47 protein-coding genes and 1 tRNA gene (1 of these 48 running past the window's edge) are annotated in these 57,671 nt (G+C 71.3%); 29 read left to right on the forward strand and 19 right to left on the reverse strand.

What is annotated here, in order from left to right:
• The first annotated feature begins 110 nt into the window (after positions 1-110).
• Together ICC28_RS35060 and ICC28_RS35065 are read left to right on the forward strand one after the other, a co-directional pair.
• Positions 111-773: a DegT/DnrJ/EryC1/StrS family aminotransferase gene (locus ICC28_RS35060; protein ID WP_188292925.1), complete on the forward strand. Its 663-nt coding sequence runs from the start codon at positions 111-113 to the stop codon at positions 771-773.
• A gap of 80 nt (positions 774-853) precedes the next feature.
• Positions 854-929: transfer RNA gene (locus ICC28_RS35065), tRNA-Thr, on the forward strand.
• A gap of 64 nt (positions 930-993) precedes the next feature.
• Here the strand turns inward: ICC28_RS35065 and ICC28_RS35070 are convergent.
• Positions 994-3,741, reverse strand: coding sequence for a SpoIIE family protein phosphatase (locus ICC28_RS35070; protein ID WP_188292859.1), 2,748 nt, complete (start codon positions 3,739-3,741; stop codon positions 994-996).
• A gap of 377 nt (positions 3,742-4,118) precedes the next feature.
• Here ICC28_RS35070 and ICC28_RS35075 point away from each other — a divergent pair, with 377 nt between their 5' ends.
• From ICC28_RS35075 to ICC28_RS35120, 10 genes are all read left to right on the forward strand, one after another.
• A complete protein-coding gene (locus tag ICC28_RS35075; RefSeq protein WP_188292860.1) occupies positions 4,119-9,578 on the forward strand; it encodes a HAMP domain-containing protein in 5,460 nt (1,819 codons plus the stop codon).
• Positions 9,579-9,920: 342 nt separating this feature from the next.
• Positions 9,921-10,604: a two-component system response regulator gene (locus ICC28_RS35080; RefSeq protein WP_188292861.1), complete on the forward strand. Its 684-nt coding sequence runs from the start codon at positions 9,921-9,923 to the stop codon at positions 10,602-10,604.
• A gap of 169 nt (positions 10,605-10,773) precedes the next feature.
• A complete protein-coding gene (locus ICC28_RS35085; RefSeq protein WP_188292862.1) occupies positions 10,774-13,470 on the forward strand; it encodes a DNA translocase FtsK in 2,697 nt (898 codons plus the stop codon).
• Between the two features lie 264 nt (positions 13,471-13,734).
• Positions 13,735-14,571: a helix-turn-helix domain-containing protein gene (locus ICC28_RS35090; RefSeq protein ID WP_188292863.1), complete on the forward strand. Its 837-nt coding sequence runs from the start codon at positions 13,735-13,737 to the stop codon at positions 14,569-14,571.
• 100 nt (positions 14,572-14,671) lie between these two features.
• Positions 14,672-16,141, forward strand: coding sequence for a 30S ribosomal protein S12 methylthiotransferase RimO (rimO, locus tag ICC28_RS35095; protein WP_188292864.1), 1,470 nt, complete (start codon positions 14,672-14,674; stop codon positions 16,139-16,141).
• Positions 16,138-16,851: a CDP-diacylglycerol--glycerol-3-phosphate 3-phosphatidyltransferase gene (pgsA, locus tag ICC28_RS35100; RefSeq protein WP_188292865.1), complete on the forward strand. Its 714-nt coding sequence runs from the start codon at positions 16,138-16,140 to the stop codon at positions 16,849-16,851. Before rimO ends, pgsA begins: the two co-directional genes overlap by 4 nt.
• Positions 16,848-17,393: a CinA family protein gene (locus ICC28_RS35105; RefSeq protein ID WP_188292866.1), complete on the forward strand. Its 546-nt coding sequence runs from the start codon at positions 16,848-16,850 to the stop codon at positions 17,391-17,393. Before pgsA ends, ICC28_RS35105 begins: the two co-directional genes overlap by 4 nt.
• A gap of 109 nt (positions 17,394-17,502) precedes the next feature.
• Positions 17,503-17,883: a helix-turn-helix domain-containing protein gene (locus ICC28_RS35110; protein ID WP_110631461.1), complete on the forward strand. Its 381-nt coding sequence runs from the start codon at positions 17,503-17,505 to the stop codon at positions 17,881-17,883.
• A 159-nt stretch (positions 17,884-18,042) separates the two neighbouring features.
• Positions 18,043-18,513 carry a Dps family protein gene (locus ICC28_RS35115; RefSeq protein ID WP_188292926.1) on the forward strand — a complete coding sequence of 157 codons (471 nt, stop codon included), beginning with the start codon at positions 18,043-18,045 and terminating at the stop codon, positions 18,511-18,513.
• 221 nt (positions 18,514-18,734) lie between these two features.
• On the forward strand, positions 18,735-19,013 hold the full coding sequence (locus tag ICC28_RS35120) for a hypothetical protein (RefSeq protein WP_188292867.1): 279 nt from the start codon (positions 18,735-18,737) through the stop codon (positions 19,011-19,013).
• Here ICC28_RS35120 and ICC28_RS35125 read toward each other — a convergent pair.
• From ICC28_RS35125 to ICC28_RS35140, 4 genes are all read right to left on the reverse strand, one after another.
• A complete protein-coding gene (locus tag ICC28_RS35125) occupies positions 18,961-19,722 on the reverse strand; it encodes an SDR family NAD(P)-dependent oxidoreductase (RefSeq protein WP_188292868.1) in 762 nt (253 codons plus the stop codon). The genes ICC28_RS35120 and ICC28_RS35125 overlap by 53 nt on opposite strands.
• A 32-nt stretch (positions 19,723-19,754) precedes the next feature.
• Positions 19,755-20,579 (reverse strand): Fpg/Nei family DNA glycosylase, encoded by an 825-nt coding sequence (locus tag ICC28_RS35130; protein ID WP_188292869.1) that lies wholly within the window; start codon positions 20,577-20,579, stop codon positions 19,755-19,757.
• A gap of 64 nt (positions 20,580-20,643) precedes the next feature.
• Positions 20,644-25,488, reverse strand: coding sequence for an ATP-dependent helicase (locus ICC28_RS35135; RefSeq protein ID WP_188292870.1), 4,845 nt, complete (start codon positions 25,486-25,488; stop codon positions 20,644-20,646).
• A 458-nt stretch (positions 25,489-25,946) separates the two neighbouring features.
• Complete coding sequence (locus ICC28_RS35140) at positions 25,947-26,891, reverse strand: hypothetical protein (RefSeq protein ID WP_188292871.1); 945 nt, start codon at positions 26,889-26,891, stop codon at positions 25,947-25,949.
• 80 nt (positions 26,892-26,971) lie between these two features.
• Here ICC28_RS35140 and ICC28_RS35145 point away from each other — a divergent pair, with 80 nt between their 5' ends.
• From ICC28_RS35145 to recX, 4 genes are all read left to right on the forward strand, one after another.
• Positions 26,972-27,166, forward strand: a complete 195-nt coding sequence (locus ICC28_RS35145; RefSeq protein ID WP_188292872.1) for a DUF3046 domain-containing protein — start codon at positions 26,972-26,974, stop codon at positions 27,164-27,166.
• A gap of 59 nt (positions 27,167-27,225) precedes the next feature.
• Entirely contained in the window at positions 27,226-28,527 is a 1,302-nt protein-coding gene (locus tag ICC28_RS35150; RefSeq protein ID WP_188292873.1) for an AI-2E family transporter, read from the forward strand.
• A 264-nt stretch (positions 28,528-28,791) separates the two neighbouring features.
• Positions 28,792-29,913 (forward strand): recombinase RecA, encoded by a 1,122-nt coding sequence (gene recA / locus ICC28_RS35155; RefSeq protein WP_188292874.1) that lies wholly within the window; start codon positions 28,792-28,794, stop codon positions 29,911-29,913.
• A gap of 3 nt (positions 29,914-29,916) precedes the next feature.
• Complete coding sequence (gene recX / locus ICC28_RS35160; protein ID WP_188292875.1) at positions 29,917-30,726, forward strand: recombination regulator RecX; 810 nt, start codon at positions 29,917-29,919, stop codon at positions 30,724-30,726.
• 233 nt (positions 30,727-30,959) lie between these two features.
• Here recX and ICC28_RS35165 read toward each other — a convergent pair whose 3' ends face one another.
• From ICC28_RS35165 to ICC28_RS35195, 8 genes are all read right to left on the reverse strand, one after another.
• Positions 30,960-31,382 (reverse strand): rhodanese-like domain-containing protein, encoded by a 423-nt coding sequence (locus tag ICC28_RS35165; RefSeq protein ID WP_188292927.1) that lies wholly within the window; start codon positions 31,380-31,382, stop codon positions 30,960-30,962.
• The gene (locus ICC28_RS35170; RefSeq protein ID WP_188292876.1) at positions 31,373-31,909 is read right to left on the reverse strand and encodes a cysteine dioxygenase; all 537 of its coding nucleotides are present in this window, start codon (positions 31,907-31,909) and stop codon (positions 31,373-31,375) included. Before ICC28_RS35170 ends, ICC28_RS35165 begins: the two co-directional genes overlap by 10 nt.
• Positions 31,910-31,984: 75 nt before the next feature.
• Entirely contained in the window at positions 31,985-32,071 is an 87-nt protein-coding gene (locus tag ICC28_RS41610; protein ID WP_349239932.1) for a putative leader peptide, read from the reverse strand.
• A 32-nt stretch (positions 32,072-32,103) separates the two neighbouring features.
• Positions 32,104-33,687: an FAD-dependent monooxygenase gene (locus tag ICC28_RS35175; protein ID WP_188292877.1), complete on the reverse strand. Its 1,584-nt coding sequence runs from the start codon at positions 33,685-33,687 to the stop codon at positions 32,104-32,106.
• 176 nt (positions 33,688-33,863) lie between these two features.
• Positions 33,864-34,772 carry an amino acid ABC transporter permease gene (locus ICC28_RS35180; protein WP_188292878.1) on the reverse strand — a complete coding sequence of 303 codons (909 nt, stop codon included), beginning with the start codon at positions 34,770-34,772 and terminating at the stop codon, positions 33,864-33,866.
• A complete protein-coding gene (locus tag ICC28_RS35185) occupies positions 34,769-35,443 on the reverse strand; it encodes an amino acid ABC transporter permease (RefSeq protein ID WP_188292879.1) in 675 nt (224 codons plus the stop codon). Before ICC28_RS35185 ends, ICC28_RS35180 begins: the two co-directional genes overlap by 4 nt.
• 96 nt (positions 35,444-35,539) lie before the next feature.
• A complete protein-coding gene (locus ICC28_RS35190) occupies positions 35,540-36,385 on the reverse strand; it encodes a glutamate ABC transporter substrate-binding protein (protein ID WP_188292880.1) in 846 nt (281 codons plus the stop codon).
• A 72-nt stretch (positions 36,386-36,457) separates the two neighbouring features.
• Positions 36,458-37,234, reverse strand: coding sequence for an amino acid ABC transporter ATP-binding protein (locus tag ICC28_RS35195; protein ID WP_188292881.1), 777 nt, complete (start codon positions 37,232-37,234; stop codon positions 36,458-36,460).
• Positions 37,235-37,524: 290 nt separating this feature from the next.
• On the opposite strand from ICC28_RS35195, the gene ICC28_RS35200 reads away from it, so the two are divergent.
• Together ICC28_RS35200 and ICC28_RS35205 are read left to right on the forward strand one after the other, a co-directional pair.
• Complete coding sequence (locus tag ICC28_RS35200; protein WP_188292882.1) at positions 37,525-38,211, forward strand: response regulator transcription factor; 687 nt, start codon at positions 37,525-37,527, stop codon at positions 38,209-38,211.
• A gap of 9 nt (positions 38,212-38,220) precedes the next feature.
• The gene (locus ICC28_RS35205) at positions 38,221-39,612 is read left to right on the forward strand and encodes an ATP-binding protein (RefSeq protein WP_188292883.1); all 1,392 of its coding nucleotides are present in this window, start codon (positions 38,221-38,223) and stop codon (positions 39,610-39,612) included.
• 170 nt (positions 39,613-39,782) lie between these two features.
• On the opposite strand, the gene ICC28_RS35210 is transcribed toward ICC28_RS35205, so the two are convergent.
• The gene (locus ICC28_RS35210) at positions 39,783-40,778 is read right to left on the reverse strand and encodes a TAXI family TRAP transporter solute-binding subunit (RefSeq protein ID WP_188292884.1); all 996 of its coding nucleotides are present in this window, start codon (positions 40,776-40,778) and stop codon (positions 39,783-39,785) included.
• Between the two features lie 74 nt (positions 40,779-40,852).
• Between ICC28_RS35210 and ICC28_RS35215 the strand changes: the two genes are divergently transcribed.
• A complete protein-coding gene (locus ICC28_RS35215) occupies positions 40,853-41,263 on the forward strand; it encodes a MazG nucleotide pyrophosphohydrolase domain-containing protein (RefSeq protein ID WP_188292885.1) in 411 nt (136 codons plus the stop codon).
• A 125-nt stretch (positions 41,264-41,388) separates the two neighbouring features.
• Here the strand turns inward: ICC28_RS35215 and ICC28_RS35220 are convergent, their stop codons facing one another.
• Both ICC28_RS35220 and ICC28_RS35225 read right to left on the reverse strand, forming a co-directional pair.
• Positions 41,389-42,588: a cation:proton antiporter gene (locus ICC28_RS35220; protein WP_188292886.1), complete on the reverse strand. Its 1,200-nt coding sequence runs from the start codon at positions 42,586-42,588 to the stop codon at positions 41,389-41,391.
• Between the two features lie 4 nt (positions 42,589-42,592).
• Positions 42,593-43,078: a cation:proton antiporter regulatory subunit gene (locus ICC28_RS35225; protein WP_188292887.1), complete on the reverse strand. Its 486-nt coding sequence runs from the start codon at positions 43,076-43,078 to the stop codon at positions 42,593-42,595.
• 151 nt (positions 43,079-43,229) lie between these two features.
• Between ICC28_RS35225 and ICC28_RS35230 the strand changes: the two genes are divergently transcribed.
• The 4 genes from ICC28_RS35230 (at position 43,230) to ICC28_RS35245 (ending at position 47,256) form a co-directional block, all read left to right on the forward strand.
• Complete coding sequence (locus ICC28_RS35230) at positions 43,230-44,162, forward strand: HAMP domain-containing sensor histidine kinase (RefSeq protein ID WP_317454153.1); 933 nt, start codon at positions 43,230-43,232, stop codon at positions 44,160-44,162.
• Positions 44,159-44,803 carry a response regulator gene (locus tag ICC28_RS35235; protein ID WP_188292889.1) on the forward strand — a complete coding sequence of 215 codons (645 nt, stop codon included), beginning with the start codon at positions 44,159-44,161 and terminating at the stop codon, positions 44,801-44,803. The genes ICC28_RS35230 and ICC28_RS35235 overlap by 4 nt, the downstream gene beginning before the upstream one ends.
• Before the next feature lie 70 nt (positions 44,804-44,873).
• A complete protein-coding gene (gene miaB, locus ICC28_RS35240; protein ID WP_188292890.1) occupies positions 44,874-46,400 on the forward strand; it encodes a tRNA (N6-isopentenyl adenosine(37)-C2)-methylthiotransferase MiaB in 1,527 nt (508 codons plus the stop codon).
• Between the two features lie 148 nt (positions 46,401-46,548).
• Positions 46,549-47,256 (forward strand): class III extradiol dioxygenase subunit B-like domain-containing protein, encoded by a 708-nt coding sequence (locus ICC28_RS35245; protein WP_188292891.1) that lies wholly within the window; start codon positions 46,549-46,551, stop codon positions 47,254-47,256.
• A 93-nt stretch (positions 47,257-47,349) separates the two neighbouring features.
• On the opposite strand, the gene ICC28_RS35250 is transcribed toward ICC28_RS35245, so the two are convergent.
• Complete coding sequence (locus ICC28_RS35250; protein WP_188292892.1) at positions 47,350-47,619, reverse strand: antitoxin; 270 nt, start codon at positions 47,617-47,619, stop codon at positions 47,350-47,352.
• A gap of 25 nt (positions 47,620-47,644) precedes the next feature.
• A complete protein-coding gene (locus ICC28_RS35255; RefSeq protein ID WP_188292893.1) occupies positions 47,645-47,944 on the reverse strand; it encodes a hypothetical protein in 300 nt (99 codons plus the stop codon).
• Between the two features lie 182 nt (positions 47,945-48,126).
• Here ICC28_RS35255 and miaA point away from each other — a divergent pair, with 182 nt between their 5' ends.
• From miaA to hflX, 6 genes are all read left to right on the forward strand, one after another.
• Complete coding sequence (miaA, locus tag ICC28_RS35260) at positions 48,127-49,065, forward strand: tRNA (adenosine(37)-N6)-dimethylallyltransferase MiaA (protein WP_188292894.1); 939 nt, start codon at positions 48,127-48,129, stop codon at positions 49,063-49,065.
• Between the two features lie 108 nt (positions 49,066-49,173).
• Positions 49,174-49,677: a hypothetical protein gene (locus ICC28_RS35265; RefSeq protein WP_188292928.1), complete on the forward strand. Its 504-nt coding sequence runs from the start codon at positions 49,174-49,176 to the stop codon at positions 49,675-49,677.
• A gap of 141 nt (positions 49,678-49,818) precedes the next feature.
• Entirely contained in the window at positions 49,819-50,694 is an 876-nt protein-coding gene (gene dapF, locus ICC28_RS35270) for a diaminopimelate epimerase (RefSeq protein ID WP_188292895.1), read from the forward strand.
• 303 nt (positions 50,695-50,997) lie between these two features.
• Positions 50,998-53,109 carry a RelA/SpoT family protein gene (locus tag ICC28_RS35275; protein WP_188292896.1) on the forward strand — a complete coding sequence of 704 codons (2,112 nt, stop codon included), beginning with the start codon at positions 50,998-51,000 and terminating at the stop codon, positions 53,107-53,109.
• A 312-nt stretch (positions 53,110-53,421) separates the two neighbouring features.
• Positions 53,422-54,918, forward strand: coding sequence for a M1 family metallopeptidase (locus tag ICC28_RS35280; protein WP_188292897.1), 1,497 nt, complete (start codon positions 53,422-53,424; stop codon positions 54,916-54,918).
• A gap of 171 nt (positions 54,919-55,089) precedes the next feature.
• Positions 55,090-56,586 (forward strand): GTPase HflX, encoded by a 1,497-nt coding sequence (hflX, locus tag ICC28_RS35285; RefSeq protein WP_188292898.1) that lies wholly within the window; start codon positions 55,090-55,092, stop codon positions 56,584-56,586.
• Positions 56,587-56,644: 58 nt separating this feature from the next.
• On the opposite strand, the gene ICC28_RS35290 is transcribed toward hflX, so the two are convergent.
• Positions 56,645-57,671, reverse strand: partial view of a trypsin-like serine peptidase gene (locus tag ICC28_RS35290; RefSeq protein WP_188292899.1) — the 3' portion only. It continues 182 nt past the right edge of the window; the window shows 1,027 of its 1,209 coding nt (coding positions 183-1,209); its start codon lies off the right edge, out of view — the gene reads right to left on this strand; the stop codon is at positions 56,645-56,647.

A 57,671-nucleotide genomic window follows, 5' to 3' on the forward strand; every position in this document is an offset into this window, starting at 1 on the left:
CTTCAAAGGGTTGGATCCTGAACTTCGGTTCGGGGTCCAACCCTTTTTTGTTGTGCGTCACTTGAAGTTCACGTTGCGCAACCAGCATCGCTGGTATGGGTACTGCTGCAATGCTCAGGGCCGCCGGCGTCGGAGTCGGTGACGAGGTCGTCGTACCGGCCTTCGGGAACCCCGAGGTCGCCGAGGCCGTGGTTCTGGCGGGGGCGCTTCCGGTGTTCGCCGACATAGATCCGGTGACGTACTGCCTGGATCCAGACGCTGTCGAGACGGTCGTAACCGGCCGGACCGCGGCTGTGGTTGTGGTGCATCGCTTTGGCAGGTCGGCCGATGTTACGCGGTTGCACGGGGTTGGGCAGCGGCACGGGCTCCTTGTGCTGGAGCAGGGCGAGTCGGAGGCGCCGTACGACGAGGTTGCTCAGCGTCGGCAGCGGGCCGCCTATTTGGATGCCAAGTTGAAGGGTGTGGGGACGCCCGACGGGGGCGACGGGCACACCTATCAGCAGTACGTCGTGAGGGTGCCGGGGAACGGGCGGCCGGACCGGGATGCGTTCGCCCGGGCCGTGCGTGCCAGGGGAGTTGACTGTCGGGTGCCGGTGAAGACGCCCGTGCACCGGCTGCCCGAGTTCCGGCGGTGCGTGTCGTTGCCCGAGACCGAGCTGGCCGCCGACGAGACGCTCGCGCTGCCCGTGGACGCCACGCTGACGAGGCGGGACATGCAGCGGGTCGTCTCCGCGTGCAACGCGCTGGGCGGGTTGCTGCAGCCGGCGGTCTAGGGGCTGCGGGTGGTTCGAACCACGCGCGAATTCGGGGTATGATCTATCTCGTTGAAGCGCGGGAGACCGCGAGACAACAGGCCCCTATAGCTCAGTCGGCAGAGCGTCTCCATGGTAAGGAGAAGGTCAACGGTTCGATTCCGTTTGGGGGCTCCAGAAGAAAAGGCCCCCCGCCCTTCCGGGCGGGGGGCCTTTTCTCTTGCCCTGAGTTCCTCTGCTGTCAGTCCTTGTGGAGGCCCGGGACCCGCATCGCCAGGATCGCCATGTCGTCGGACGGGGCGTCCGAGGCGAAGCGTTCCACGGCGCGCATGATGCGGGCGGCGACAGCGCCGGCGGTCAGACCTGTGCAGGTCGTCAGGACGTCGGTGAGGCCGTCGTCGCCCAGCATGCGGCTGCCCTCGCGGCGTTCGGTGACGCCGTCCGTGACGCACAGCAGGACGTCGCCCGGGTCGAGGGTGACGGTCTGCTCGTAGAGCTCGAGGTCCTCCATGACGCCGAGCAGGGGCTGGGGTTCGGCGGCCGGTTCGACCGTGCCGTCCTGGCGGAGGCGGAGCGGGAGGGGGTGGCCGGCGCAGACCACCTTCAACTCGGCGCTGCCGTCCTCCTGGGGGCGCAGTTCGCCGTAGAGGAGGGTCAGGAAGCGGCTGCGGGCGCCCTCGTCGAGGATGGCGGAGTTGAGACGCTCCAGCACGGCGGGGCCGCTGAGGCCTTCGCGGGCCAGGAGGCGGAGGGCGTGGCGGGCGAGGCCGGTGACCGCCGCCGCGTTCGGGCCCGTGCCGCAGACGTCGCCGATGGCGAAGCCGTAGGCGCCGTCGCTGATGGGGAAGAGGTCGTAGAAGTCGCCGCCGACCTCGTTGCCCTCGCCGGCCGCTCGGTAGATGACCTCGACCTCGACGCCGTCGATCTCCGGGAGCTCGGGGGGCAGCAGGCTGCGCTGGAGGGACTGGCTGATGGCCGTGCGCTCCGAGTACAGGCGGGCGTTGTCCAGGGCGAGGGCCGCCCGGCGGGAGAGGTCCTCCGCCAGTTCCAGGATCTCCTGGCGGAAGTGTTCGTCCGTCGGCTTGCCGAGGGTGAGCATGCCGATCACGCGGTTGCGGGCGACCAGGGGGAGGACGACGGTCTCGCCGCCGACCGCCGAGGCGGTGGCGAGGGTGGGGCCGATGCCCGTGCGGATGCGGCCGCCCGGCTGGCCCAGGCCCAGGCTGCGCATGGAGGTGCGCAGCGCTGCCTGGTGGGCGGACTCGGCGGGGGCCGACCAGACGCGGGCGCCCGGGGTGGGGACCGGGTCGGGCGGGGCGATCTTCGAGAGCAACGACTTGATGCCGTCGATGAGTTCCTCGTCCTCGTGCAGGACGTACGACAGGTACGGCTCCGAGGCCTGGTCGGCGATGGTGTAGACGGCGCACCAGGTGGCCAGGGTGGGGACCGTCATCTGGGCCATCAGCGCCAGGGTCTGGTCGCGGTCCAGGGTGCCCGCCAGCAGGTCGGAGGCCTCCACCAGGAAGCTCAGCGAGCCGCGGCGCAGGCGCTCCAGCTCGCCCAGCCGGGCCGACTCGACGGCCAGGGCGATGCGATCGGCCGCGAACTGCAGGCGCAGGGCCTCTTCGTTGGAGTATCTGCCCGGTGCTTCGGCGGCGACGCCGAGGGAGCCGGTGAGGCGGCCCTCGACCTTCAGCGGGACCGTGACGACCGAGCGCATCCCGGTGCCGTTCAGCAGGGGTACGGCTCCGGGGACCATGGTGAGGTCCTCGTGGACGGCGGGCATGCGGGCGGAGCCGTAGCGGCCGGGGCCGGCCTCGACGGGGACGCGCGCGAAGCGCTGGCGGGCGGAGGGCAGGCCGGTGGAGGCGCGGACCTCCAGCTCCGTTTCGTCGTCGGTGGCGAGGAGCAGGAAGGCGGAGTCGCCGTCGAGCATGTCGCGGGCGCGTTCCACCGTGCGCTGCAGGAGGCCGTCCAGGTCGTCCGGGGCGGGCGAGCCGATGAACACCTCGAAGGGATCGGTGTTCTGGCCCTCGGCGGAGGAGGCGTCGGAGGACGGGACGCGCACGGGGGTCTGGAGTACGGCGCGTTCGTGGTCGCGTACGAGGAGGCAGACGGTGGAGGGCTCGCCGCCGGTGTCGCGGACGCGGAGGTGGGAGGCGTACACGGGGGTCACCCGGCCGTTGGCGTCGCGGATGCCGTAGCTGCCCTCCCAGCGGGAGAGTTGGAGCGCTTCCGCGATGCCGGTGCCGGTGCCGGGGGTGTGCGGCCAGGCCGCCAGGTCGGTCAGGGGTTTGCCGATGACCTGTTCGGCCGTATAGCCGAAGAGATGGTCGGCGTCCTCGTTCCAGGACGTGATGGCGCCGGTGCGGTCGATCTGGACGACGGCGACCCGGACGCGTCCGTCGGCGAGCGGGAGGAGGTTGGCGGGAAGCGACGGACCGGCGGCGCGGGTGCCCACGGGGCGCGCGGGGAGGTCGAGTTGGAACCAGACTTGCTTGTGCGTGGGCGTGTACTCCACGCCCCAGCGGCCGGCCAGGGCCGCGCACAACTGGAGGCCGCGGCCGCCCTCGCGATCGGGGCTGCCCATGTTGACGGCCGCGGCCTGGAGGGGGATCTCGCGCTCCGGGTAGCGGTCGGCGACCTCGATGCGTACGCCGTCCTCGCTGCGCAGGCAGAGCACCTCGGCGGACGTGCCGGCGTGGACCACGGCGTTGGTCACCAGTTCGCTGGTGAGTACCACGGCGTCGTCGACGATGTCGGCGAAGCCCCAGCCCTGGAGGGTGTCGCGGACGAAGGAGCGGGCGCTCGCGACCGATCGCCCGACGGGCTCGAAGCTGGCTGCCGCGCGCGCGGTGATCACAGAACTCCTCGACCGGTTGTCGACGTGCAGGGCTCCATGGCCGACCGGCTCGTGCCGCTGATGCGGCAGACCGCCCGTCGGCCGGGGGTCCGAGGGCTGTCCCCCCGGAATCAGTCCGGTGGTCATGTGTGCGGCCGCCCCTCCGATGCCCGCTCGTATTCGTGCCACCGCCCAGGCCGGACGGACCGGTGCGGCTGGACAGCCGCATGCAAGGTTACTTACCTTCGCGGTCCATGCGGATGCCGGTCCGCAGTGTTTCCGTCCGGAGGGTGTGCGGACGATGTGCGAAGCTGCCGAACTGTTATGGCCGGGTTCGGCCGGGGTGAAACACTGGGCAAGCTTCTTGTGAAGGTCCGGGCAGGCTGAGTGTCTTCCGCGTACGGCGGGCAGCAGCCCGTGGTGCAGCCTGGTACGGCCGGCAGAAATACGCAGCAGTAACCGGTACGCCGAGCGGTGGGTACCGGAGCACGACAGTAATGGTCGACCCCTGCGGGAGGGACACAGTGGAGTCTGGCGCAGCGACGCGGAGCACGAAGACGCGCGCGAAAGGCGGACAGTCCCTGACAAATCAGCGCAAACCGAAAGGCGGGACGACGGCGGTGGACACCGCCGCGCTGAACCGGTTGCTGGCGGCTCTGGTGTCGATGCGCGACGGGAACTTCCGCAAGCGGCTCACGGTGTCCGGCGACGGCGTGATGTCCGAGATCGCGGCCGTTTTCAACGAGGTGGCCGACCGGAATCTGCATCTGACGGGCGAGCTGTCCCGGGTGCGGCGCATGGTGGGCCGTGAGGGCAAGCTCACGGAGCGGCTGGAGACCGGCGCCTGTGAGGGGTCCTGGGCGGTCGCCGTGGACAACTGCAACGCCCTGGTCGACGATCTCGTACGGCCTGTCTCCGAGGTCAGCCGGGTGCTGTCCGCGGTGGCGGAGGGTGATCTGTCGCCGCGTATGGAGCTGCGGACGCAGGCGCCGGACGGGACCGGGCATCCGCTGCGGGGCGAGTTCCTGAAGGTCGGGCGGACCGTCAACAATCTGGTCGACCAGCTGTCGACGTTCACCGACGAGGTCACGCGGGTGGCCAGCGAGGTGGGCACCGAGGGCAAGCTGGGCGGGCAGGCGCGCGTGCGGGGCATGTCGGGTTCGTGGAAGGACCTCACGGACTCGGTCAACACGATGGCGTACCGGCTGACGGCCCAGGTGCGGGACATCGCGCTGGTGACCACGGCCGTCGCCAAGGGCGATCTGTCCCGTAAGGTCACGGTTCACGTGGCCGGCGAGATGCTGGAGCTGAAGAACACCGTCAACACGATGGTGGACCAGCTGTCGTCGTTCTCCTCCGAGGTGACCCGCGTCGCGCGCGAGGTGGGCACCGAGGGCGAGCTCGGCGGGCAGGCTCAGGTGCCCGGTGTGGCCGGTGTGTGGAAGGACCTCACCGACTCGGTGAACCTGATGGCCGGCAACCTGACCGCCCAGGTGCGCGGTATCGCGGAGGTCACCACCGCGGTCGCCAGCGGTGACCTGTCGCGGAAGGTGACGGTGTCGGCGCGCGGCGAGGTCGCGCAGCTCGCCGAGACGATCAACCAGATGACCGAGACGCTGCGGATCTTCGCCGACGAGGTCACGCGCGTGGCCAACGAGGTCGGCGCCGAGGGCAGGCTCGGCGGGCAGGCGAACGTGCCGGGCGCCGCGGGGACGTGGAAGGACCTGACGGACTCCGTCAACACCGTCTTCCGGAACCTGACCACGCAGGTGCGGGACATCGCGGCGGTCACCACGGCCGTGGCCAGCGGTGATCTCTCGCAGAAGGTCACCGTCGACGTGGCCGGCGAGATGCTGGAGCTGAAGAACACCGTCAACGGCATGGTCGACCAGCTGTCGTCGTTCGGTTCCGAGGTCACCCGGGTGGCCCGGGAGGTCGGTGTCGAGGGCGAGCTGGGCGGGCAGGCGCAGGTGCCGGGCGCCGCGGGGACGTGGAAGGACCTGACGGACTCCGTCAACACCGCGTTCCGCAACCTCACCGGGCAGGTGCGCAACATCGCCCAGGTGACGACGGCGGTGGCCAACGGCGACCTGTCGCAGAAGGTCACCGTGGACGTCTCCGGCGAGATGCTCCAGCTGAAGAACACCGTGAACACGATGGTCGACCAGCTGTCGTCCTTCGCCGACCAGGTCACGCGGATGGCCAGGGACGTGGGCACGGAGGGCCGGCTGGGCGGTCAGGCCGTGGTGCCGGGCGTGTCCGGTACGTGGAAGGAGCTCACGGACTCCGTCAACTTCATGGCCGGCAACCTGACCTCGCAAGTGCGCCAGATCGCCCAGGTGACCACCGCCGTGGCCCGGGGCGACCTCTCCCAGAAGATCGACGTCGACGCGCGCGGGGAGATCCTGGAGCTGAAGAACACCATCAACACGATGGTCGACCAGCTCTCCGGCTTCGCCGACCAGGTGACCCGGGTGGCCCGCGAGGTGGGCACCGAGGGCCGCCTCGGCGGGCAGGCGCAGGTACCCGGCGTGGCCGGTGTGTGGCGGGACCTGACCGACTCGGTGAACGGCATGGCCGGGAACCTCACCGCCCAGGTGCGCAACATCGCGCAGGTCGCCACCGCCGTCGCCCGCGGTGACCTGTCCCAGAAGATCACCGTGGACGCGCGCGGGGAGATCCTGGAGCTGAAGAACACCCTGAACACGATGGTGGACCAGCTGTCGTCGTTCGCGGAGGAGGTCACCCGGGTCGCCCGCGAGGTGGGTACGGAGGGCATCCTGGGCGGTCAGGCCGAGGTGCAGGGGGTCTCCGGCACCTGGAAGGACCTCACCCAGTCCGTGAACGGCATGGCGAACAACCTGACCATGCAGGTCCGCAACATCGCCGAGGTCACGACGGCGGTCGCCAAGGGCGACCTGTCGAAGAAGATCACCGTCGACGCCAAGGGCGAGATCCTCGAACTGGTCACCACCGTGAACACGATGGTGGACCAGCTGTCGTCGTTCGCCGAGCAGGTGACCCGGGTGGCCCGCGAGGTGGGCACCGAGGGCATCCTGGGCGGCCAGGCGCACGTGCCGGGAGTCACCGGCATCTGGAAGGACCTCAGCGACAACGTCAACCTGATGGCCAAGAACCTGACCGTGCAGGTGCGGAACATCTCCCAGGTCGCGGCGGCCGTCGCCAACGGTGATCTGACGCGGACGGTGACGATCGAGGCGCGCGGCGAGGTCGCGCAGCTCGCCGACACCTTCAACACCATGGTGAAGACGCTGAGTTCGTTCGCCGACCAGGTCACCAAGGTGGCCCGCGAGGTGGGCACGGACGGCATCCTGGGCGGCCAGGCGCGGGTGCCCGGGGTGGCGGGCACCTGGAAGGACCTCACCGAGTCGGTGAACCAGATGGCGTCCAACCTGACCGGTCAGGTGCGCAACATCGCCATGGTGACCACCGCCATCGCCAAGGGCGACCTGACCAAGAAGATCGACATCGACGCGCGCGGGGAGATCCTGGAGCTCAAGACCACGATCAACACGATGGTCGACCAGCTCTCGTCGTTCGCCGAGGAGGTCACCCGGGTCGCCCGCGAAGTGGGCACCGAGGGGCAGCTCGGCGGCCAGGCACGCGTGCGTGACGTCGACGGCACCTGGCGCGACCTCACCGAGTCCGTGAACGAGATGGCCGGGAACCTGACCCGGCAGGTGCGTGCCATCGCGCGCGTGGCGACCGCGGTGACCCGCGGCGACCTGAACCTGAAGATCGACGTCGACGCCTCCGGCGAGATCCAGGAACTCCAGGACTACATCAACAAGATGATCGCCAACCTGCGCGACACCACGATCGCCAACAAGGAGCAGGACTGGCTCAAGGGCAACCTGGCCCGTATCTCCGCGCTGATGCAGGGCCGCCGCGACCTCCAGGACGTGGCCTCGCTGATCATGAGCGAGCTGACGCCGGTGGTCTCCGCGCAGCACGGCGCCTTCTTCCTGGCGATGCCCGACGCCGGCCACAACGGCGAGGACCAGTACGAGCTGCGGATGCTGGGCTCGTACGGCTACTCGATGGGGTCCATGCCGACCTCGTTCCGGCCCGGTGAGGCGCTGGTCGGGACGGCCGCCCAGGAGAAGCGCACGATCCTGGTGGAGAACGCGCCCAGCGGCTATCTGAAGATCTCCTCCGGGCTCGGCGAGGCGCCGCCCGCACAGGTGATCGTGCTGCCGGTGCTGTTCGAGGGCAAGGTGCTCGGCGTTATCGAGCTGGCCTCCTTCACCCCGTTCACGCAGATCCAGAAGGACTTCCTGAACCAGATCGCCGAGATGATCGCGACCAGCGTCAACACCATCTCCGTCAACACCAAGACCGAGGTGCTGCTGAAGCAGTCGCAGGAGCTGACCGAGCAACTGCGGGAGCGGTCGGCGGAGTTGGAGAACCGGCAGAAGGCCCTCCAGGCGTCCAACGCCGAACTGGAGGAGAAGGCCGAGCTGCTGGCCCAGCAGAACCGTGACATCGAGGTGAAGAACACCGAGATCGAGGAGGCGCGGCAGGTCCTGGAGGAGCGCGCCGAGCAGCTCGCCGTGTCGATGCGCTACAAGAGCGAGTTCCTCGCCAACATGTCGCACGAGCTGCGTACGCCGCTCAACTCGCTGCTGATCCTGGCCAAGCTGCTCGCCGACAACGCCGAGGGCAACCTCTCGCCGAAGCAGGTCGAGTTCGCCGAGACCATCCACGGCGCCGGCTCGGACCTGCTCCAGCTGATCAACGACATCCTCGACCTGTCGAAGGTCGAGGCGGGCAAGATGGACGTCTCCCCGACGCGTATCGCCCTCGTCCAGCTCGTCGACTACGTCGAGGCCACCTTCCGGCCGCTGACCGCGGAGAAGGGCCTGGACCTGTCCGTACGGGTCTCGCCCGAACTGCCCGCGACCCTGCACACCGACGAGCAGCGGCTGCTTCAGGTGCTGCGCAACCTGCTGTCCAACGCGGTGAAGTTCACCGACTCCGGATCGGTGGAACTGGTCATCCGGGCGGCCGGCGTGGAGGTGCCGGTGCAGATCCGGGAGCAGTTGCTGGAGGCCGGGTCCCTGACCGACGCGGACGCGCCGCTGATCGCGTTCTCCGTGACCGACACCGGTATCGGGATCGCGGCCAGCAAGATGCGGGTGATCTTCGAGGCGTTCAAGCAGGCGGACGGCACGACCAGCCGCAAGTACGGCGGTACGGGCCTGGGGCTGTCGATCTCGCGGGAGATCGCGCAGTTGCTCGGCGGTGAGATCCACGCGCAGAGCGAGCCGGGACGCGGTTCGACCTTCACCCTGTACTTGCCGCTGCACCCGAGCGAACTGCCGCCGCAGGGCTATCACCAGCAGCCCGTGCCCGTACTGGAGGCCGGCGAGCTCGCGGGGCCCGACGCGGACCTGTCCGAGTCGGTGGACCCGCGGGTCGAGACGCCGGCCGAGGTGGCGTCGTACCGCGAGACGCAGAACGGTGCCGCCGCGCTCTTCCGGCGTCGCCGCAGGGCCGTCGGCGAGCTCGAACAGCGGTCCGTGCAGGACCAGTGGCCGACCGTGGAGCAGACACCGACGCCGCAGACGCGCCCCGGGATCCGCTTCGGCGGGGAGAAGGTGCTGATCGTCGACGATGACATCCGCAACGTCTTCGCGCTGACCAGCGTCCTGGAGCAGCACGGCCTGTCCGTGCTGTACGCGGAGAACGGCCGCGAGGGCATCGAGGTCCTGGAGCAGCACGACGACGTGGCGGTCGTCCTGATGGACATCATGATGCCGGAGATGGACGGGTACGCGACGACCACGGCGATCCGCAGGATGCCGCAGTTCGCCGGGCTGCCGATCATCGCGCTGACGGCGAAGGCGATGAAGGGCGACCGGGAGAAGGCGATCGAGTCGGGCGCCTCCGACTACGTGACGAAGCCGGTCGACCCCGATCACCTGCTGTCGGTGATGGAGCAGTGGATGCGGGAGGAGTGACCGGAACGGTCGGAGCTTGTACGGGCTTCGTACGGGCCCGGTGTTCGGGCTGGGGTCGGCCCGCGCGGGAACCTACGGTGTTCACACGGAGTTGTTGACTCAGTGTGCTCGACACGGTGTAGGGGCACGGGATTCGGGGAACCTTCTGGTCTCCCGCTGCGTTTCTGCTACGTGCACAGTGACATCGCGGTGACAGGGTGTGGCGACAGGCGGGGTGCGGCTACCATGACCGGCACGAGGACGGGCGGCGAAAGGGAGTCGTCCCCTGGGGCGGCACCCACCGGTGCTTCCCCAAGTCCTGCGGACAGGGGAGGCCCCATGCCGGGGCGAGGAGGGCGGGCCATGGTGCAGAAGGCCAAGATCCTCCTGGTCGATGACCGGCCGGAGAATCTGCTGGCGCTGGAGGCGATCCTCTCTGCGCTCGATCAGACCCTGGTGCGGGCATCGTCCGGGGAGGAAGCGCTGAAGGCGCTGCTCACGGACGACTTCGCGGTCATCCTGCTGGACGTCCAGATGCCGGGAATGGACGGTTTCGAAACCGCCGCGCACATCAAGCGGCGGGAGCGGACCAGGGACATCCCGATCATCTTCCTCACCGCGATCAACCATGGGCCTCACCACACCTTCCGCGGGTACGCCGCGGGTGCGGTGGACTACATCTCCAAGCCGTTCGACCCCTGGGTGCTGCGGGCGAAGGTCTCCGTTTTCGTCGAGCTGTACATGAAGAACTGCCAGCTCAGAGAGCAGGCGGCGCTGCTGCGACTCCAGTTGGAGGGCGGTGGCGGCAGGGCCGCGGGCGCGGACACCAAGGAACCGGCGGGGCTGCTGGCCGAGCTGTCGGCGCGGCTCGCGGCGGTCGAGGAGCAGGCCGAGGCGCTGTCCAAGCAGCTCGACGACGAGTCGGCGGACGCGGCCGCCGTCGCCACGGCGGCCCATCTCGAACGCAAACTCACGGGGTTGCGGCGAGCGCTGGACGCCTTGGAGCCGGGGGCCGGGAACACGTCTTCGGTGCCGTCGCAGAACTGAGTTCCGGGCAAGGGGCGTTGGGACGGCGCCCTGCGTCGGTCCGACGTGGGGTGGGCGCAGCTACGGCTGTGTGAGATGGCGTCAGCTTCCTTCTCCGTAGCGGCGACACGAATGGGTGAAGCAGTGGGCACACGTGTCCCTTGCCGTCTCCGACGGTAACCTCACACCCATGGCCTCACGTCCCTCCGCTGCCAAGAAGCAGCCCGCGAAGAAGGCGGCGGCTCCGGCGAAGAAGGCCGCTGCGAAGAAGGCCCCGGCCAAGAAGGCGCCCGCCAAGAAGGCCGCGGCGAAGAAGTCCGCGCCGCCGCCCAAGCCGGCCCCCAACCCCACCGGCGGCATCTACCGTCTCGTCCGCGCCGTCTGGCTCGGGCTGGCGCACGCCGTCGGCGCGGTGTTCCGCGGGATAGGGCAGGGCGCCAAGAACCTCGACCCGGCGCACCGCAAGGACGGCGTCGCCCTGCTGCTGCTCGGCCTCGCCCTGATCGTCGCCGCCGGCACCTGGTCCAATCTGCGCGGTCCGGTCGGCGACCTGGTCGAGATGCTGGTGACCGGCGCCTTCGGCCGGCTCGACCTGCTCCTGCCGATCCTGCTCGCGGTGATCGCCGTACGGTTCATCCGGCACCCGGAGAAGCCCGACGCCAACGGCCGCATCGTGATCGGCCTGTCCGCGCTCGTGGTCGGTGTCCTCGGCCAGGTGCACATCGCCTGCGGCTCGCCCGCCCGCAGCGACGGCATGCAGGCCATAAGGGACGCCGGCGGGCTCATCGGCTGGAGCGCGGCGACTCCGCTGACGTACACCATGGGCGAGGTCCTCGCCGTACCCCTGCTGGTGCTGCTCACGGTCTTCGGGCTGCTGGTCGTCACGGCCACCCCGGTCAACGCCATCCCGCAGCGGCTGCGGCTGCTCGGGGTGAAGCTCGGGATCGTCCAGGACCCGGAGGCGGAGGAGTACACCGAGGACGACGAGCGGTACGACGAGCAGTGGCGTGAGGCGCTGCCCGCGCGGACCCGCCGACGCGGGCCGGCGCCCGAGACGTACGACCCCGACAGCGCGGAGCAGGACGCCCTCTCGCGGCGTCGTGGCCGCCCGAGGCGGTCCGCGGTGCCGCAGCCCGAGATGAACCGTCCCATGGATGCCGTGGACGTCGCAGCGGCCGCCGCCGCCGCGCTCGACGGGGCCGTGCTGCACGGGATGCCCCCCTCGCCGATCGTCGCCGACCTCACCCAGGGGGTGAGCGTGGGCGACCGCGAGGAGACCACCCCGACGCCGGCCCCCGTCCCGGCCGCCCGCCCCAAGCAGGAGAAGCTCAAGGTCCAGGTCGCCGACCTCACCAAGCCCGCGCCCGAGACGCCCGGCGACCTGCCCGCGCGCGCGGAGCAGCTCCAGCTGTCCGGCGACATCACCTACGCGCTGCCCTCGCTCGACCTCCTCGCGCGCGGGGGCCCCGGCAAGGCGCGCAGCGCGGCCAACGACGCGGTCGTCGCCTCGCTCACCAACGTCTTCACCGAGTTCAAGGTCGACGCCGCCGTCACCGGCTTCACGCGCGGGCCGACGGTCACGCGCTACGAGGTCGAGCTCGGGCCGGCCGTGAAGGTCGAGCGGATCACCGCGCTCACCAAGAACATCGCGTACGCCGTCGCCAGCCCGGACGTGCGGATCATCTCGCCGATCCCCGGCAAGTCCGCGGTCGGCATCGAGATCCCGAACACCGACCGCGAGATGGTCAACCTCGGTGACGTGCTGCGCCTGGCCGCGGCCGCCGAGGACGACCATCCGATGCTGGTGGCGCTCGGCAAGGACGTCGAGGGCGGCTACGTGATGGCCAACCTCGCGAAGATGCCGCACGTCCTGGTCGCCGGAGCCACCGGTTCCGGCAAGTCCTCGTGCATCAACTGCCTGATCACGTCGATCATGGTCCGCGCGACCCCCGAGGACGTGCGCATGGTCCTCGTCGACCCCAAGCGCGTCGAGCTGACCGCCTACGAGGGCATCCCGCACCTGATCACCCCGATCATCACCAACCCCAAGCGGGCCGCCGAGGCGCTCCAGTGGGTCGTACGCGAGATGGACCTGCGCTACGACGACCTGGCCGCGTTCGGCTACCGGCACATCGACGACTTCAACCAGGCCATAAGGGACGGCAAGGTGAAGGCGCCGGAGGGCAGCGAGCGCGAGCTGCAGCCGTACCCCTATCTGCTGGTGATCGTTGACGAGCTGGCCGACCTGATGATGGTCGCGCCCCGGGACGTCGAGGACGCGATCGTGCGCATCACGCAGCTCGCGCGCGCGGCCGGCATCCACCTGGTGCTCGCCACGCAGCGCCCCTCCGTCGACGTCGTCACCGGCCTGATCAAGGCCAACGTGCCCTCGCGGCTCGCCTTCGCCACCTCCTCGCTCGCCGACTCCCGGGTCATCCTCGACCAGCCCGGCGCCGAGAAGCTGATCGGCAAGGGCGACGGGCTCTTCCTGCCGATGGGGGCCAACAAACCCACCCGTATGCAGGGTGCCTTCGTGACCGAGGACGAGGTCGCGGCCGTCGTCCAGCACTGCAAGGACCAGATGGCGCCCGTCTTCCGGGACGACGTCGTCGTGGGCACGAAGCAGAAGAAGGAGATCGACGAGGAGATCGGCGACGACCTGGACCTGCTGTGCCAGGCGGCCGAGCTGGTGGTCTCCACGCAGTTCGGGTCGACGTCCATGCTCCAGCGGAAGCTGCGGGTCGGGTTCGCCAAGGCGGGGCGCCTGATGGACCTGATGGAGTCCCGGGGGATCGTCGGACCGAGCGAGGGGTCCAAGGCTCGTGACGTTCTTGTGAAGGCTGACGAGCTGGACGGAGTGCTCGCGGTGATCCGCGGGGAGGCTTGAGGAGAGCCCGCGCGCGGGGGCAGCCGTGTGCGGGCGGAGGGCCATCCGTGTCCTCTCCGTGACTCACTCGTAAGGGATCATTGAGCAACCGTTTCCCTTCGGCGTACGTCAAGTTGAGAGAAGCGAAAAGCTTGTGCCCCACCATCGGCGTGTCCGGCCATACCGATGGCGTACAAAGTCCTACCGCCCGGTTGCCCCACCCTTTCGTACCCCCCCTAGACTGAACCTCCAGCACAGGTGGCTACACGCTCGAAAGGCGCCCCCGTGTCCATCGGCAACTCTCCTGAAGACGAGCGTCCGTTCGAAGACGTTTCCGAGGAAGCCCACCTCTCCGTCGGCCGTGCGCTCCAGCAGGCGCGTATCGCCGCCGGGCTGACCGTAGACGACGTCAGCAACGCCACCAGGGTCCGTATCGCCATCGTGCACGCCATCGAGGCCGACGACTTCGCCCCCTGCGGCGGGGACGTCTACGCCCGCGGGCACATCAGGACCCTGGCCAAGGCCGTGCGCCTCGATCCGGCCCCGCTGATCGCCCAGTACGACGCGGACCACGGCGGGCGCCCGGCGCCGACCCCCGCGGCCCCGCTGTTCGAGGCGGAACGCATCCGTCCGGAGCGGCGCGGGCCGAACTGGACCGCGGCCATGGTCGCCGCGATCGTCGCCGTCGTCGGCTTCGTCGGCTTCACCGCCTTCAAGGGGGGCGACGAGGGCGGCAAGACCTCCGTCGCGGAGGGCGCCACGCCCACGGCCGACAAGCCCGCGCCGACCAAGCCGAAGAGCGAGAAGCCCCGGGCCCCGAAGCCCGAGCCGTCCGACAGCGCGATCGCCGCCGCGCCGCAGGACAAGGTGACCGTCCAGGTCAGCGCCTCCGAGGGCAAGAGCTGGATCTCCGCCAAGGACCACAACGGCCGGCTCCTCTTCGACGGCCTCCTCCTCCAGGGCGAGTCCAAGACCTTCCAGGACAGCGAGAAGATCAACCTCGTCCTCGGCGACGCCGGCATGATCCAGCTCTACGTCAACGGCAAGAAGATCGACGACGACTGGCAGCCGGGCGCGGTGGAACGCCTCACGTACACGAAGGGCGACCCTCAGATCGGCTGAGACGCCCCGGCTGGGAGGGGGCGCATTTCACACGGGGTTGGCCCAGATCGGCCAACCCCGTCGACGTGGGGTGTCAGTCGGACGAAGTAGTCTTGAGTCCATGCCTGAACGCCGTACCGTCGCACTCGTCACTCTTGGCTGCGCCCGCAACGAGGTGGACTCGGAGGAGCTCGCAGGCCGTTTGGAGGCGGACGGCTGGGATCTCGTGGAGGACGCCTCCGAAGCGGACGTCGCCGTCGTCAACACCTGCGGCTTCGTCGAAGCCGCCAAGAAGGACTCCGTCGACGCCCTCCTGGAGGCGAACGACCTCAAGGGACACGGCAGAACCCAGGCCGTCGTGGCGGTGGGCTGCATGGCCGAGCGGTACGGCAAGGACCTCGCCGAGGCCCTCCCCGAGGCCGACGGCGTGCTCGGCTTCGACGACTACGCCGACATCTCCGACCGCCTGCAGACCATCCTGAACGGCGGCATCCACGCCTCGCACACCCCGCGCGACCGGCGCAAGCTGCTGCCGATCAGCCCGGCCGAGCGCCAGGAGTCGGCCGCCGAGGTCGCGCTTCCCGGACACGGGCCGGTGGACCTCCCGGACGGCCTCGCGCCCGCCTCGGGACCCCGTGCACCCCTGCGCCGCCGGCTCGACGGCGCCCCGGTGGCCTCGGTCAAGCTCGCTTCGGGCTGCGACCGGCGCTGCTCGTTCTGCGCCATCCCCTCCTTCCGCGGCTCCTTCATCTCGCGCCGCCCCTCGGACGTCCTCAACGAGGCCCGCTGGCTGGCCGAGCAGGGCGTCAAGGAGATCATGCTGGTCTCCGAGAACAACACGTCCTACGGCAAGGACCTGGGCGACATCCGGCTGCTGGAGTCCCTGCTGCCCGAGCTCGCCGACGTCGACGGCCTCGAACGGGTGCGCGTCAGTTACCTCCAGCCGGCCGAGATGCGGCCCGGCCTCATCGACGTGCTGACCTCGACGCCCAAGGTCGCCCCGTACTTCGACCTCTCCTTCCAGCACTCCGCCCCCGGCGTGCTGCGCGCGATGCGCCGCTTCGGCGACACCGACCGCTTCCTGGAGCTGCTGGACACCATCCGGAGCAAGGCCCCCCAGGCGGGCGTGCGCTCCAACTTCATCGTCGGCTTCCCCGGCGAGAGCGAGGCCGACCTGGCCGAGCTGGAGCGTTTCCTGGGCGGCGCGCGGCTGGACGCCATCGGCGTCTTCGGCTACTCCGACGAGGAGGGCACGGAGGCGGCGACGTACGACAACAAGCTCGACGAGGACGTCGTCGCCGAGCGGCTGGCGCGGGTCTCCCGGCTCGCCGAGGAGCTCGTCTCACAGCGGGCCGAGGAGCGCCTGGGCGAAACCGTGCACGTTCTCGTGGAGTCGATCGACGAGGACGGCGTGTACGGCCGTGCGGAGCACCAGGCGCCGGAGACGGACGGCCAGGTGCTGCTCACGAGCGGCGAAGGCCTGAGCATCGGCCGTATGGTCGAGGCGAAGGTGGTCGGCACCGAGGGCGTCGACCTGGTGGCCGAGCCGTTGCAGGGCACGCTCGCACGGAGTGAGGAGGCCGGCAGATGACCGGAGTCCCGGCGTCCGCCGCGGGCGGCTCCGCCAAGGCGACGCCGACGGGACAGGCATCCGGCGAGGCCGGGGGCGTGAAGCCCGCCAGGGGCGGGAAGATCGCGGCGGCGGCCGTCAACCAGGCCAGCGTCTGGAACATCGCCAACCTGCTGACCATGCTCCGGCTGCTCCTCGTCCCCGCGTTCGTCGCGCTGATGCTCGCCGACGGCGGGTACGACCCGGCGTGGCGTTCGTTCGCCTGGGCGGCCTTCGCCATCGCCATGATCACCGACCTGTTCGACGGGCATCTGGCCCGCACCTACAACCTGGTCACCGACTTCGGGAAGATCGCCGACCCCATCGCCGACAAGGCGATCATGGGTGCGGCGCTCATCTGTCTGTCGGCGCTCGGCGATCTGCCGTGGTGGGTGACGGCCGTGATCCTCGGCAGGGAACTCGGGATCACGCTGCTTCGTTTTCTCGTCATCCGGTACGGCGTCATCCCGGCGAGCCGCGGCGGCAAGCTGAAGACCCTCACCCAGGGCGTGGCCGTCGGGATGTACATCCTGGCGCTGACGGGGTGGCTGGCCACTCTGAGGTGGTGGGTGATGGCCGCGGCGGTCGTCCTGACCGTGGCGACCGGGCTCGACTATGTAAGACAGGCCATTGTGCTGCGCAGGCAGGGAATCGCCGAGCGCAAGGCGGCGTTGGAGGAGACGGAAGCGTGAATTCCCCGGCCGCTGACGTGGTGCGACTACTGACGGTGAAGGGCGAGACCGTCGCCGTCGCCGAGTCACTGACCGGCGGTTTGGTTGCGGCGGAGATCACAGCGGCGCCCGGAGCCTCCAAGGCATTCCGGGGTTCGGTGACCGCCTACGCCACGGAACTCAAGCACGAACTGCTCGGCGTCGACGCCACCCTGCTGGCGCAGCGCGGAGCGGTGGATCCGCAGGTCGCAGCCCAGATGGCGGCCGGAGTGCGCAAGGCTCTCGGCGCCGACTGGGGCATCGCGACGACCGGCGTCGCCGGGCCGGAGGAGCAGGACGGGCAGCCCGTGGGAACGGTCTTCGTGGCCGTCGACGGGCCCCGCACCGCGGATTCCGGCGTCTCGGGTGGCGGGAAAGTGACCTCGCTGCGGTTGAACGGCGACCGGGCGGAAATCCGTATGGAGAGTGTACGGAGCGTACTCGCACTGCTCCTTCAGGAGCTTGCGGACGAACAGACCGGGAATGAGCGGGCACAGGATACGGAACAGAACGGGGGGTTTTGATGTTTGCAGCCCTGAGTGAACACGACATCGCTCCCCGCACGGCCGCGGCGCAAGGCGGTACGGTGGGGCGTGAAGGATGCGGCTACGCGGTCCGAGGAGGGAGCCACCGATGATTCTGCTCCGTCGCCTGCTGGGTGACGTGCTGCGTCGGCAGCGCCAGCGCCAGGGCCGTACTCTGCGCGAAGTCTCCTCGTCCGCCCGAGTTTCACTCGGCTATCTCTCCGAGGTGGAGCGGGGGCAGAAGGAGGCTTCCTCCGAGCTGCTCGCCGCCATCTGCGACGCGTTGGACGTACGGATGTCCGAGCTCATGCGGGAAGTGAGCGACGAGCTCGCCCTCGCGGAGCTGGCCCAGTCTGCTGCGGCCACACCCAGCGAACCCGTACCCACGTCGGTGCGTCCGATGCTGGGTTCCGTATCGGTGACCGGTGTGCCACCGGAACGGGTGACCATCAAGGCGCCCGCGGAGGCCGTGGACGTGGTCGCCGCGTGAGCCTCACGTGCGCTGGTGCATGAGCTGATCGTGCGCTGAGAAGTGCGCGAAGCCCCGGCCGGGGTCTCTCCAGGCGAACTGGAGAGGCGACGGCCGGGGCTTTCGTGCATCGTGGAGGGCGTGGCACTCGGGGCCGAGCACAGCGATCGGAGCATGTGGATGTACGTCGTGAAGAGCCCGTTGTCCGAGGCCGACCTCAAGACCGTGTCCGGGGCGCTGCAGGGCGCGCTGGTCGACCTGGTGGACCTCGCCCTGGTGGCGAAGCAGATCCACTGGAACGTGGTCGGGCCGCGCTTCCGCTCCGTCCACCTCCAGCTCGACGAGGTCGTCGACATCGCCCGGACGCACTCCGACACGGTGGCGGAGCGCGCCTCGGCCCTGGGCGTCCCGCCCGACGGGCGCGCCGCCACGGTGGCCGCCGGCAGCGGCATCGGGGCGGTTTCCGACGGCTGGGTGAAGGACACGGAGGCGGTGGGCACGCTCGTGGACGCGCTCGGAGCGGTGATCGGCCGGATGCGCGAACGGGTGGCGGCGACCGGGGACGCGGATCCGGTCAGCCAGGATCTCTTCATCGGGATCACCGCGGATCTGGAGAAGCATCACTGGATGTTCCAGGCCGAGAACGGCTGAGGGGGCGGGGGCCGGGCCGGTTCCGGGCGGGGTCGGGCTGGCTGGGCTGCTTCGGTGTGCCGCTCGTGCGCCCTTTCGGTCGCGGGGGGTGTGGATCAGCATCGGGTGCAGTGGGCTCGTGGGGTGCATTGGGCGCATTGGGCGCATTGGGCGTCTCGGGCGCATCGGGCGCATCGCGCTCGCCGGGCGCGTCAGGCTCATCGGGCCGGAGGAGGTGGGCCATGGCGGGGCGGATAGTGCGCTGGGGGGCTGCTCTCGCGTGCGGGGCGGTGTGGTGGTGGGCCGTGCTGCGGCTCGCGGTGGCGCCGGACGCGGGGGTGCTGGAGGGGGCGGTTGCCGCCGGCGGCTGGGGGCTGAGCCTGCTGCCGGTGCACTGCGTGCCCAAGGCGCGGGCGGCGGGTGCCCTGGCCGAGGGGCGGTGGGGACAGGCCTGGCGGGCGGCCGGGGTCACCACGGCATCGCCACACCGCCGTTCGGACGCAGGATCTGACCTGTCGTGAAGGCCGAGGCGTCGCTGGCCAGATGCAGTACGGCGTGGGCGACGTCCTCCGGTTCGCCGACCCGGCCCAGGGGTGACATACGGGCCATGAGCGCCTCGGTCCGCGCCTGCGCCTCGCCGTGGCGGTCGGTCATGGGGGTGCGGATCCAGCCCGGCGCGACCGCGTTGACGCGGATGCCGTGGCGGCCGACCTCGGCCGCCAGGGTCTTCGTCAGCTGGACCACGGCTGCCTTGGCGGCGCCGTAGCAGAGCAGGCCCGGGCCGCCGGTGTCCACGGCGCCCGAGGCCATGGTGACGATGCTGCCCCTCACACGCCGGGCGAGCATCAGGCGGGCGGCCGCCTGGCAGGCGTAGAGCACGCCCTTGAAGTTGACGCTCAGGACGCGGTCGAGGTCCTCGTCACGAGTCTCCAGGACGGGGCTGCTGTGCATGATCCCGGCGACGGCGGCCAATACGTGCAGGGTGCCGCAGCTTTCGACCGCCTGCTGGAGCTGGACGCGGTCCGTGACGTCGAGGGGGTGGGTGCGGGCGGCGCCGCCCCGGTCCTTGATCAGGGTCGCCGTCTCGTGCAGGCCCTGTGCGTCGCGGTCCGCGCAGTGCACGGTGGCGCCCGCCTCGGCGAGGAGGACGGCCGAGGCGCGGCCGATGCCGCTCGCCGCGCCGGTGACGAATGCGGTGCGTCCGCTGAGGTCGTACGCGCTGACGGCCATGGAGGGACCGTACGAGAGTTTCTGACGGATCGTCAATTGGCGGAGTGGTGTGAGCTTCTGCGCGAGGGGGCCGGGCCGGTCTGGCAGGTGGGGCACCAGTACGTGGGGCGCTCGCGGGAGCCGTCGCCCTGGTCGGCGGCGCGGATCGGGGTGCGGCAGCGCAGGCAGGGGCGGGGTGCGCGGCCGTAGACGAACAGGTCCTGGCCCCGGCGGCCCGTGGTGCTGCGGACCGGGCGGTCCCGGTTGGCCTCCAGGAGCTTCTTGGCCAGTACGGGGAGCTTCGCTGCGCGGTCGGACGGGAGGGCGCCGGCCGGGAGCCAGGGGGTGACCCCGAGCAGGAAGCAGAGCTCGCTCTTGTAGATGTTGCCGATGCCGGCGAGGTTGCGCTGGTCGAGGAGGGCCTCGCCGAGGGGGCGGGCGGGGTCCTTGAGCAGGTTCGCGAGGGCCAGTTCGGGGTCCCAGTCCGGGCCCAGGAGGTCGGGGCCGAGGTGGCCGACGGCTCTGGATTCCTCGCTGGTGCGCAGGAGTTCGAGGACGGGGAGGCGGTAGCCGACGGCTGTGCGGTCGGCGGTGGAGAGGACGGCGCGGATCTGGTGGGTGGGGCCACCGGTCCAGCGCCGGCGGGCGGCGTAGATCTTCCAGGAGCCTTCCATGCCGAGGTGGGAGTGGAGGGTCAGGCCGCCCTCGACGCGGGCGAGGAGATGCTTGCCCCGCGGGGTGACGTCCAGGACCGTGCGGCCCGCGAGGTCGGCCGTGGCGTACTTGGGCACCCGCAGGTCGCTGCCGGTCAGCACCTTGCCGGCGAGGGCGCCGTGCAGGCGCTGCGCGGCCTGCCAGACCGTGTCTCCTTCGGGCATGGGTCAAGGGTGGCACGGGGGCTGGTGCGGGGCAGGGGGAGGCACGGGCCTCGGAGGGCCTGGGTCAGGCGCGTAGGCGTAGTCCGCGTGGGGTGGCGATGAATCCCGCCGCTTCCAGAAGGGTGCCGATGGGGGAGGTCAGGGCCGAGGCGCCGTTGACGCGTTCGACCGTGACCGTGCCGAGGGAACCCGCGCGTGCGGCCGCCGCGAGTGCTTCGGCGGCTGCCGACAGGCGGGGGTCGTCGGCGGGGGTGTCGTCGGTCGCGGTGGGCCAGGCCAGCAGCGTCTTGCCGCCGCGCTCCATGTAGAGGGTCAGCTCGCCGTCGACCAGGACCACCAGCGAGCCAGCCTTGCGGCCCGGCTTGTGTCCGGCGCCGGTCGGCGGCTCGGGCCAGGGCAGGGCGGCGCCGTACGCGTTCGCGGGGTCGGCGGCGGCGAGCACCACGGCTCGGGAGTCGGGGGTGGGGCGTGGCCGGCGGCCGGCGGGGTGGGTGGGGTCGTGGGGGGCGGGCGCGTGGTCGCGCGGGGAGATGTACTCGTCGGGCCTGGTGGGGGTGTGGGGTGCGGGCGAGGGGGACCAGTTTTCGGCCGGGTCGAAGGGATCGAAGACGCGCGTGTTCGCGAAGGGGTCGTCGGAGGGGGCCGGGAGGCTCTCGCCGCGGTCCCGGGCGTTCGCCACCGCGCGCAGCCGGTCCACCGCGCCGTCCATCGCGAACTGGGCGGCCCCCAGGCCCTCCACCACATAACCGCGCCTGGCCTGGCCGCTCTCCTCGAACACGGACAGGATGCGGTACGTCGCCGAGAAGCCGCCCTCGACGCCCTCCGCGGAGACCGCTCCCCGCGTCACCACGCCGTGCCGGTCGAGGAGGGTGCGGGCCAGGGCGTGGGCGCGGACGGTGGGGTCGGTCTCGTGCGCAGGGAGCAGCGACCAGCGGCCGGCGACCGTCGGCGGGCCCGTGCGCGAGGCGGAGCGGGCGGCGGCCGTGAGGGAGCCGTAGCGCCCGCGCGGGACGGTGCGCTTGGCGCGGTGGGCCGTGGAGCCCGCGGTGCGGCCCGAGCCGAGCAGGGAGCGCAGGGGGGCCAGGGTGTCGTTCGTCAGCCGGCCCGACCAGGCCAGGTCCCAGACGGCGTCGGCGAGCTGCGGGTCGGTGGCCTCCGGGTGCGTGGTCGCGCGGACCTGGTCGGCGATCTGCCGGAAGAACAGGCCGTAGCCGCCGGACAGCGCGTTCAGGACGGACTGGTGGAGCGGGGTCAGTTCCAGGGGGTGGGGCGGGGGCAGCAGCAGGGGAGCGGCGTCCGCCATGTAGAGGGAGACCCAACCGTCCTTGCCAGGCAGGGAACCGGCTCCGGCCCACACCACCTCTCCGGCCGCGGTGAGCTCGTCGAGCATGGCGGGCGTGTAGCCCGCGACACGGGACGGCAGGACGAGCTTCTCCAGGGCGGACGCGGGCACCGAGGCGCCCTGCAACTGCTCGACGGCGCGCACGAGCCCGTCGATGCCGCGCAGTCCGTGGCCCTTGCCGATGTGCTGCCACTGGGGCAGGAACTGGGCGAGGGCGGCCGGGGGCACCGGTTCGAGCTCATGGCGCAGGGCGGCGAGGGATCGGCGGCGCAGTCGGCGCAGGACGGCCGCGTCGCACCACTCCTGGCCGATGCCGGCCGGATGGAACTCGCCCTGGACGACCCTGCCCGACGCGGTCAGCCGCTGGAGCGCCCCCTCGGTGACGGCGACGCCGAGGCCGAAGCGGGCCGCCGCCGTGACCGACGTGAACGGGCCGTGGGTGCGGGCGTAGCGCGCGAGGAGGTCGCCCAGGGGGTCCTTCACCGGTTCCGTGAAGGCCTCCGGGACACCGACCGGCAGTGCGGTGCCGAGGGCGTCGCGCAGGCGGCCCGCGTCCTCGATCGCCGCCCAGTGGTCGACGCCGGCGATCCGGACCCGGATGGTGCGGCGGGCGGCGGCCAGCTCCCGGGCCCACTGCGGTTCGGCGCCCCGCTCGGCCAGCTCGGCGTCGGTCAGCGGGCCGAGCAGGCGGAGGATGTCCGCCACGGCCTCCGGGTCCTTGACCCGGCGGTCCTCGGTGAGCCACTGGAGTTCTCGTTCCAGCTCGGTCAGGACCTCGGCGTCCAGCAGCTCGCGCAGTTCCGCCTGGCCGAGCAGTTCGGCCAGCAGCCGGGAGTCGAGGGACAGGGCCGCGGCGCGGCGTTCGGCGAGCGGGGAGTCGCCCTCGTAGAGGAACTGGGCGACGTATCCGAACAGGAGGGAGCGGGCGAAGGGGGACGGCTCGGGGGTGGTGACCTCGACCAGGCGCACCTTGCGGGACTCCAGATCGCCCATGAGCTCGGTGAGCCCGGGGACGTCGAAGACGTCCTGGAGGCATTCGCGGACCGCCTCCAGGACGATCGGGAACGAGCCGAACTCGCTCGCCACCTGAAGCAGTTGGGCGGCCCGCTGGCGCTGCTGCCACAGCGGGGTGCGCTTGCCGGGGTTGCGGCGCGGCAGCAGCAGGGCGCGGGCCGCGCACTCGCGGAAGCGGGAGGCGAACAGGGCCGAGCCGCCCACCTGGTCGGTGACGATCTGGTCGACGTCGCCCTTGTCGAAGACGACGTCGGCCGCTCCGACGGGGGCCTGGTCCGCGTCGTACTCCGTGCCGGCTTTCGCCGGTTCCCGGTCGAGCAGGTCCAGGCTCATCAGGTCGGCGTCGGGCAGCCGCAGGACGATGCCGTCGTCGGCGTGCATGACCTGCGCGTCCATGCCGTACCGCTCGGAGAGGCGGGCGCCGAGCGCGAGCGCCCACGGGGCGTGCACCTGAGCACCGAAGGGGGAGTGCACGACGACCCGCCAGTCGCCGAGCTCGTCCCGGAAGCGCTCCACGACGATGGTGCGGTCGTCCGGGATGTGGCCGCAGGCCTCGCGCTGTTCGTCCAGGTAGGACAGGACGTTGTCCGCGGCCCAGGCGTCCAGGCCCGCGGCGAGCAGGCGCAGACGGGCGTCCTCCTGGGTGAGCGAACCGACCTCGCGCAGGAACGCGCCCACCGCGCGGCCCAGTTCGAGCGGGCGGCCCAGTTGGTCGCCCTTCCAGAAGGGCAGCCTGCCGGGGACTCCCGGAGCGGGGGAGACCAGGACGCGGTCGCGGGTGATGTCCTCGATGCGCCAGGAGCTGGTGCCGAGCGTGAACACGTCGCCGACCCGGGACTCGTAGACCATCTCCTCGTCGAGTTCGCCGACCCGGCCGCCGCCCTTCTTGGGGTCGGAACCGGCGAGGAAGACCCCGAACAGGCCGCGGTCGGGGATCGTGCCCCCGGAGGTGACGGCGAGGCGCTGCGCTCCGGGGCGGCCCGTGATCGTGCCCGCGACCCGGTCCCACACCACGCGCGGGCGCAGCTCCGCGAAGGCGTCGGAGGGGTAGCGGCCGGCGAGCATGTCGAGGACCGCCGTGAACGCGGATTCGGGGAGGGAGGCGAAGGGCGCCGCCCGGCGTACGGCGGCCAGGAGGTCGTCGAACTGCCAGGTGTCCATCGCCGTCATGGCCACCAGCTGCTGGGCCAGCACGTCCAGGGGGTTGGCGGGGATGCGCAGGGATTCGATGGCCCCGGTGCGCATGCGCTCGGTGACCACGGCCGCCTGGACGAGGTCGCCCCGGTACTTCGGGAAGACCACGCCGGTGGAGACCGCGCCCACCTGGTGTCCGGCGCGGCCCACGCGTTGGAGGCCCGAAGCCACCGAGGGCGGGGACTCGACCTGGACCACGAGGTCCACCGCGCCCATGTCGATGCCCAGTTCGAGGCTGGAGGTGGCCACGACGGCGGGGAGGCGGCCCGCCTTGAGATCCTCCTCGACGAGTGCGCGCTGCTCCTTGGAGACCGAGCCGTGGTGGGCGCGGGCGATGACCTGGGGAGCGCCCTGAGCGGCGCCCGAACCGCCCATCAGCTCGGCGGGGGCGTGGTGTTCGTCCAGCGGCTCGCCCGTCGCCCGCTCGTAGGCGATCTCGTTCAGGCGGTTGCACAGGCGCTCCGCCAGGCGGCGGGAGTTCGCGAAGACGATCGTGGAGCGGTGGGACTGGACGAGGTCGGTGATGCGCTCCTCGACGTGCGGCCAGATCGACGGGCGGTCCGCGCCTTCGTTGCCGTTGCTGCTCTCGGACACGGGGGAGCCGCCCAGTTCGCCGAGGTCCTCGACGGGGACCACCACGGAGAGGTCGAACTCCTTGCCCGACTTCGGCTGGACGATCTCCACCTTGCGGCGGGGAGAGAGGTAGCGGGCCACCTCGTCGACCGGGCGGACGGTCGCGGAGAGGCCGATGCGGCGGGCCGGCCTCGGCAGGAGCTCGTCCAGGCGCTCCAGGGTGAGCGCCAGGTGGGCGCCGCGCTTGGTGCCCGCGACCGCGTGCACCTCGTCCAGGATCACCGTCTCGATGCCGGTCAGCGCGTCCCGGGTGGCCGACGTCAGCATGAGGAACAGGGACTCGGGGGTGGTGATCAGGATGTCCGGGGGGCGCGTGGACAGGGCGCGGCGCTCGGCCGCGGGGGTGTCACCCGAGCGGATGCCGACCTTCACCTCGGGCTCGGGCAGGCCCAGGCGTACGGATTCCTGGCGGATGCCGGTCAGGGGGCTGCGGAGGTTGCGCTCGACGTCCACCGCGAGGGCCTTGAGCGGGGAGACGTACAGGACGCGGCAGCGCTTCTTGGGGTCGGCGGGCGGGGGTGTGGAGGCGAGCTGGTCGAGGGCGGCGAGGAAGGCGGCCAGGGTCTTGCCCGAGCCGGTGGGGGCGACCACCAGGACGTCCGAGCCCTCGCGGATGGCCTGCCATGCGCCGGCCTGGGCCGTGGTGGGCGCGTCGAAGGCACCCGTGAACCAGCCGCGGGTCGCGGGGGAGAAGCCGTCCAGGGCTCGGTGGGCGTAGTTGGCCATGCGTCCATCCTGCATCGGGGCACTGACAATGCCTTCTGTGGTGCGTCCGAGGGTGGTGCTTGCGGCTGTCTGTGGTGGTGCGGTGCCTGCGGCGGCCTGTTGCGGTGGTGCGGGGTGCGCGTAGCGCCTTTGGTGCGGTTGTGGGGCGGGGCCGCGCCGGGGGGTGTCCGTCCTCGGTCCGCCGGGCCGGGTGTTTGTGGGGTGCCGATTCTTTGCGGCGGCCGCTGCGGGCGGACACCCCCCGGCACGTCCCCTTGCCGCCGTGCGCGGGTGCGGCTCCGTTCATCTCGGTCGTGGTGACCGGGCCCCCTTCTTGCGCCCATGCTGACGAGCGTGCGGTCGCCGGGGGAGCTGTGGCGCTCGGGCTGTTGTCCGTTCTGCCGGGCGGGAGCTGGTTCTGGAGGTGCGGGCGGCCGGGGGCGTGACCGCGGGGGTGCGGGTTCTGGGTGGGCGAGGGCTCAGCCGATGGGGCGGCCGTAGGACCGCAGAGTGCACAGGGCCTCGATCGTCACCATGGGGCGTGCCTCCAGGGCGGTGGTCGGGGCCCACTGGCGCCAGCGGACCGGCCAGCCGCCGTCCTCCTGTTGCTCGCCGGCGAGGAAGTCCAGCGAGCGCGTCATCTCGTCGTCGGTGAACCACGCGCGCGCGAGGGAGTGCGGGTTCTTCGCGTAGTCGTGCGGGAAGTGGTGCTCGGCGGGGGCGTAGCCGGGGGCGACCGGGTACGCGTCGAGGTCGCCGGGGTCCAGGGCCGTGAGGCGGTTCTCGCGTACCAGGCGGCCGAGACGGTCGGCGGCCGCCTCCGCGCGCGGGCGGTCGGGGGCGGAGTCCAGGAAGGCCACCGCGGCCTCGATCTCGTAGGGGTGGGACTCCTCCAGGGACTCCACCGCCTGCCAGCAGAAGTCCGTGGCGCGGAACAGCCAGGCGTGCCACACCTCGTTGCGGTGCAGCAGGCCGACCACCGGACCGGTGGCCAGTAGTTCACTGGGCGGGTCGTCCAGGATCGGGATGAACGGCGCCGCCGGGTAGCCGCGCTGGCTGGGATCGACCGCCGGCAGGGCGCCGTCGGGAGTGGAGACCGAGGTCAGATAGCGGCACACGCGCTCCACGCGTTGTCCGCCGCAGCGTCCGACGGCGTCCAGTACGCGCAGGGCGTGGGCGGTGTGCAGCGGCTGGCTGACAGGGCCGCGCAGATCGGGCTCCAGGGCGTGGCCGTAGCCGCCGTCCTCGTTGCGGTAGGCGTCCAGCGCGGTCTCCACCGGATCGGCGCCGCCGTGCAGGAAGTGGTACGCGAAGAGGCGCTGTTCCAGCACGCGCGCGGTGAGCCACACGAACTGCTCGGCGCGGAAGAGCGGGGAGTGCGCCGGGGGCGTCGGGGGGAGTGGGGAAGCTCCTGTTTCGGCCATGCGTCAGACCGTAGGGCGGAAAGCGTTCTCGGCAAGCGGTCCCGGCTCGGGCCCACTCTCAGGGGCGGGATACTGATGGCATGAGGTTGACGGTCTTCTGGGAGCGGATGGCGGAGCACTTCGGCACGGGCTACGCCGAGACGTTCGCGCGCGATCACGTCATGTCGGAGCTCGGCGGACGCACCGTGCACGAGGCGCTGAACGCGGGCTGGGAGGCCAAGGACGTGTGGCGGGTCGTCTGCCACGTCATGAACGTGCCACGGGAACAGCGCTGACAGGTCACGAAGATCGCAGGACGGCGCCGCCGACCGGCCAGGTGGGCGAGACTTGCTCCGTGGCACCCACTGACGACACCGGGCAGCTCGCCCAGCAGGCACCCGCGCGCGGCACTACGCCGCCCCACCGGCCCCCGATCGACGGCGCCGCCGTGCCGAACGCCCGCATGCCGCGCTGGCTGCCGCGCGCCATGGTGCTCGCCCTCGCGCTCGTCGGCGCGTTCCAGCTGGGCAGCTGGGCCTTCCACCAGCTCACCGGGCTGCTGATCAACGTCCTGATCGCGTTCTTCCTGGCGCTGGCCATCGAGCCCGCGGTCAGCTGGATGGCCGCCCGGGGCATGCGCCGAGGGCTGGCCACCGCGTTGGTCTTCCTCGCCGTGATGGTCGCGTCGGCCGGATTCGTCACCCTGCTCGGCTCGATGCTCGCCGGCCAGATCATCACGATGATCGAGGACTTCCCGGAGTATCTCGACTCCGTCATCAACTGGATCAACACGCACTTCCAGACCGAGCTGAAGCGGGTCGACATCCAGGAGGGGCTGCTGCGCTCCGACTGGCTGCGCAACTACGTGCAGAACAGTGCCACGGGAGTGCTGGACGTGTCCGCCCAGGTCATCGGCGGCCTCTTCCAGCTCCTGACGATCACGCTGTTCTCGTTCTACTTCGCCGCCGACGGTCCGCGGCTGCGTCGCGCCCTGTGCTCCGTGCTGCCGCCCGCCAGGCAGGCGGAGGTGCTGCGCGCGTGGGAGATCGCGGTGAACAAGACCGGTGGCTATCTGTACTCGCGCGGTCTGATGGCGCTCGTCTCCGGGGTGGCGCACTACATCCTGCTGGAGTTCCTGGGCGTGCCCTACGCGCCCGTGCTCGCCGTCTGGGTGGGCCTGGTCTCGCAGTTCATCCCCACCATCGGCACCTATCTCGCGGGCGCCCTGCCCATGCTGATCGCCTTCACGGTCGACCCCTGGTACGCGCTGTGGGTGCTGGCCTTCGTGGTGGTCTACCAGCAGTTCGAGAACTATGTGCTCCAGCCCAAGCTGACCGCGAAGACCGTCGACGTGCATCCCGCGGTCGCCTTCGGCTCCGTCATCGCGGGCACGGCCCTGCTCGGTGCGGTGGGTGCCCTGATCGCGATCCCGGCCGTCGCCACGCTGCAGGCGTTCCTCGGGGCGTACGTGAGGCGCTACGACGTCACGGACGACCCCCGGGTCCACGGGCACCGGGGGCCGGGAGCCGGTGCGGGTGCGGGTGCGGGGCGGTTCGCGCGAGTGCGGCGGCTGTGGGAGCGGGGGCCCGAGGCGGTTCCTGCGGAGGGTGCGGGGGCCCGTGCCGATGTGGCGGAGGGCTCGGCCGCGGGTGAGTGAACCGGTGCCTTGAGGGCACCGTCGGCTGGTTCGGTCGTATGTGAAAGCAGTCTTCGGGATGCCGCGTGGTGCGCTTGACACGAAAATCGAACATCCATTCTCATGGAGGCTCCGGCGAGGCTTTCGGTGGGTGTTTTGCCATGGTTCTGGTGGAGAAGTGCCCTAGTTATCCACAGGCCGGACGGGCGTCGGGGCGCATTGTCAGTGGCAGGCGTTAGCGTCTTTGACGTGAAGCGATCGACTCAAGCAAATCGGGTGGAACCCATGGCAGGAACCGACCGCGAGAAGGCCCTGGACGCCGCTCTCGCACAGATTGAACGGCAATTCGGCAAGGGCGCGGTCATGCGCATGGGCGAGCGCTCGAAGGAGCCCATCGAGGTCATCCCGACCGGGTCGACCGCGCTCGACGTGGCCCTCGGCGTCGGCGGCCTGCCGCGCGGCCGTGTCGTCGAGATCTACGGGCCGGAGTCCTCCGGTAAGACGACCCTGACCCTGCACGCGGTGGCGAACGCGCAGAAGGCCGGCGGCCAGGTGGCCTTCGTGGACGCCGAGCACGCCCTCGACCCCGAGTACGCGGAGAAGCTCGGCGTCGACATCGACAACCTGATCCTCTCCCAGCCCGACAACGGCGAGCAGGCCCTGGAGATCGTGGACATGCTGGTCCGCTCCGGCGCCCTCGACCTCATCGTCATCGACTCCGTCGCCGCGCTCGTCCCGCGCGCGGAGATCGAGGGCGAGATGGGCGACAGCCACGTGGGCCTCCAGGCCCGTCTGATGAGCCAGGCCCTGCGGAAGATCACCAGCGCGCTCAACCAGTCCAAGACCACCGCGATCTTCATCAACCAGCTCCGCGAGAAGATCGGCGTGATGTTCGGCTCCCCGGAGACCACGACCGGTGGCCGGGCGCTGAAGTTCTACGCCTCGGTGCGTATCGACATCCGTCGCATCGAGACCCTGAAGGACGGCACGGAGGCGGTCGGCAACCGCACCCGCTGCAAGGTCGTCAAGAACAAGGTCGCACCGCCCTTCAAGCAGGCCGAGTTCGACATCCTCTACGGCCACGGCATCAGCCGCGAGGGCGGCCTGATCGACATGGGCGTGGAGCACGGCTTCGTCCGCAAGGCCGGCGCCTGGTACACGTACGAGGGCGACCAGCTCGGCCAGGGCAAGGAGAACGCGCGCAACTTCCTGAAGGACAACCCCGACCTGGCCAACGAGATCGAGAAGAAGATCAAGGAGAAGCTGGGCGTGGGCGTGCGTCCGGAGGAGCCGGCCGCCGAACCGGGTGCGGACGCCGCGGGGGCCGCCGCCGACGACGCGGCGAAGACGGTGCCGGCGCCGGCGGCCAAGGCCGCCAAGTCCAAGGCCGCGGTGGCCAAGAGCTGACCCGTGACGCGACGAACCGACTGGGCCGAGTACACCTACCCGGAACCGCCGCCGCGCGCGGCCGGCACCGGTGACGGTGGCTACGGCGATGACACGGCCCAGGGCACGGACGAACCGTACGGCGGGGGGAGCCGTACGGGCGGTGGTCCGGCGTTCGGGGCCGAAGGGCTCGCCGGCGGTGCGCGCCGGAGAGCCGGCGGGGCCGGTGGCGCGGGCGGCGCCCGGGGGCGTCGTCGGCGCGGTCGCGAGGCGCCGTTCGGTGAGGACGGAGGCGCCTCCGCCTCGTCGAGGGCCGAGAAGGAGGAGCCTCCGGCGGACCCGGTGGAGCGGGCACGGGCGATCTGCCTGCGCCTGCTCACCGGGACTCCGCGCACGCGCAAACAGCTCGCGGACGCCCTGCGCAAGCGGGAGATCCCGGACGAGGCCGCCGAGGAGGTGCTGTCGCGGTTCGAGGAGGTCGGACTGATCAACGACAGTGCCTTCGCGGACGCCTGGGTGGAGTCCCGGCACCACGGGCGAGGGCTGGCCCGCCGCGCACTCGCCCGGGAGCTGCGGACCAAGGGCGTCGACTCCTCACTGATCGACGCGGCCGTCGGGCAGCTCGACTCCGAGCAGGAGGAGGAGACCGCGCGCGAACTCGTCGCCCGCAAACTCCGGGCCACCCGCGGCCTCGACCGCGACAGGAGAATCCGCCGCCTCGCCGGCATGCTCGCCCGTAAGGGCTACCCCGAAGGCATGGCCCTCCGGGTGGTCCGCCAGGCGCTGGAGTCCGAGGGCGAGGACGCGGAGTTCCTCGGGGACGAGGGGTTTTGAGCCGACGCGAGGTACTGGGCTGGGGGTGTGTCCCTGGGCGGGTGACGCGTCGGGCTCGGGCCAGGGCAGGGACTGAGCGGAGAGTGGGCGGGGACTGAGCAGGGCGTGGCTCAGGCGCGCGGGCCCGGACGAGGGCCGGAGCGACGGCTCTCCCAGCCTCGGCTTCGTCAGCGGCGGCACCACGCAGTGCCCTCGTGCCCGGTCACCCAGAGCCACGCGGGCACCGCCCCGCTCTACGGCCCTTTCGGGCTCCTCTGACCCCCCGTCACCGGCAACCCCGCCGCCCGCCAGGCCTGGAACCCTCCGACCAGGTCGGTGGCCCGGTGCAGACCCAGCCGGTGCAGGGACTCCGCCGCCAGGCTGGAGGCGTACCCCTCGTTGCAGATCACCACCATGCGCAGATCGTGACCGGTGGCCTCGGGGGCGCGGTGACTGCCCCGCGGGTCGAGCCGCCACTCCAGTTCGTTGCGTTCGACGACCAGGGCGCCGGGGATCACCCCGTCCCGCTCGCGCAGGGCGGCGTAGCGGATGTCCACCAGCAGCGCCTCACCGGCCCGGGCGGCCTCGTAGGCCTCCCGCGGTGAGACGCGGGTGTAGCCCTCGCGGACGCGCTCCAGCAACTCGTCGATCCCCACCGGACGTTCCCTCACTGCCAGTCCTCCGGGCGTTCGACCTGCTCCAGGCGCAGCACGGGTCCGGTGCGGCTGTAACGGCGGATCCGCGGCAGGGGCGGGTAGTAGGCGTGCACGGAGACCGCATGCCGGTCCTGGGACTCGTTGAGGACCTCGTGGACGTGGTGGCGGCCGAAGGAGCGGCCCCGGCCCGCCGGCAGCCTGCGCTCCCGGTCGACGTCCTCGCTGAGTTCCAGGGTCTTCCAGCCGTCCGTGGGCAGCCGGGCGGCGAGCGAGTTCTCCCTGAGTTCGCCGGCCGCGGTCAGGAACGCACCGACCGAGTCGGCGTGGTCGTGCCAGCCCGTGCCCGAGCCGGGCGGCCAGCCGATCAGCCAGGCCTCGCTGCCACCGGGCCCCTCAAGGCGCACCCAGGTGCGGCCCTCGGGGTCGAGCGGCAGCGAGGCGATCAACTCGGCGTCGGCGGCCGTACGCCGTACGAAGTCCAGAAGGTCGGCCTGCGTGGGAGCGGCCGAAACGGAGGAAGGGGAGGCAGGGGAGACAGACGCAGACACGTGGACCGTCCTGATGAAGGTTCGCGGGAAGCGCGCGGCAGCACGTCGCGGCGCGCGAGGGAGAGGGATGCGAATTCAGCAGGAACGTCGACACATGCAGCCCGCATAGCGGACGAGGTCCACATGGACCTTCCGCCACAGGTGCACACAGGTGTCGGTCACGGTGCGGAGTACACCACGCCCGTCCGGACCGGTCAACTCACGGTGGTGGCAGCCTCCACCGGCCCGCCCAGCGTCGCCTCCGCCGCCGCGTACAGGTCGGCCGGACGCACCCCGCTCAGCGCCGTCACCAGATGGCCGTCGGGCCGGATCAGCAGCACCGAGTGGGCGGGCGCGCCGGGATAGCTCTCGGCGACCAGCAGCTCCGCCGGGTGCGGCAGCGCCGTCACGGCCGCGGCAAGACGGGGCATGATCCCCGCGGTCACCCAGTGCTTGCGGTCCCACACGCCCGTGCCCGGCGCGATCAGCAGTACCAGCAGCGCACCCCGCCCCAGCCGCTCCCGCAGCCGGACGAAGGAACCGTCCTCCGCGGTGACCCGGACGTCGGCGACCGGCGCGCCCACCGGAGTGTCGACGAGGACCTCACCCTCCAGGTGCTTCGGCGCGAGCGGCGAGTCGGCGTACGCCCCCGGCGCACCCAGCGCCCCCTGCCCCAGGTGGCCCTCCGCGAGCAGCGCGTCGTGGTTCCGGCCGGAGCCGGGAACGTAACTGCGCAGCCCTTTGCCGCCGCGCAGCAGCGGCAGCGCCTGGTCCGCTGCGCGCAACCGGGCCGCGACCACCGCCCGCCGCTCCGCCTGGTAGCTGTCGAGCAGCGCCTCGTGCGGCCCGTGATGCCAGGCCAGCGCCAGCTTCCAGGCGAGGTTGTCGGCGTCCCGGAAGCCCTCGTCGAGCCCCTGCGTGCCCAGCGCCCCGAGCAGGTGCGCCGCGTCCCCGGCGAGGAACACCCGCCCGGCCCGCCAGCGCCGGGCCAACCGGTGGTGCACGGTGTGGACGCCGGTGTCGAGGAGTTCGTACGGCGGTGTCGAGCCGCCCGACCAGCCCGCGAGCGTCTCCCGGACGCGGGCCACCAGCAGCTCGGGCGTGACCAGGTCCTTGCCCGGCGGGAGCAGCCAGTCCAGCCGCCAGGCCCCGTCCGGCAGCGGGCGGGCGGAGATCTCGCCGGCCGAGGGGCCGGAGGTCCGCCACGGCGGCATCCGGTGCAGCAACGCCTCGTCGGGCCGGGGCAGTTCGGTGCGCAGCGCGGCGACGGCGTGCCGTTCGACAGCCGTACGGCCGGGGAAGCGGATGTCCTGGAGCTTGCGCACGGTCGAGCGCGGTCCGTCGCAGCCGACCAGATAACTGCCGCGCCACCAGGTGCCCTTGGGGCCGCGGGTGTGGGCGGTGACGCCGGAGCGCTCCTGCTCGATGCCGTCGAGACGGCTGTCGGTGGCGATCCTGACGAGCCGTTCACCGGCGAGCGCCTCGCGCAGCGCGGCGGTCACCACGTGCTGGGCGATGTGGACGGGCGCGGAGTCGTCGAACGTGACCTCACGCATCACCTGCTTGCGCCGCAACGACCGCCATCCGGCCCAGCGGCAGCCGGCCTCCACGGCCGAGAACCCCGTCAGGCGTTCGAGCAGCGCGGCGGTGTCCTCCCGCAGCACGACCGTGCGTGCCAGGCGGGGTTCGTCCTTGCCCGGCCCCTCGTCGAGGACCACGGACGGCACCTCCTGACGCGCCAGGGCCAGGGCGAGCGTGAGCCCGACGGGCCCCGCTCCGACGATGATCACCGGGTCCACGGCGTGGCGCCCCCTGCCCGCAGCGGTGCCCTGAAGGACGTAGGTGAACAGGAGGCTGGAGCAGGGTGCACGATCACAGAACGTATGCAACCCATTGCCGGTGCTTGCGTCAAGTGACGAAGGGCAGTGGTGATCAGACCACTGCCCTCCGTTGGCTCAAGCGATGTGACAAGTGGTCAGATCGTGCCTCCGGCGCCGGTCCCGTAGGTGCCACCCGTCGCCGCGGGGTTCAGTTCCTCCGTGTCCTCGGCGCTGAGCACCGCACCCGTGCTCTTCTTGCTGCGCCGCAGCCGCTGCTCCAGCCAGCTCGCGAAGCTGGTGAGGATGAAGTTCAGGACGATGAAGATGATCGCCACGACGATGAAGCTCGGGATGACGTTGGCGTAGTTCGCCGCGAGCGTGCTGCGCTCGCTGAGCAGCTCGGTGAACCCGATCATGACGCCGCCCAGTGCGGTGTCCTTCACGACGACCACGAGCTGGCTGACGATGGCCGGCAGCATGGCGGTGACGGCCTGCGGCAGCAGGATGGTGCTCATCGTCTGGCCCTTGCGCAGGCCGATCGCCTTGGCTGCCTCCGACTGCCCCTTGGGCAGGGCGAGGATGCCGGCCCGTACGATCTCGGCGAGCACGGCCGCGTTGTAGAGCACCAGGCCGGTGACGACCGCGTAGAGCTGCCGCTCTTCCGTGGTGACGTTCGCCCAGCGGTCGTAGGCCTCGTTGGCGAACAGCATGAGCAGCAGCACCGGGATGGCGCGGAAGAACTCGATCACGGCGCCGGCCGGACCCCGCACCCACCAGTGGTCGGAGAGCCGTGAGATACCGAAGAAGGCGCCCAGGGGAAGAGCGATCAGCATGGCCAGCGCCGCGGCCTTCAGTGTGTTCCCGAGACCCGGCAGCAGATAGGTCGTCCACGCCTGCGACTCGGTGAACGGCTTCCACAGCGCCCACTTCAGCTGCCCCTCCTCGTCCATGGTGTGCCAGACGAACCAGGCGAGCAGGGCGAGCAGGGTGAAGAAGACCACCGAGATGAGCACATTGCGCCGCTTGGCGCGAGGGCCCGGGGCGTCGTAGAGAACGGAACTCATCGCTTCACCGCCAGTCGCTTGCTCAGCCAGCCGAGGATGAGGCCGGTGGGCAGGGTCAGTACCACGAAACCGAAGGCGAAGATCGCGCCGATGAGCAGCGTCTGGGCCTCCTTCTCGATCATGCCCTTCATCAGGTAGGCGGCCTCGGCCACGCCGATCGCGGCGGCCACCGTGGTGTTCTTCGTCAGGGCGATCAGCACGTTGGCCAGCGGGCCGATGACCGAGCGGAAGGCCTGCGGCAGGATGATGAGCCGGAGGGTCTGGCTGAAGGTCAGCCCGATGGCGCGGGCGGCCTCGGCCTGTCCGAGCGGCACCGTGTTGATGCCGGAACGGAGCGCCTCGCAGACGAAGGCCGAGGTGTAGGCGACGAGACCGAGGGTCGCCAGCCGGAAGCCCTGGGTCTTGAAGTCGGAGGCGCCCATCGTCACGCCGAAGATGTCGGCGAGTCCGAGCGAGGTGAAGATGATGATGACCGTCAGGGGGATGTTCCGGACGATGTTCACGTAGGCCGTGCCGAATCCACGCATGAGCGGGACCGGGCTGACCCGCATCGCGGCCAGGAGGGTGCCCCAGACCAGGGAGCCGAGACCGGAGAACAAGGTGAGTTTCACCGTCGTCCAGAAGGCACCCAACAGTGTCGGGTTGTCATAGTCTGAAATGAAGTCGAACACGATCTCCCGCGCTTCCGGGTGGGTGGCGTGCGTGGACAGCGCGGCGCGCCGCCGCCCTGATCGCGGCGGACGGCGGCGCGCCAGTGGGTCCTTGTGCTACTTGAGTTCGCCGATCTTCGGCGCGGGCTCGTTCTTGTAGCCGGCCGGGCCGAAGTTGTCGTCGACGGCCTTCTGCCAGGAGCCGTCGCTGACCATCTTCTCCAGGGCGTCGTTGATCTTGTTGAGGGTCTCGGTGTCACCCTTCTGCACGCCGATGCCGTAGTTCTCGTTGCTCAGCTTGAGGCCGGCGAGCTTGAACTGGCCCTTGTACTGGCTCTGCGAGGCGTAGCCCGCCAGGATCGAGTCGTCCGTCGTCAGGGCGTCGACCGTGCCGCTCTGGAGCGCGGCGATGCACTCCGAGTAGCCGCTGTTCTCCTTGAGGTTGGCCTTCGGCGCGAAGTCGTTCTTGACGTTCTCCGCGGAGGTCGAACCGGTCACCGAGCACAGGTTCTTGCCGTTGAGGTCGGTGGCCTCGGTGATGTCCGAGTCGGACTTGATCAGCAGGTCCTGGTGGGCCAGCAGGTACGGGCCGGCGAAGTCGACCAGCTTCTTGCGCTCGTCGTTGATCGAGTACGTGGCCGCGATGAACTTCACGTCGCCGCGCTTGAGGGCGTTCTCGCGGTCGGGGGTCTTGGTCTCGACGAACTCGATCTGGTCGGCGTCGTAGCCGAGCTCCTTGGCCACGTACGTGGCGACGTCGACGTCGAAGCCGGAGAAGGACCCGTCGGGCTCCTTCAGGCCCAGACCCGGCTGGTCGTACTTGATGCCGATCTTGATCTTGTCGCCGCCGCCCGAGCCGGTGTCGGCGCTGTCGCCGTCGCCGTCGTCGCCGCCACACGCGGTCGCGGTCAGGGAGAGGACGAGCGCAGCGGCGGCCGCGGCGGTGACCTTGCGGAGCTTCATGGTGAACATCCTTTGTCTGGTGAAGAGATGCGAGCCGTGGGTGCGGGTGACGCAGGTTACGCCGGTGCGTCGTCAGTGGTGCAGGATCTTGGACAGGAAGTCCTTGGCGCGGTCGCTGCGCGGGTTGCTGAAGAATTGGTCCGGCACAGCCTCTTCGACGATCCGGCCGTCCGCCATGAACACCACTCGGTTCGCGGCCGAACGGGCGAAGCCCATCTCGTGCGTGACGACGATCATGGTCATGCCGTCGCGGGCGAGCTGCTGCATGACCTCCAGGACCTCGTTGATCATCTCCGGGTCGAGGGCCGACGTCGGCTCGTCGAAGAGCATGACCTTGGGGTCCATCGCCAGGGCGCGGGCGATGGCGACACGCTGCTGCTGGCCACCGGAGAGCTGGGCGGGGTACTTGTCGGCCTGGCTGGCCACGCCCACCCGGTCGAGCAGGGAGCGGGCCTTCTCCTCGGCCTTCTTCTTGTCGGCCTTGCGGACCTTGATCTGGCCCAGCATCACGTTCTCGAGCACGGTCTTGTGCGCGAAGAGGTTGAAGGACTGGAAGACCATGCCGACGTCAGCGCGCAGACGGGCCAGCTCCTTGCCCTCCGCGGGCAGTGGTTTGCCGTCGATGACGATCGTTCCCGAGTCGATCGTCTCCAGGCGGTTGATGGTGCGGCACAGGGTGGACTTCCCGGACCCGGAGGGTCCGATGACCACGACGACTTCGCCGCGGGCGATCGTCAGGTCGATGTCCTGGAGCACGTGCAACGCGCCGAAATGCTTGTTGACGCTCTTCAGGACGACCAGGTCGCCGGTTGCGGCCACATCTTCCTTGGCCACCGATACTTCGGTCATCGCTCTCAGGCTCCGTCCTCCTCGGTTTCGGAGGACAGTAATAACCGTATCCGACCTGCGTCATTAGTCCTGAGGGGAATTTGAGCATCACGATCCGATAGCAATCGGACACGTGTCGTAGCACTTGTGAGCTGGGGACGTACCGGCTGGATAACGACAAGCCCCGTGCAAGCGGAACCCACTTGACGGCATCGTCGTCCATCAGCGTGACTGCCATGATGCACGCGCACGTGTGCACGATCGTGACTGCAAGACCCACCCGTACGGCCGATGAACAGGAGGGGGCCGGGATGAGACTGCTCCTCGTCGAGGACGACAACCATGTCGCCGCCGCTCTCTCCGCGGTGCTGGCGCGGCACGGGTTCGAGGTCACGCATGCCCGGAGCGGCGAGGAGGCCCTCCAGGCGCTCGTCCCGGAGGGCGCCGGCTTCGGCGTCGTCCTGCTCGACCTGGGACTGCCGGACCAGGACGGCTACGAGGTGTGCAGCAAGATCCGCAAGCGCACCAGCACCCCCGTGATCATGGTGACCGCCCGCTCCGACGTACGCTCCCGCATCCACGGCCTCAACCTGGGCGCCGACGACTACGTGGTCAAGCCGTACGACACCGGCGAACTGCTCGCCCGGATCCACGCCGTCAGCCGGCGCACCGCCCACGAGGACCCGGCCGCGGGCGCCGACACCGTGCTGCGGCTGGGCTCGATGCGCATCGAACTGCCCACCCGCCAGGTCAGCGTCGACGGCACGGTCGTGCAGCTGACCCGCAAGGAGTTCGACCTCCTCGCGCTGCTCGCCCAGCGGCCCGGCGTGGTCTTCCGCCGCGAGCAGATCATCAGCGAGGTCTGGCGCACCAGCTGGGAGGGGACCGGGCGCACCCTGGAGGTGCACGTGGCCTCCCTGCGCGCCAAGCTGCGCATGCCCGCCCTGATCGAGACCGTGCGCGGCGTCGGGTACCGGCTCGTCGCCCCGGTCGCCTAGCGGGCACGAGTGCGCGCACGACTGCTCCCGCTGCTCATCGTGCTGATGGCGGCCGTCCTGCTGGCCCTCGGCATCCCGCTCGCCGCCAGCCTGGCGGCCGCCCGGCAGCAGAAGGTGGTCGTCGACCGGATCGACGACACGGCGTACTTCGCGGCCATCACCCGGTCCGTCATGGACACCACCCAGGGGCCCCAGGACGAGGGCCGCACCCTGAGCCGCGCCCTGGAGAGCTACTACGGGATCTACGGCATCCGCGTGGGCGTCTTCCTGCCCGGCGACGCGCCCCTGGCCAACGCTCCGGAGACGTGGCTGCTGCCGGACGAGGGCGAGGTGCGCGACGCCTTCGAGGAGGCGCTGCTCAGCCGGCGCAGCCACGACCCGGAGCAGGTGTGGCCCTGGCAGCGGGGCCGTCTCGTGGTCGCCTCACCGGTCGTCCGGGACGGTGACGTCGTCGCGGTCGTCGTCACCGACTCGCCCACCGGACAGATGCGTTCGCAGATCCTGCGCGGCTGGCTGCTCATCGGCGCGGGCGAGATCGCCGCGATGCTGCTGGCCGTCGGCGCCGCGCTGCGGCTGACCGGCTGGGTGCTCCGACCCGTCCGGGTGCTGGACGCCACCACCCACGCGATCGCCAGCGGCCGGCTGAAGTCCAGGGTCGCGGCGGCCGGCGGGCCGCCGGAACTGAGGCGGCTGGCCCGGTCGTTCAACGAGATGGCGGACAACGTCGAGGACGTGCTGGAGCAGCAGCGCGCCTTCGTCGCCGACGCCTCGCACCAGCTGCGCAACCCCCTCTCGGCGCTGCTGCTGCGCATCGAACTGCTCGCACTGGAACTCCCCGAGGGCAACGAGGAGATCGCCTCCGTCCAGGCCGAGGGCAAACGCCTGGCCCAGGTGCTGGACGACCTGCTCGACCTGGCGCTGGCCGAGCACACCGAGGCCGACCTGAGCATCACCGACATCGGGGCGCTGGCCGCCGAGCGGGTCGCGGCCTGGGCGCCGACCGCCGAGGCCCAGGGGGTGACGCTGGTCGGCGACTGCCCGGCCACCACCGCCTGGGCGGACCCGGTGGCCCTGTCGTCCGCGCTGGACGCGGTGATCGACAACGCGGTGAAGTTCACGCCGCGGGACGAGCGCGTCGAGGTGACCGTCACCGCCGACGGCGACACCGCGACCGTCGTGGTCACCGACCGCGGCCCCGGTCTGACCGACGACGAACTCGCCCGCGTGGGCGACCGCTTCTGGCGCAGCGGCCGCCACCAGAACATCAAGGGCTCCGGCCTCGGCCTGTCCATCTCGCGGGCCCTGCTCGCCGCGGGCGGCGGGTCGATCGCCTACGAGCACCACGAACCGCACGGTCTGAAGGTCACCGTGCGGGTGCCGCGGAGTGCGCCTGCGGCTTGAGGGGCGGGCGGGGAGTGCCGTGATGTGTCGTCGTTCGGCTGCGGGCTCGTTGTGGCTGGTTGCGCCCCACGGCGGAGCCGCATATCGACACAGCCCCGCGCCCCTTTGGCGCGCGCTGCCGTACCGCGGTCGAATGAGCCGAGTCCGCCCGTGGCGCCGTGCGCCCGCGCCTACGGTTTGACGGATCGGTAATAGCGTCGCGCGCCCTGGTGCAGCGGGAGCGGATCCGTGTAGATCGCCGTGCGTACGTCGACCAGCTGCGCGGAGTGGACGTGCGCGCCGATGCCGTCACGGCTGTCGAGCACGGTGCGGGTCAGCCACTCGGTGAGCCGCGGATCCAGGTCCTTCCGGGTCACCAGCAGGTTGGACACCGCCAGCGTCGCCACCGTGGACCCGTCCTGGATGGTCCGGTAGGCCGACTCCGGCATGTTGGTGGCCCGGTAGTAGCGGGTGGCGCCGCCCTGGGCGTGCACCTTGGCGACCAGCTCGGCGTCGATCGGCACGAAGCGGAAGTCCGAGGTCTCGGCGATCTCCCGGAGCCCGCGCGTGGGCAGCCCGCCCGACCAGAAGAACGCGTCGAGCCCGTTCCCCAGTGCCCTGGGCCCGGTGTCGATGCCGTCCGACCGGGCCGTGATGTCCTTCACCGGGTCGATGCCGGCCGCCTCCAGCACCCGGTTGGCGATCAGCCGCACCCCCGAGTGGGGCAGCCCTATGGCCACCCGCTTGCCCCGCAGGTCGGCGACCGACTCGATGTCCGAGTCCGGCGGGACGACGAGCTGCACATAGTCGTCGTACAGACGGGCGACACCGCGCAGCCGGTCGGCGCCGGGCCCGTCGTCGATCTCGTACGTCTCCACCGCGTCGGCGGCGGCGATGGTCAGGTCGGCCTGGCCGGTCGCCACGCGCCGGACGTTCTCCTGGGACCCGGCGCTGGTCTTCAGCTCCACCTTCAGGTCAGGCATGTCCCTGGCGAGCTCGGCGCGCAACCGGTCGCCGTACTCGTGATAGACGCCGGCCCGGGTGCCCGTGCTGAAGACGATCGTCCCCCTCGGGGGGGCCTCGCCCAGGGGCAGCAGCCACCACAGCAGCAGCCCGAGGGCGACGACGCCGGCGGCCGCGCTCTGGAGGGCGCGGCGCCTGCCGATACGGGGGAACACCTTGGACATGCGGGCGATCCTGCCAGGCTCTCCTCCCCGCTGACCAGGGGCGTGGGTGCGGGAGGCATCGATAGGGTCGGGGGATGAGTTCTTCGCCCGCCGACCTGGTCCGTGCCTTCCACCACGCCTTCGGGCTCGACGTCCGCGGTACCCCCACCGAGGTGGCACCGGAACTCGCGGCCCACCGGGGCGAGTTGCTCGCGGAGGAGGCCTCCGAGGTCGCCGAGGTCGCGGTCACCGGCTCCCTCGACAGGCTCGCGCACGAACTGGCGGACGTGGTGTACGTCGCCTACGGCACCGCCCTCGTCCACGGCATCGACCTCGACGAGGTCATCGCCGAGATCCACCGCGCCAACATGACCAAGCTGGGCCCCGACGGCCACGTGGCCCGCCGCGCCGACGGGAAGGTCCTCAAGGGGGACCACTACCGCGCCCCCGACGTGGCGGAGGTGCTGCGGCGCCAGGGGTGGCGGGGCGGGCCTACGGCGTCGTAGGGGCTGCGGTTTCTGCGGGGGTGCCCATGACGCCGTAGAGCCTGGCTTCGCGGCCGTGCCCATGACGCCGTAGAGCCTGGCCTCGCGGCCGTGCCCACGGCGTCGTAGCGGCCGTCGATCCGTGGCTACAGCGGCGCTGTCTCCTCCACCGGCTCGCGGGGCTTCGTCCTGCGGCGTTCCGTCCACCACATCGCCGCCGGCTCCGTGTAGCGGGCGGTGAGGGGGCCGAGGACGACGAGGATGAGGACGTAGGCCGTGGCGAGGGGGCCGAGGGCGGGTTCGATGCCCGCGCTGACGGCGAGGCCCGCGATGACGATGGAGAACTCGCCGCGGGCCACCAGCGCCCCGCCCGCGCGCCAGCGGCCCTTGACGGAGATACCGGCCCGCCGTGCCGCCCAGTACCCCGTGGCGATCTTCGTCGCGGCGGTGACGAGGGCCAGGGCGAGCGCGGGCAGCAGGACCGGCGGGATGCTCGCCGGGTCGGTGTGCAGCCCGAAGAAGACGAAGAAGACGGCGGCGAACAGGTCGCGCAGGGGGCTGAGCAGCGTGTGCGCGCCTTCCGCGACCTCTCCGGACAGCGCGATGCCCACCAGGAAGGCGCCGACCGCGGCCGAGACCTGGAGCTGCTGCGCGACGCCCGCGACCAGGATGGTCAGCCCGAGCACCACCAGCAGCAGCTTCTCCGGGTCGTCGCTGGAGACGAACCGCGAGATGACCCGCCCGTAGCGGATCGCGAGGAACAGCACGAGCCCCGCCGCGCCCAGCGCGATCGACAGGGTCAGGCTGCCGGCCGCCAGCCCGGCCCCGGCCACCAGGGCGGTGATGATGGGCAGGTACACCGCCATCGCCAGGTCCTCGAGGACGAGGACACTCAGGATCACCGGGGTCTCGCGGTTGCCGATCCGGCCCAGGTCGCCGAGGACCTTCGCGATGACCCCGGACGACGAGATCCAGGTGACGCCCGCCAGGACCACCGCGGCCACCGGGCCCCAGCCGAGCAGCAGCGCCGCCGCCGCACCCGGTACGGCGTTGAGCGCCCCGTCGACCAGGCCCGCGGGGTAGTGGGCCTTGAGGTTGGTGACCAGGTCCCCGGCCGTGTACTCCAGGCCGAGCATCAGCAGCAGCAGGATGACGCCGATCTCCGCCCCGGCGGCGATGAACTCCTCGCTCGCGCCGAGCGGCAGCAGCCCGCCCGTGCCGAAGGCCAGACCGGCGAGCAGGTACAGCGGGATCGGCGACAGCCGGAAGCGGGCTGCGGCCCGGCCGAGCAGACCCAGGCCGAGGATGATGGAGCCGAACTCGATCAGCAGGATGCCGGAGTGCAACGGTTCACTCCCGACCGAGTATCGTCGCCGCGCCGTCCACACCCTCCCGGGTGCCGATGACGATCAGCGTGTCCCCGCCCGCCAGCCGGAAGTCCGGCGCGGGGGACGGGATCGCCTCGGCGCGGCGCAGCACCGCCACCACCGACGCGCCCGTCTCGGTGCGCATGCGGGTGTCGCCCAGCAGCCGCCCGTTCCAGTGCGAGGTCGCGGCCACCTCGATCCGCTCGGCGACCAGGCCCAGGTCCGTCGTGTAGAGCAGGCTCGCGCTGTGGTGGGACGGCTTCAGCGCGTCGATCAGCGAGTCCGCCTCGGACTCGGTCAGCCGCAGGGACTGCGCGCAGGCGTCGGGGTCGTCCGCCCGGTACAGGTTCACCGTGCGGCCGCCGTCGCGGTGCGCCACCACGGACAGATGGCGGTGTTCCCGCGTCACGAGGTCGTACTGGACCCCGATGCCCGGCAGCGGTGTCGCCCTCAGACGTGGAGCAGGCACGATTCTTTCCCCTTGCTGTTTTCGATCGAAACGGTCCGGTCGGCATGCTGCCAGCCGCACGTACGGTGGCGACATGGGTGTCATCACGGATATACGCGGCCGCGGCGCGACGGTGAAACTGAGCGTGAGGCGCGCGGGAAGGGGCGCAAACGTGTCGCTGTTCTGGCGTATCTTCTCGCTCAACGCCGCCGGTCCGATCGTAGCCGCCGCCCTGCTGCTCGGCCCGGTCACCGTGTCGACGCCGACCCTGCCCGCCGAGGCGCTGGTCGTCGTCGGCGGACTGGCGCTGCTGCTGGTCGGCAACGCCCTCGTCCTGCGTCTCGGACTCGCCCCGCTGCAACGGCTCGGCCGCGCCATGGCCACCGCCGACCTGCTGCGCCCGGGCGCCCGCGCCGCAGTCGCCGGTCCGGCCGAGACCGCGGAGCTGATCACGACGTACAACACCATGCTCGACCGGCTGGAGAGCGAGCGGGCCGCCGGGGCCGCGCGGGCGCTGTCCGCGCAGGAGCGCGAGCGCCGGCGGATCGCCCAGGAACTGCACGACGAGGTCGGCCAGACCCTCACCGCCGTACTGCTCCAGCTCAAGCGCGTCGCCGACCGGGCGCCCGAGGGGCTGCGCGAGGAGGTGCACCAGGCGCAGGAGGCCACCCGGGCCGGCCTCGACGAGATCCGCCGTATCGCCCGCAGACTGCGACCGGGTGTGCTGGAGGAGCTCGGCCTGGCCAGCGCCCTGCGCGCGCTCGCCACCGAGTTCACCACGCACGGCCTGTCGGTGCGCCACCAGGTCCCCGGCGAACTGCCCCCGCTGACCGAGGAGTCGGAACTCGTGCTCTACCGGGTCGCCCAGGAGGGCCTGACCAACACCGCCCGCCACTCCGGCGCCGACCGCGCGGAACTGCACCTGCGCCCCTGCCCGGACGCCGTCGAACTCGTCGTACGGGACAACGGCAAAGGTCTCGGCGAGGCGCCGGAGGGCGCCGGGATCCGGGGGATGCGGGAGCGGGCGCTGCTGGTGGGGGCGGAGCTCTCGGTCGGGCCGGGGCAGGAGATACGGCTGCGGGTGCCGGCCGGGGGCGGCCGTTGATCCGCGTCCTGCTCGCCGACGACCACACCCTCGTACGCCGCGGGGTGCGGCTGATCCTGGACGGCGAGCCGGACCTCCGGGTCGTCGCCGAGGCCGCCGACGGCGCCGAGGCGGTCGCGCTGGCCCGCGCCACCGAGGTCGACCTGGCCGTCCTGGACGTCTCCATGCCCCGGATGACCGGCCTCCAGGCGGCCCGGGAGCTCTCCCGGCGGCTGCCCGGCCTGCGCATCCTGATCCTGACCATGTACGACAACGAGCAGTACTTCTTCGAGGCGCTCAAGGCGGGCGCCGGCGGCTACGTCCTCAAGTCCGTCGCCGATCGCGACCTGGTCGAGGCCTGCCGGGCGGCCGTGCGCGACGAACCGTTCATCTACCCGGGCGCCGAGCGGGCCCTGGTCCGCGCCTACCTGGAGCGGCTGCACCGCGGGGACGGCGTGCCGGAGCGGCCCGTGACCGAGCGCGAGGAGGAGATCCTCAAGCTGGTCGCCGAGGGCCACACCTCCAAGGAGATCGGCGAGCTGCTCTTCATCAGCGCCAAGACGGTCGAGCGGCATCGCGCCAACCTGTTGCAGAAGCTGGGCATGCGCGACCGGCTGGAGCTGACGCGGTACGCGATCCGGGCCGGCCTGATCGAGCCCTGAGCCCCGCGCCGCGGCCCCGCGGCGGTCACCGGCGGCCGAGGGGCTCCGCGAAACCGCCTACCCTTGACCCATGACCAGCAGCAGCGACCGGAGCCCGGCAGTGGACGTTCAAGGACTCAAGACCTACGAAGTACGCACCTACGGGTGCCAGATGAACGTCCACGACTCCGAGCGATTGTCCGGACTGCTGGAGGACGCCGGGTACGTCCGTGCCCCCGAGGGCTCGGACGGCGACGCCGACGTGGTCGTCTTCAACACCTGCGCGGTCCGGGAGAACGCCGACAACCGGCTGTACGGCAACCTCGGCCGCCTCGCCCCCATGAAGACGAAGCGCCCGGGCATGCAGATCGCGGTCGGCGGCTGCCTCGCGCAGAAGGACCGCGACACCATCGTCAAGAAGGCGCCCTGGGTCGACGTCGTCTTCGGCACGCACAACATCGGCAAGCTGCCGGTCCTGCTGGAACGCGCGCGCGTGCAGGAGGAGGCGCAGGTCGAGATCGCCGAGTCGCTGGAGGCGTTCCCGTCCACGCTGCCGACCCGCCGCGAGAGCGCGTACGCGGCCTGGGTCTCGATCTCGGTGGGCTGCAACAACACCTGCACCTTCTGCATCGTCCCGGCGCTGCGCGGCAAGGAGAAGGACCGTCGCACCGGCGACATCCTCGCCGAGATCGAGGCCCTGGTCGGCGAGGGCGTCTCCGAGATCACGCTGCTCGGCCAGAACGTGAACGCGTACGGCTCCGACATCGGCGACCGCGAGGCGTTCAGCAAGCTGCTGCGGGCCTGCGGGAAGATCGAGGGCCTGGAGCGGGTCCGCTTCACGTCCCCGCATCCGCGCGACTTCACCGACGACGTCATCGCGGCGATGGCCGAGACGCCGAACGTCATGCCGCAGCTGCACATGCCGCTGCAGTCCGGCTCGGACACGGTCCTGAAGGCGATGCGCCGCTCCTACCGGCAGGAACGGTACCTCGGCATCATCGAGAAGGTCCGCGCCGCGATTCCGCACGCGGCGATCACCACCGACATCATCGTGGGCTTCCCCGGCGAGACCGAGGAGGACTTCGAGCAGACCATGCACGTGGTGCGCGAGGCCCGCTTCACGCAGGCGTTCACCTTCCAGTACTCCAAGCGCCCCGGCACCCCGGCCGCCACCATGGAGAACCAGATCCCCAAGGAGGTCGTCCAGGCGCGCTACGAGCGTCTCGTCGCCCTCCAGGAGGAGATCTCCTGGGAGGAGAACAAGAAGCAGGTCGGCCGCACGCTGGAGCTGATGGTCGCCGAGGGCGAGGGCCGCAAGGACGGCGCCACCCACCGCCTCTCCGGCCGCGCCCCCGACAACCGCCTGGTCCACTTCACCAAGCCGGAGCAGGAGGTGCGCCCCGGCGACGTCGTCACCGTCGAGATCACGTACGCCGCCCCGCACCACCTCCTCGCCGAGGGCCCCGTCCTGGACGTGCGCCGCACGCGCGCGGGTGACGCCTGGGAGAAGCGCAACACCGCGGAGCAGGCGAAGCCGGCGGGCGTGCTGCTGGGCCTGCCGAAGGTGGGGGTGCCGGAGGCGTTGCCGGTGGTTACCGGGGGGTGCGCGGTCGACTGACGGGGCGGGTGAGCGGGCGCACGGGCGTGGCGTGCGCGGACTGGCTGGTTGGTCGGTGTGGTGCCGGTGGTTAGCGGGGGTCGCGCGATTCGGCCGATGCGCGGGCGGGCGCCCGCAGGTCGGTGAGGGAGCGGTTAGGCTGCCGATCATGCTTGTCGCCGCTGCCGTCTGCCCGTGTCCGCCGCTGCTCGTGCCGGAGGTCGCCGCCGGGGCGGCGCCGGAGCTCGACGTCGTGCGCGCGGCGTGTCAGGAGGCGCTGGACGCGGTCCGCGCGGCCGAACCCGACCTGCTCGTGGTGGTGGGGGAGGGCGCGGACGACGCGCTGCACGAGGCGGGTGCCCGTGGCTCCTTCCGTCCGTTCGGCGTCGATGTCGACGTGGTCCTCGGTGCGCGAGCCGCCGGTGCCGACAGCACGGTTCTGCCCCCGTCGCTCGCCGTGGGCGCATGGCTGCTCGCGCGCGCGGGCTGGGACGGTCCCGTCCGCGGCTACGAGGTGACCGGCGAGCGCTCCTGGGCGGTCAACGGCGAGGACGGCGTGCGCATCGCGGGCATGGCCGAGCGCGTCGGCCTGCTGGTGATGGGCGACGGCACGGCCTGCCGCACCCTGAAGGCCCCCGGCTACCTGGACGACCGCGCCGAAGGCGTGGACGCCGGCATCGCCGCCGCCCTGCGCGGGCTCGACTCCGACGGCTGGTTCGCGGGACTCGACCGGGGCCTGGCCCGCGAACTCAAGATCTCCGGCTACTCGCCCTGGCAGATCCTCAGCGCGGCCTGGCAGAAGGACCGGGGCACGGGCCGCCTCCTCTACGAGGGTGCCCCCTACGGAGTCGGCTACTTCGTGGCCTCCTGGACATAGCCCCGGCGAGGCGAGCCGCTCGAGCACGGCGGACGGCCGGGAGCGTGGCGTCGCTCCTCGGCCGTCCGTCGGTGTGCCGTGTCGCTGCGGTGTTCAGGAAGCCGGTGGCGGCGTGCTCGGCGGTGTGGAGCCGTCGTCCGTTTCCGGGCCGCCGTCCTTGTGCGCGAGCCGGTCCATGGCGTCCTTGGCCTTGCCGGTGCCCGTCTGGATCTTGTCGCTGTACTTGCCCTTGGTCTTCTCGTCGACGACCTTCGCCGCCTTGTCCAGACCGTGCTGCACCTTGTCCCCGTGCTGCTGTGCGAGCCCGGAGACCTTGTCCTTGGCCGGGGCCAGCTTGGCCTTCAGATTGTCCAGGAGACCCATTCGTTCACCTTCCCGCGCGGAGTCGTCAGGTACGGGCGCCCTCGCCGGCCTCACGGTCGGCCGTTTCCTCGGCGGACTGCTGCTTGTCGGCGGACTGCTGCTTGTCTTCGGATTGCTGCTTGTCGTCGGATTGCTGCTTGTCGGCGGACTGCTGCTGAGGAATCCCGACGCCGTCGGCGGCCTCGGCGTCGGTGGCTTCGCGCGCCGCCGGCTCCTTCGCCTCCGCCGCCTCGGTTTCGGCCGTCACGTTGTCGGCCTGTGTCTCGGCGGTCGACGTCTCGTCCGTCGCCTTCGGCCTCCGAAAAAGTCTTGCCAAAACGCCCATGACCACTCCATACGTTACTCGTGCGGGCGAATTCCCGCGTCGTCCGGTGCGTCCGTTTGCGCCGCCCGGATCGCCGCCTCCGCGAATCGGCGGGGCGAACCACGCAACTGGCAACGACGCCGGACACGCGCCGTCACGTAACTCGTTCGAGGCCACCCCGTGAGGTTTGCGAGACTGGGGCGGTGAGCAGCGCACCCTCCGCCCCCCGTGTCATCGCCGTCGTCGGCCCCACCGCGGCCGGAAAGTCCGATTTGGGAGTCTTTCTTGCTCGGCATCTCGGGGGCGAAGTCGTCAACGCCGACTCCATGCAGCTCTACCGGGGGATGGACATCGGCACCGCCAAGCTGACGCCCGAGGAGCGCGCCGGCGTCCCGCACCACCTGCTGGACATCTGGGACGTGACGGTCACCGCCTCGGTCGCGGAGTACCAGCGACTCGCCCGGCAACGGATCGACGCCCTGCTCGCCGAGGGCCGCTGGCCGATCCTGGTCGGCGGCTCCGGTCTGTACGTCCGCGGGGCCGTCGACAACCTGGAGTTCCCCGGCACCGACCCCGAGGTCCGGGCCCGGCTGGAGGAGGAGCTCACCCTGCGCGGCTCCGGCGCGCTGCACGCCCGCCTCGCCGCCGCCGACCCCGAGGCCGCGCAGGCGATCCTGCCCAGCAACGGTCGCCGTATCGTTCGCGCCCTTGAGGTGATCGAGATCACCGGCAAGCCGTTCACGGCCAACCTCCCCGGACACGACTCGGTCTACGACACCGTGCAGATCGGCGTCGACGTGGCCCGCCCCGAGCTCGACGAGCGCATCGCGCGCCGGGTCGACCGGATGTGGGAGGCCGGCCTCGTGGACGAGGTGCGCGCACTGGAGGCGTGCGGCTTGCGCGAGGGGCGCACGGCGTCGCGCGCGCTCGGCTACCAGCAGGTGCTCGCGGCGCTCGCCGGGGAGTGCACCCTGGAGGAGGCCCGCGCCGAGACCGTACGTGCCACCAAACGCTTCGCGCGCCGCCAGGATTCATGGTTCAGGCGCGATCCGCGGGTGCACTGGTTGAGTGGGGCTGCGGCGGATCTCACAGAACTTCCGCACCTCGCACTGGCGTTGGTCGAACGACCGGTTACAGCCTGATCACGTCATGGCATCGGGACGCTCCGGCCGCCATCGCGGCCTGCGGTGCCGTGCCATCATCGAGCTTCGATCGACCAAGTGGAGTCCGAGTTGGGAGGGCGCGTGGCGATGGAGGCCGGCCCTCGTGACACCGCACAAGGCACCGAGCCCGTCACCGGCGACAGTGGCGAACCGGAGCAGGACGGCGACCGTCTGACCCCGGACGGACCCGACGAGACGCCCGACGGCGTGACCGACGACGGACCCGAGCCCGAGGAGATGTTCGCGGGCGGGCCCGAGGTCGAGGTCGAGCTGCGTCCGCAGCGGCGCATGCGCATCTGGCAGCTCGCGCCCATCGTGGCCCTGGCCGCGGTCGGCTCCCTGATGTTCGCCTTCCCGCTGGCCTTCGACTTCGGCGACAGCGGCGCCGTGATCGCCATGCTGGGCCTGCTGATCTCCTCGTGCGCGGCGGGCTGGGGCATGATGGCCGCCCGCCGCGTCGGCTACACCTGGCCGGGGCTGCCGCAGCGCGGCTCGGGACGCAGACCGGACTGGCGGGTCGTGCTGGCGTACGTGGTGATGGTCGCCGCGGTGGTCGTGCTGGCCGTGTGGCGGGTGGCGCGGCTGCGCTGAGCCGCTGGGGCGGGGCTGCGCCGAGCCGTCGTCTGTACGGCGTGCGGCGCGGCTGCCCTGAGTGGTCTGTACGGCGTGCGGCGCGGCTGCTGGCAGGCGTCCCTTGTCGGGGCTGTCGGTGGCGCACCGTACGATCGAGGAATGAGCACGCGCGCGCGGATCGCCTTCCTCAAGGGCCACGGCACCGAGAACGACTTCGTGATCGTCCCGGACCCCGAGAACGCCGTAGACCTGCCCCCGGCCGCCGTCGCCGCCCTGTGCGACCGCCGCGCCGGCATCGGCGGTGACGGACTGCTGCACGTCGTACGGTCCGCCGCGCACCCCGAGGCCAAGGACATGGCGGCCGAGGCCGAGTGGTTCATGGACTACCGCAACGGCGACGGCTCGATCGCGGAGATGTGCGGCAACGGCGTACGCGTCTTCGCGCGCTACCTGCAGCACGCCGGGCACGTGACCGAGGGCGACCTCGCCGTCGCCACCCGAGGGGGAGTCAAGACCGTGCACCTCGCCAAGGACGGTGACGTCACCGTCGGCATGGGCCGGGCGCGCCTCCCGGAGGGCGAGGTCACGGTCGGCGTCGGCGAGCGCAGCTGGCCCGCGCGCAACGTGAACATGGGCAATCCGCACGCCGTCGCCTTCGTGGACGACCTCGCGCACGCCGGGGACCTGCGCTCCGCGCCCCGGTTCGGCCCGGCCTCCGCCTACCCGGACGGGGTCAACGTCGAGTTCGTGGTCGACCGGGGCCCCGGGCACGTCGCGCTCCGTGTGCACGAGCGCGGAGCCGGCGAGACCCGTTCGTGCGGCACGGGCGCGTGCGCCGTCGCCGTGGCCGCGGCCCGCCGGGACGGCGCCGACCCGGCGGTCACCGGCACCCCCGCGACGTACACCGTCGACGTGCCCGGCGGCACCCTGGTGATCACCGAGCGGCCCGACGGCGAGATCGAGATGACCGGACCCGCGGTGATCGTCGCCGAGGGCGAGATCGACGGTGATTGGCTGGAATCGTTCGCTCGCTGAGCGGGGCGACGGCAGCGCGTCGGCGGGTCGGACAACCGGTCGGCCCAGGTGGGGCCGGTTCGGCAGCCCTCTTGGGAGGCGTGGGAAGCACGACCGGCCGCGGGGCGCATGGCGTGAAACCGTAAACCTGCGAACCTTCGCTCGAATGGGTGATCCGTTTCACGCTCGGCGAGAGGCGGTCGGCCGGGCGTGGTGGGCTCGGTAGCATCAAGCACCGGCCCGGACGGGGGACCGTTGCCAGTCCCCTGAGCCGTGTCCGCCATGGGGCACCCCGTCCGCCGGTCCACGCAGCCGGAGGTGCCCATGAGTGCGGAGGCCACGAACCCCGCGACGCCAGGTCCGGTAGCAGGGGCGCGCTGGCGGGCGCGGATCGACCTGCGCCGACTGGGCCGGGCCGCGCTGCTCGGCCCCGCCGCCCGCGACCGGCTGCCCGACGCCATCGGCCACGTCGTCGAGGCCCACCGCGCCCACCACCCCGACGCCGACCTCGATCCCCTGCGCCGCGCCTATGTGCTGGCCGAGTCCTCGCACCGAGGCCAGATGCGCAAGAGCGGCGAGCCGTACATCACGCACCCGCTCGCGGTGACCCTGATCCTCGCCGAACTCGGCGCCGAGACCACGACCTTGACCGCCTCCCTGCTCCACGACACCGTCGAGGACACGGACGTGACGCTCGATCAGGTCGGCGAGCAGTTCGGCGAGGAGGTGCGCTTCCTCGTGGACGGCGTCACCAAGCTGGAGAAGGTCGACTACGGTGCCGCCGCCGAGCCCGAGACCTTCCGCAAGATGCTCGTCGCCACCGGCAACGACGTCCGCGTGATGTCGATCAAACTCGCCGACCGGCTGCACAACATGCGCACCCTCGGCGTCATGCGCCCCGAGAAACAGGCCCGCATCGCCAAGGTGACCCGGGACGTGCTGATCCCGCTCGCCGAACGGCTCGGCGTCCAGGCCCTGAAGACCGAACTGGAGGACCTGGTCTTCGCGATCCTCCACCCCGAGGAGTACGAGCACACCCGCGAGCTGATCGTCGACAACGCGTCCCGCACCGACGACCCCCTCGCCGAAGTCGCCGACGAGATGCGCACCGTCCTGCGCGACGCCGACATCCAGGCCGAAGTCCTCATCCGGCCACGGCACTTCGTCTCCGTGCACCGCGTGGCCCGCAAGCGCGGCCGGCTGCGCGGCGCCGACTTCGGTCGGCTGCTGGTCCTGGTGGCCGAGGACGCGGACTGCTACGGCGTCCTGGGCGAGCTGCACACCTGCATGACGCCCGTGGTCGCGGAGTTCAAGGACTTCATCGCCGTACCCAAGTTCAACCTGTACCAGTCGCTGCACACCGCGGTCGCCCGCGAGGACGGCCAGGTCGTCGAAGTCCTCATCCGCACCCACCAGATGCACAAGGTCGCCGAGGCCGGCGTCGTCGCGCTGGGCAATCCCTACGCTCCTCCTTCGGAGGAGCAGTCCGCCGCCGGCGAGGGCGAGCGCATCGACCCCACGCGCCCCGGCTGGCTCTCCCGCCTCCTCGACTGGCAGGAGGCCGCGCCCGACCCCGACACCTTCTGGTCCACGCTCCGTGAGGACCTCGCCCAGGACCGCGAGATCACCGTCTTCCGCCCGGACGGCGGCACGCTCGGCCTGCCCGAGGGGGCGACCTGTGTGGACGCCGCCTACGCCCAGTACGGCGAGGACGCGCACGCGTGCATCGGCGCCCGCGTCAACGGCCGGCTGGCGACCCTGAGCACGGTCCTGAAGGACGGTGACACCGTCCAGCTCCTCATGGGGCAGGACCCGGCCTCCGAGCCCTCCAGGGAGTGGCTGGAGCACGCCCACACGCCCGCGGCACGCATCGCCATCCAGCGGTGGCTCGCCTCCCACCCCTCGCCCGAGGGCGGCGAGCAGCGGTCCGAGGAGACCGCGCCGTCACCCCGGCCCGCCGCGGAGGTACCGGCCGTACGCCCCGCCGCCAACGTCGTCGTCGACCAGCCCGGCGCCACCGTACGGCTCGCCGGCTGCTGCACCCCCGTACCGCCCGACGAGGTCACCGGATTCTCCGTCCGCGGGGGAGCGGTGACCGTGCACCGCGTGGAGTGCGCCGCGGTGGCGCGCATGAAGAGCGCGGGGCGCGCGGAGATCGGCGTGCGCTGGGGCGACACCACCGAGTGCCGGGTCACCCTGCTCGCCGAATCGTTCGTCCGCCCGCACCTGCTGGCCGACCTCACCGAGGCGATGGCCCTCGAAGGCGCGGAAATCGTCTCGGCGACGGTCGAACCCCCCACCCAGCAACAGGTCCGCCACACCTACACCGTCGAACTCCCGGACGCGGCACGCCTGCCCGACCTGATGCGCGCGATGCGCAATGTGGCGGGCGTGTACGACGTGAGCAGGGCGCAGCCGCAGACGGGGCAGTTGTAGCGGGGGGCGTGCGCGGGCGGGCGTGGCGCATGCGACTGCGGTTCGGCAGCGCGCCCCAAAGGGGCGCGGGGAACTGCGCGACCAGCCACGACGTGTCCGCAGACGAATGACGACACATCGCGGCACTTCCCGTGGAGCGTCCGACTCGGCGCGACCGCGAGCAGGCGTGCTGCTCGCGGCGTCCGCGGCACTGAACGCCCGCGTCGCCCACCACCGCGGGAGCCGTGAACCGTCCGCCCACCACGACCCCGTTCGGGTGGGCCGGTCGCGCGCCGCCGCGGCCTCGCCCGCCCGCGCTGGTAGCCGTGGTCCATGCCGCACACCCCCCGCCGGAAGGCCCTCGCCCTCCTCGCCTCCGCCTGCGCCGTCTGCCTGCTCGCCGCGAGCGCCCCCGCCGAGCCCCTCGGCATCGGCGACCGCCTCTTCCCCCACCTCGGCAACCCCGGCTACGACGTGGCGTCGTACGACCTCTCCTTCACCTATCCCGGCAGCAACAGCGAGCCCCTGCAGGCCGTCACCACCATCGACGCCTGGACGACGGCCGACCTCGACCGGGTCAACCTCGACTTCGCCCACGGGAAGGTCCAGTCCGTGGAGGTCGACGGGGAGCCCGCCGCCTTCGCCACCGCAGGCGAGGACCTCGTCGTCACCCCCGACGAGCCGCTGCCCGACGGCAGCTGGATGCGGATCACCGTGCGCCACACCAGTGACCCGGTGCCCGCGGAGGACCGCGACGGCGGCTGGGTGCGCACCGCCGACGGACTCGCCATGGCCAACCAGGCCGACGCCGCCCACCTGGTCTTCCCGTGCAACGACCACCCCTCCGACAAGGCGATGTTCACCATCCGGGTCACCGCGCCCAACGGCTACACCGCCGTCGCCAACGGCCTGGCGGCCGGCGCGGACCGCTCGGGCCGGACGACGACATGGACGTACCGCACGCAGCACCCGATGGCCACCGAGCTCGCGCAGGTCTCCATCGGCCGCTCCACGGTCGTACGCCGCACCGGACCGCACGGGCTGCCCCTGCGGGACGTCGTGCCCACCAAGGACCGCGAGCGCCTCGAACCGTGGCTGGAGAAGACGCCCGAGCAGATCGCGTGGATGGAACGGAAGGTCGGCCGGTACCCCTTCGAGACGTACGGCCTGCTCATGGCTGATGTTTCCACCGGCTTCGAGCTGGAGACGCAGACGCTGTCCCTCTTCGAGATGGGGCTGTTCACCGAGCCCGCCTACCCCGCCTGGTACGTCGAGTCGATCATGGTGCACGAGCTGGCCCACCAGTGGTTCGGCGACAGCGTCAGCCCGCGCACCTGGTCCGACCTGTGGCTCAACGAGGGACACGCCACCTGGTACGAGGCCCTCTACGCGGAGGAGACGGCGAACCGGCCCCTGAAGGCGCGGATGAAGGCCGCGTACGGCGCCTCCGACCGCTGGCGCGCCGCCGGCGGACCCCCGGCCGCGCCCAAGGCCCCCGACCCCGGCCACAAGATCAGCATCTTCCGCCCGAACGTCTACGACGGCTCCGCACTCGTCCTGTACGCCCTGCGCCAGGAGATCGGCCGCCCCGCCTTCGAGCGGCTGCAACGGGCCTGGGTGAGCCGCCACGCGGACGGCGTCGCCACCACCGAGGACTTCGTCTCCCTCGCCTCGAAGATCGCCGGACGCGACCTGCGCGGCTTCTTCCAGGACTGGCTGTACGGCGAGAAGACGCCGCCGATGCCCGGCCACCCGGACTGGGAGGCGGTCGCGCCGGTGAAGGCCGCCACCGGGTCCACGGCAGCCGCCACCGCGGAACAGGGGCGGTGAATAAAGCGGTGACGAGACGACTCGTGCCGTGCGACCATCTTCAGGTCGGCGCGGCACGGGACACGGGAATCTCCCGGGGTACTCGTGCGTTGAGAGTGGTGGCGCAGCAGATCAGAGAGCTTCGCTTCCGCTCTGTAGCCGCTCAACGGAACCCAACGACGTAAGGACCCAATGACCTCCTCTTCTTCCCCTTCCCAGGACACTCAGCGCTTCGCGCACACCTACCCCGAAGGTCTTCGGGCCGATGCCCTGATGGAAGAGGACGTCGCCTGGAGCCACGAGATCGACGGAGAGCGGGACGGCGACCAGTTCGACCGCTCCGAGCGCGCGGCCCTGCGTCGCGTCGCGGGCCTCTCCACCGAGCTCGAGGACGTCACCGAGGTCGAGTACCGCCAGCTCCGCCTGGAGCGGGTCGTGCTCGTGGGCGTCTGGACCACGGGGACCGTGCAGGACGCGGACAACTCCCTCGCGGAGCTGGCCGCCCTCGCGGAGACCGCGGGAGCGCTCGTGCTCGACGGCGTGATCCAGCGCCGCGACAAGCCCGACGCCGCCACCTACATCGGCTCCGGCAAGGCCGACGAGCTGCGGGACATCGTGCTGGAGACCGGTGCCGACACCGTCATCTGCGACGGTGAGCTCAGCCCGGGCCAGCTCATCCACCTCGAAGACGTCGTCAAGGTCAAGGTCATCGACCGTACGGCCCTGATCCTCGACATCTTCGCCCAGCACGCCAAGTCCCGAGAGGGCAAGGCGCAGGTCGCGCTCGCGCAGATGCAGTACATGCTGCCGAGGCTGCGCGGCTGGGGTCAGTCGCTGTCCCGGCAGATGGGCGGCGGCAAGGGCGGCGGCCTCGCCACCCGTGGTCCCGGTGAGACCAAGATCGAGACGGACCGGCGCCGGATCCGCGAGAAGATGGCGAAGATGCGCCGGGAGATCGCGGAGATGAAGACCGGCCGCGAGATCAAGCGCCAGGAGCGCAAGCGCCACAAGGTGCCCTCGGTCGCCATCGCCGGGTACACCAACGCGGGCAAGTCCTCCCTGCTCAACCGCCTCACGGGCGCCGGCGTCCTGGTCGAGAACGCCCTGTTCGCGACCCTGGACCCGACCGTCCGCCGGGCGGAGACCCCGAGCGGCCGCCTGTACACGCTGGCCGACACGGTCGGCTTCGTCCGGCACCTGCCGCACCACCTGGTCGAGGCGTTCCGCTCCACGATGGAGGAGGTCGGCGAGTCCGACCTGATCCTGCACGTGGTCGACGGTTCGCACCCGAACCCGGAGGAGCAGCTGGCCGCCGTACGCGAGGTGATCAGGGACGTCGGCGCCACCGACGTACCCGAGATCGTCGTGATCAACAAGGCCGACGCGGCCGACCCGCTGACGCTCCAGCGGCTGATGCGGATCGAGAAGCGCTCCATCGCCGTCTCGGCCCGCACCGGTGAGGGCATCGCCGAGCTGCTCGCGCTGATCGACAACGACCTGCCGAGGCCGTCGGTCGAGATCGAGGCGCTCGTGCCCTACACGCACGGCAAGCTGGTCGCCCGTGCCCACACCGAGGGCGAGGTGATCTCCGAGGAGCACACCCCGGAGGGCACACTGCTCAAGGCGCGGGTGCACGAGGAACTCGCGGCGGACCTCGCGCCGTACGTTCCGGCTCCGGTGGCGTCGTAACAGTGACATGAGAAGGCCCGCCCCTCTGCGGGGGCGGGCCTTCGTCGTACCGGCGTCGTCACCGACCGCCGTACGTCTTGCTCATGTTCTGGTACAGGGCCTCGGCGCTCCTGCCGAGCTGCGGGCCGGCCAGCCAGGTGTTGTCCTCCGGGCCGATCGACGTGTTCGAGACCAGCTTGGTCTCGCCGCCCACCACCCGGAACCAGCCGCCGCCGGAGGAGCCGCCGGTCATCGTGCAGCCGATGCGGTACATCGTGGGCAGCGTCGGGCTCAGCGAGAGGCGGCCCGGCCGGTCGATGCACTTGAACATCTTCAGACCGTTGTACGGCGCCGCCTGCGGGTAGCCCCAGGCGCCCATCGTGCCGGACTCGGCCGCGGACGGGGCCGAGAAGTCGATGTCCAGCGCGGCCCCGACCGTCTCCTCCAACGACTTGGCGCCCTGCTCCGGCTGCACGTGCAGCACCGAGTAGTCGTACGCGGCACCCGCGCCGCCGGTGTCCGAGCCGCCCCGGATCCACTCGTTCGAGGTCGAGGCCCAGTCGGCCCACCAGTTGCCGTAGGGGGCGATCTCCGAGGCGTTCGCGTTGCTCAGCTGCGCCTCGGACTTGCCGAGGTCGTTGTAGGCCGGGACGAAGACGATGTTGCGGTACCAGCCGCCGTTCCCGCCCGCGTGCACACAGTGGCCGGCCGTCCACACCAGGTTGGACTTGCCCGGGTGGTTGACGTCCTTGACGACCGTGCCGGAACAGACCGCCGAACCCTCGGGCGTGTCGAAGAAGACCTTGCCGACCGGGGCCGCGTTGTCGTGGTACGGCGTCTTCTCGGCCTTGGCCTGGACGGGCGCCGGTGCCGGGTCGCTGACGCCCTGGTCGGCGGCGGTGTCCTTGGTCGTGACCGTCTTGTCGGCGGCCTTCGCGGACTGCATCCGCTCCGGCTGCCACAGGCCCTCGATCACCGGGTTGACGAAGTCCTTGGCCTCACTGAGCCACTTGTCCTTGTCCCAGTCCTGCCAGCCGCCGTCGGCCCACGCGTCGACGTCGATGCCGTGCTCCTTGAGCTTGTCGGCGACGTTGCCCGGCAGCTTC

Origin of the sequence: Streptomyces sp. TRM68416, assembly GCF_014596915.1 — a bacterium.
In the GTDB taxonomy this organism is placed as follows: Bacteria; Actinomycetota; Actinomycetes; order Streptomycetales; family Streptomycetaceae; genus Streptomyces.

Bases quoted from the DNA above. Each gene is read 5' to 3' on its own strand.
- ICC28_RS35140 (WP_188292871.1), bottom strand. From the start codon at position 26,891: ATGGCCGAAACAGGAGCTTCCCCACTCCCCCCGACGCCCCCGGCGCAC.
- ICC28_RS35265 (WP_188292928.1), top strand. From the start codon at position 49,174: ATGGAGGCCGGCCCTCGTGACACCGCACAAGGCACCGAGCCCGTCACC.
- ICC28_RS35060 (WP_188292925.1), top strand. From the start codon at position 111: ATGCTCAGGGCCGCCGGCGTCGGAGTCGGTGACGAGGTCGTCGTACCG.
- ICC28_RS35275 (WP_188292896.1), top strand. From the start codon at position 50,998: ATGAGTGCGGAGGCCACGAACCCCGCGACGCCAGGTCCGGTAGCAGGG.
- ICC28_RS35085 (WP_188292862.1), top strand. From the start codon at position 10,774: ATGGCCTCACGTCCCTCCGCTGCCAAGAAGCAGCCCGCGAAGAAGGCG.
- ICC28_RS35210 (WP_188292884.1), bottom strand. From the start codon at position 40,778: ATGTCCAAGGTGTTCCCCCGTATCGGCAGGCGCCGCGCCCTCCAGAGC.
- rimO (WP_188292864.1), top strand. From the start codon at position 14,672: ATGCCTGAACGCCGTACCGTCGCACTCGTCACTCTTGGCTGCGCCCGC.
- ICC28_RS35125 (WP_188292868.1), bottom strand. From the start codon at position 19,722: ATGGCCGTCAGCGCGTACGACCTCAGCGGACGCACCGCATTCGTCACC.
- ICC28_RS35135 (WP_188292870.1), bottom strand. From the start codon at position 25,488: ATGGCCAACTACGCCCACCGAGCCCTGGACGGCTTCTCCCCCGCGACC.
- ICC28_RS35070 (WP_188292859.1), bottom strand. From the start codon at position 3,741: ATGACCACCGGACTGATTCCGGGGGGACAGCCCTCGGACCCCCGGCCG.
- miaB (WP_188292890.1), top strand. From the start codon at position 44,874: ATGACCAGCAGCAGCGACCGGAGCCCGGCAGTGGACGTTCAAGGACTC.
- ICC28_RS35215 (WP_188292885.1), top strand. From the start codon at position 40,853: ATGAGTTCTTCGCCCGCCGACCTGGTCCGTGCCTTCCACCACGCCTTC.
- ICC28_RS35180 (WP_188292878.1), bottom strand. From the start codon at position 34,772: ATGAGTTCCGTTCTCTACGACGCCCCGGGCCCTCGCGCCAAGCGGCGC.
- ICC28_RS35195 (WP_188292881.1), bottom strand. From the start codon at position 37,234: ATGACCGAAGTATCGGTGGCCAAGGAAGATGTGGCCGCAACCGGCGAC.
- recA (WP_188292874.1), top strand. From the start codon at position 28,792: ATGGCAGGAACCGACCGCGAGAAGGCCCTGGACGCCGCTCTCGCACAG.
- ICC28_RS35080 (WP_188292861.1), top strand. From the start codon at position 9,921: ATGGTGCAGAAGGCCAAGATCCTCCTGGTCGATGACCGGCCGGAGAAT.
- hflX (WP_188292898.1), top strand. From the start codon at position 55,090: ATGACCTCCTCTTCTTCCCCTTCCCAGGACACTCAGCGCTTCGCGCAC.
- ICC28_RS35245 (WP_188292891.1), top strand. From the start codon at position 46,549: ATGCTTGTCGCCGCTGCCGTCTGCCCGTGTCCGCCGCTGCTCGTGCCG.
- ICC28_RS35120 (WP_188292867.1), top strand. From the start codon at position 18,735: ATGGCGGGGCGGATAGTGCGCTGGGGGGCTGCTCTCGCGTGCGGGGCG.
- dapF (WP_188292895.1), top strand. From the start codon at position 49,819: ATGAGCACGCGCGCGCGGATCGCCTTCCTCAAGGGCCACGGCACCGAG.
- pgsA (WP_188292865.1), top strand. From the start codon at position 16,138: ATGACCGGAGTCCCGGCGTCCGCCGCGGGCGGCTCCGCCAAGGCGACG.
- ICC28_RS35255 (WP_188292893.1), bottom strand. From the start codon at position 47,944: ATGGGCGTTTTGGCAAGACTTTTTCGGAGGCCGAAGGCGACGGACGAG.
- ICC28_RS35110 (WP_110631461.1), top strand. From the start codon at position 17,503: ATGATTCTGCTCCGTCGCCTGCTGGGTGACGTGCTGCGTCGGCAGCGC.
- ICC28_RS35250 (WP_188292892.1), bottom strand. From the start codon at position 47,619: ATGGGTCTCCTGGACAATCTGAAGGCCAAGCTGGCCCCGGCCAAGGAC.
- ICC28_RS35145 (WP_188292872.1), top strand. From the start codon at position 26,972: ATGAGGTTGACGGTCTTCTGGGAGCGGATGGCGGAGCACTTCGGCACG.
- ICC28_RS35190 (WP_188292880.1), bottom strand. From the start codon at position 36,385: ATGAAGCTCCGCAAGGTCACCGCCGCGGCCGCCGCTGCGCTCGTCCTC.
- ICC28_RS35280 (WP_188292897.1), top strand. From the start codon at position 53,422: ATGCCGCACACCCCCCGCCGGAAGGCCCTCGCCCTCCTCGCCTCCGCC.
- ICC28_RS35115 (WP_188292926.1), top strand. From the start codon at position 18,043: ATGTACGTCGTGAAGAGCCCGTTGTCCGAGGCCGACCTCAAGACCGTG.
- ICC28_RS35130 (WP_188292869.1), bottom strand. From the start codon at position 20,579: ATGCCCGAAGGAGACACGGTCTGGCAGGCCGCGCAGCGCCTGCACGGC.
- ICC28_RS35200 (WP_188292882.1), top strand. From the start codon at position 37,525: ATGAGACTGCTCCTCGTCGAGGACGACAACCATGTCGCCGCCGCTCTC.